The organism is Janthinobacterium sp. 1L-D-8-B-C4 (assembly GCF_057291295.1).
This window is the reverse complement of the sequence record NZ_JBXAVX010000003.1, coordinates 115,344-171,894: the sequence shown is the minus strand read 5'-3', so window position 1 is coordinate 171,894 and position 56,551 is coordinate 115,344. Positions and strand designations below refer to the sequence as shown.

Here is a 56,551-nt window from a genome sequence, read left to right as displayed (position 1 = left end):
CGCACCTTGCCCATCGGATTACCGGCCAGCACCAGCATCACGAACAGCCCGGCCGGCACGGCCTTGTCGATCGGCACCGCCACGCCCATCGCGCTGGCCAGCACCAGTCCATGCACATAAGCCAGCAAAGCCAGCACGACCACAAAGCTGTAGTAAAAGGTCGGCGCGAATGGCTGCACCTCGTAGCTGCGCGGTGACAGCGATGGCAGCAGCAAGGCCAGCAGCATGATGAAGCCCATCAATCCCGGCCCCAGCAGCCACAGCACCTCGCGCGGCGCATAACCGTCTGCCTCGCCATGATAATTCCAGTGCACCGCCACCACTTCGGGCAGTTGCGGCCACAGATACGCAGTGGCCGCGCCGGCAGCCGCAATCATCAACAGGCAAATGGCAATAAAGCGCGTTTTCATCATTTGTTCTCCTTGTGGTCGGTAACGGTCAGGTCCAGCATCCAGGCCAGCACATCCTGCAGCACGGTGGTATTCAAGCCATACCAGATGGTCTGCCCTTCACGCCGGCGCGTGATCAGGTCGGCGTCAAACAGCACGGCAAAATGGTGCGACATGGTGGGTTTGCTCATGTCGAAGTGGCCAGCCAGGTCGCCGGCCGTCATCTCGCCGGCCCGCAGCAGCCGCAGGATCTCGCGCCGCGCGGGGTCGGCAATGGCCTTGAAGGCGCCGTTGGTGGCATTCATATTAAGTCATTCATCTAATTAGACAATTATCTAACTATAAGGCCAGATAAAACGCCGGTCAAGCGCCATGCGTTGACCGGCGTCGCACTGGCGGTACTGGGGGTTTAGCCGGCCACTTTCATATCCTCGACATGGGCGCGAATGATCGTCGCGAAATCCGCATCGGCCGTCAAGCCCAGCGCTTCGGCACGCTTGGTATCCCAGGCGCCGGGCCAGCTCCTGACGATGCGCTCCACCGCTGGGTCGGGCGCATGGCTGATGCGGGCCGTCACTTCGCTGCCGGCCACTTCTTCCAGCGCGGCGATCATCTGGCCCACGCTGACGGAAAGACCGGGCAGGTTGACGGTGCGGCTGGCGCCGAAGGCCTCGCCCGGCAACTCATGGCCGGCGATCAGCGAGGCGATCGCACCGCGCGGCGACAGCAGCCACAAACGCAAATCCGTGCCGACCGGGCAGACGGCAACTTCGCCATTCAACGGTTCGCGAATGATGCCGCTGGCGAACGACGACGCGGCCTTGTTCGGCTTGCCCGGACGCACGCTGATGGTTGGCAGGCGCAGCACGCGGCCGTCGACAAAGCCGCGGCGGCTGTAGTCGTTGAGCAGCAGTTCGCCGATGGCTTTTTGCGCGCCATATGACGATTGCGGGCTCAAGGCTGTGTTGTCCTGCACCACATCCGGCAACTGGCCGCCGTAGACCGCCACCGAGCTGGTAAACACCACTTTCGGTTTATGCCCCAGCTCGCGGCAGATATCGAGCAGCAGGCGCGAAGCGTCGAGGTTGATGCGCATGCCCAGCTCGAAATCGGCTTCGGCCTGGCCGCTGACGATGGCGGCCATGTGGAAGATCGAGCTTGTGCGCGCATCGATGGTGGCGCGCATGAGAAAGCCGTCGGCGATATCGCCGGTGACCACCGTGACGCGCGCATCGCCGAAGTCGTGCGCAGGCACCACGTCAACCAGCACCAGCTCGGTGATCGTCTGCAGCGTGCCTGCGCTGTCGGTCAGCTGGCCCTGGTCCAGCAACTGGCGCGCCAGGCGCTGGCCGAGAAAACCGGCGCCGCCGGTAACGAGTACTTTCATGTTCATGCTCCTTGTTTGTTGTTATAAGCGGCGAGCCAGCCGAGGCCATCCTCGGTGCGCCCGCGCGGACGGTATTCGCAGCCGATCCAGCCCTGGTAGCCCAGCTCGTCGAGCAGGCTGTACAGATACGGGTAATTGACTTCGCCGTCGTCTGGCTCATTGCGTGCCGGCACGCTGGCGATCTGCACATGGCCGATGCCGTCGAAGTTCTTCCTGAACGTCATGGCGATATCGCCTTCGACGATCTGCGTGTGGTAAAAATCCATCTGCACCTTGACGTTGGGCGCACCGGACTCTACCCGCAGCGCATGGCCCTGGGCCTGGGTGACGAGGAAATAGCCGGGCATGTCGCGCCCGTTAATCGGCTCGATCAAGAGCTCGATGCCATGCTCGCCGACGGCCTGCGCCGCGTACTGCAAGTTGGCCAGGTAGGTGGCGCGGCGCAGCGCCAGGTCGGCGCTACTGGGCACCAGCCCCGCCATCATGTGCACGCGCGGGGTGCCCAGCGCCAGCGCATACTCGATGGCGCGCGCCACCCCAAGCCGGAATTCTTCTTCGCGGCCGGGCAGCGAAGCGGTGCCGCGCTCGCCGGCCGCCCAGTCGCCGGGCGGGAGGTTGAACAGCACGTTTTGCAGGCCGTTTTCGCGCAGCCAGCCGGCCACTTCCTGCGGCGCGTAATCGTAAGGGAACAGAAATTCGACGCCCTTGAAGCCGGCCTTGGCCGCGGCGGCAAAGCGCTGCGGAAACGGCACTTCATTGAACATCATGGTGAGATTGGCGGCAAAGCGGGGCATGCGTGTCTCCTTGTAGTCTTATATGTCGAGTTTGAATGTGTGCTTCAGGTCGGCGATCTGCTCCGCGTCCAGCGGGCGGGTCGGCACATCGCGCAGCAGCAAAAACAGCTTGGCGGTTTCTTCGAGTTCCTCGGCCGCGTACACGGCCGCTTCCAGGGTCGTGCCCGACACCACCGGGCCGTGATTGGCCAGCAGCACGGCGCTATGCTTGCGCGCCATGGCGCCGATGGCGCCGGCCAGCGCCGGGTCGCCCGGGCGGTGATACGGCACCAGCGGCAAGCGCCCCACTTTCATCACAAAATACGGCGTCAGCGGCGGAATGCAATCGTCATGGTTCAGGCCGCACATGCACGAGACGGCCGCCGAATGGGTCGAGTGCAGATGCACGATGGCGCCGGCGCCGGCGCGCTCGTCATACATGGCGCGATGCAGGAACGCTTCTTTCGACGGCGGCGCACCACTGATCAAGTTGCCCTGCCAGTCCAGCTTGGAGAGCTGGGCCGGGTCGAGCCGGCCCAGGCTGGCGTTGGTGGGCGTCAGCAGCCAGCCGTCGTCCAGCCGCACGCTGAGGTTGCCGCTGCTGCCGGCCGTCAGGCCGCGCTCGTACAGCGACTTGCCGAATTCGACGATCTGTTCGCGCTGGCGCGATTCGTGGCTGCTCATGCCAGCACGTCCCAGGCCTTGGTAAAGAAGTCGACGCTGCCGAAGTTACCGGATTTCAGCGCCAGCGCCAGGGGTGCGCCGTCGGTCTCGCCAAGCGCAGGCAAGGCTTGCGTCCAGGGCACGCCGGGATCGATTTCGGGACCGATGCGCAGGCCCGCCACGCCCAGCGCCTTGACCACCGCGCCCGAGGTTTCGCCACCGGCCACGATCAGCTGGCCCACTCCCAGGCGCACCAGGCCCTGTGCGATGGCGGCCAGCGCTTCCTCGACCAGCGCGCCGGCCCGTTCCACGCCCAGCTGCGCCTGCACCGCGCGCACCGCGTCGGGGGTGGCGGTGGCATAGATCAATACCGGTCCCTGCACCAGATGGGCGCCGGCCCATGCCAGCGCCTTTTGCACCACACCATCGACCACCGCGCCGCCGGCCGCCAGCTGCAATGGATCGACATGGAAGGCCGGCGCCTGCTCGCGCAAGTGCGCCACCTGCTGCTGCGTGGCCACCGAGCAACTGCCCGAGATCACCGCGCGAAAGCCCGACGGCGGCGCCAGCTTGCCGGCCTGGCCGCTGACGAGCGGCGCCAACTGGCCGCGCTGGCGGAAGTTCTGCGGCAAGCCCAGCGCGATGCCGGAGCCGCCGGTGATCAGTTTCAAGTCGGCACAGGCTGCGCCGATCGCTTCCAGGTCGCGGTTCGAGACGGCGTCGACCACGGCAAAATGGCAGCCCTGGCCGCGCAAATCGGTAAAACGCTGGGCGATGGCGGCGGCGCCCTTTTCCACCACGGCAAAGTCGGCCAGGCCCACTTTGGCTTGCACCTGCTGCTGCAGCACGCGCACCAGGTTCGAGTCCGTCATCGGCGTCAATGGATGGTCGCGCATGCCCGATTCCGCCAGCGGCACGTCGCCGACAAACAGATTGCCCTTGTAGATGGTGCGGCCATTGGCGGGAAACGCCGGACAGGCGATGGTGAAATCGGTATCGAGCGCCTGCATCAACGCCTCGGCCACCGGGCCGATATTGCCGCGTGGCGTGGAGTCGAAGGTGGAGCAGTATTTGAAATAGAACTGCTTGCAGCCGGCCTGCTGCAGCCAGCGCAAGGCCGCCAGCGATTCGGCCACGGCTTCCTCGGGCGCATTGGTGCGCGACTTGAGCGCGATCACCACCGCATCGACATCGTCAGGCGGCGGGCCTTGCGGCACGCCGATCAGTTGCACCGTGCGCATGCCAGCCTTGACCAGCATGCCGGCCAGGTCGGTGCCACCGGTGAAATCGTCGGCGATACATCCCAGTAATACAGTCATGGTGTGTCCTTGTTTTATTCAGTAACGCTTTTTGCCGGCAAGGTGATGCCGGGGAACAGCTTGATCACGGCCGAGTCGTCCTCGCCGCCAAAGCCGGCCGCCGAGGCCTGCATGAACATCTGGTGCGCGGTGGCCGACAAGGGCAGCGGGAACACGCTTTTTTTCGCGTAGTCGAGCACGATGCCGAGGTCTTTCACGAAAATGTTCACGCTTGATAACGGCGTGTAGTCGCCGTTCAGTATATGCGGCACGCGGTTCTGGAACATCCACGAGCTGCCGGCGCTGTTCGAGATCACCTCATACAGCGCGTCCGCATCGCAGCCGGCACGCAGGCCCAGCGCCATCGCTTCGGCGGCGGCGGCGATATGCACGCCGGCCAGCAACTGGTTGATCATCTTGACCTTCGAGCCCTGCCCCGGCTGTTCGCCGAGGCGATACAGCTTGGTGCAGATGGCGCCGAAGATGCCCGCACAGGATTCGAACGCATCGGGCGCGCCGGCCGCCATCACCGACATTTCGCCCGACGCCGCCTTGGCCGCGCCACCGGAAATCGGCGCATCGATCAAGCGCAGGCCCATCGCCGCCAGCCGCGCACCCAGCGCTTCGGCAAACTCGGGCGCCACGGTGGCGCAGGCGATCACCACGCTGCCCGGCGCCAGCCTGGCAGCTGCGCCATGTTCGCCAAACAGCACGCTTTCCGTTTGCTGCGCATTGACCACCACGATCAGCAAGGCTTGTACTTGCGCGGCCAGCGCGGCCGGCGACTGCGCCGCATGGGCGCCAGCATCGACCAGTTTCTGTACGATTTCAGGCCGCACATCGCAGGCATGCACTTCAAAGCCGGCGCGCAGCAGCGACTGCGCAATGCCCATGCCCATGGCGCCAAGGCCTACCACACCCACTTTTTCGATTGTTGCTGTCATTGTTTTTACTCCACTTGTTTATTTGTTCACCAGCTTGGCCGGCACCCGCATGATGATGATCGCGCCGATCACCAGGATGCCGGCCAGCAGGTAGATGGCGATATCGGTCGATTGGGTCAGGTCCTTGATCGAGCCGATCATGTAGGGTGCGGCAAAGCCGGCCAGGTTGCCCACCGAGTTGATGGCGGCGATGCCGGCGGCGGCCGAAACGCCGCCCAGGAACGCGGTCGGCAGGCTCCAGAACATCGGCGAAGCGGCCAGGATGCCGCCGGCGGCGATCGTCAGGAAGAAGATTGCCCAGCCGGTGTTGTCGGCGCCGGCCAGTGCGCTGCAGACGATGGCGGCGGCGCCCACTACCAGCGGGATCGCCATGTGCCAGCGGCGTTCGCGGTATCTGTCCGAGCTGCGGCCCAGGAGAATCATCGAGGCCACCGCCACCGAATACGGAATCGCCGTAAACAGGCCGATGTTGAGCACACCCGTCACGCCGGCCGCCTTGATCAGGCTGGGCAGCCAGAAGGTCAGAGAATACTGGCCCATCACGCAGCAGAAATAAATCAGCGCCATCAGCCAGATGCGCGGATCGGCAAACATGGCGCGGATCGACGGATGCGATACCTTGCCCTTCGCTTCCGTCTCGATACGCTGTTCGAGGATGACTTTTTCGTCTTCCGTCAGCCATTTGGCGGCGCGGATGCTGTTGTCCAGGTACAGCAGCACGGCGATGCCCATGATCACGGCCGGGATCGCTTCGAGCACGAACATCCATTGCCAGCCGGTATAGCCATACACGCCGGCAAAGGTTTCCATGATCCAGCCCGACAATGGTCCGCCGATCAGGCCAGCAATGGGAATGGCCGCCATGAAGGTGCAGACCATGCGTGCGCGGCGCTCGGATGGATACCAGTAGGTAAGATAAAGAATAATGCCGGGAAAGAAGCCCGCCTCGGCCACGCCCAGCAGGAAACGCATGATGTAGAACATGGTCGGCGTGGTGACGAACATGAAGGCGCCGGAAATGATGGCCCAGGTGATCATGATGCGGGCGATCCAGACCCGCGCGCCGATCTTGTGCAGCATCACGTTGCTGGGCACCTCGAACAGGAAATAGCCGAGGAAGAACACGCCAGCACCCAAGCCATACACGGTTTCGGAAAATTGCAGATCGGCCAGCATCTGCAGCTTGGCGAAGCCCACGTTGACGCGGTCGAGATAAGCGACGATGTAGCAGACCATCAGGAAGGGAATGATGCGCCAGGTGACCTTGCGGTACACGGCGTCATCGATGGATTTTTGCGCTGCGGCGGCGCCAGCCGGCAGGCCCGGCTGTGCTTGGGATAGTTCCATGCGTGTCTCCTGATTGAGATGAACGACCTTGCCTGATTTTTGTAGTCCACCGCAGGTGGCTGGCAAGTTGTCTATAATTTGTATGGCTGTATATTATGTGTGTGTTTTATGGGTGTCAAGCTGTATGTTTCATATAATGTCAGGCAAGCACTTTCAAGCCCGCCCGATTTTCTACCGCCAGCACAAGGACACGCCGATGGACCGCTCGTTCAGTTTTACCCTGCCCGCCCCCGAACCGGCCGCCGGCAGCTTTGCCGCCGGCACCCTGGGCGCGCGGGTGGCGGCACGGCTGCGCCAGCAGATCCAGAACGACGGCCTGGCGGGCGGCACGCGATTGCCCTCGGAGCAGGCGATGGCCAGCCATTTCGGCGTCAGCCGCACGGTGCTGCGCGAAGCGATCGCCGTGCTGCAGGCCGACGGCGTGGTGGCCACGCGCAAGGGCAGCGGCACGTTTGTGTGCGCCCAGGATGGTTTGAAAAGTGGTGAACGTGGCGATGCCCTGACGGAGCAGTCGGTGCAATCGCTGCTGAACCTGATCGAAGTGCGCCAGGGCCTGGAAGCGGAGATCGCCGCACTGGCGGCCGTGCGCCGCACGCCGGGCCAGCTGGCCGAAATAGAACACGCACTGCGGCGCATCGAGGAAGCGGTGGCCAACGGCGTCGACGGCGTCGAGGAAGACGTGCGGCTGCACCTGTGCATTGCCGAAGCGACGGGCAACCCCTACTGGCCGAAATTCGTCGCCATGTTCGCCGACCCGATCCGCTCGGCCGTGAAGGTGACGCGCGCCAACGAAGCGCGGCGCGCCGATTTTTCAGTCGAGGTGCGCTGCGAACATGAAAAAATCGTCCAGGCGATTGCCGCCGGCGACCCGCAGGCGGCGCGCCAGGCGGCGATGGAGCACATGCAGCACGCGGCCGAACGGGTGCGCCTGGCCGACCGCGAATTCTGGCGCGGCGACGGCGGCGCGCTGGCGCGTAAATTGGGGCGCGACCCCATCATGCAGAAATAAGGCTTGCGCCAGGTCAGGCGCGCGCCGTATGAAAGGTCAGCGCGTAGCCGTCGGGGTCGCTGGCCACAAAGAAGCGCCCAAAAGGGCCGTCTGCCGGCGGTGCGAGGATCACGCCACCGCGCTGGACGATCAGGTCGTGCAGCGCATCGGCGTCCAGGCACGCGATCCACAGCACCATGCCCACGCCGAGCGGCCCGGTTTCGGGCAGCGCACGCAGCGGCTCTCTCAGCGCCAGGGCTATCGGCTCGGTCCTGAAAATGACGGCGCCCGGCGGGCAGTGCGCCGAGGCTTCGAAGCCGAAGGTCTCGATATAGAACTTGCGCGATGCAGCAAGGTCGCGCACTTGCAAGGCGATGAAATCGGGGCCGAGCGGGCTTGTCATGGTAGCTCCTGTAAAGTAATATAAGGTCACTGATATTAATATAAGGCTACTGATATGTCAACGGAAAAGCTGGCGCCGCGGCGCGGCGCCGACTGGATCGGCTACAACCTGAAAATCACGCAGCATCGATTGCGGCAACGCCTCGATGCCGAGCTTGGGCGGGTAGGCATCACGGCGCCGCAAAATGCGGTGTTGCTGGCCGTGGCCGGCAATCCGCGCATCTCGAATGCCGAGCTGGCGCGCGCGGCGTTCGTCACGCCGCAGACCATGCAGGCGATTCTCGTCAATCTGGACCGCGCCGGCCTGATCGCGCGCAGCCCGCATCCTGAGCACGGCCGCGTCATCATGACCGAGCTGACGGCGGCCGGCCAGCAGGCCGTGCTCGATGGCGCAAAAGCCGCCGACGCGGTGGAGCGGCAAATGCTCTCCAGGCTCTCAAGCGACGAGGCGCGGCTGCTGTGCGAGCTGCTCAAGCGCTGTGCGGCCGCCCTGGACGAATAGCACCAGCAACGCTCACGCCGGCCGCTTTTGCCTGGCGATGCTGGCCACCAGCATCTCGAACAGGGTGCGTGAGGCCGGCGGCATCGCGTGCTGGTGCTTGCTGATCAGTCCCAGCGTGCGTTTCACGGCAGGGTTGACCAGCGGCACGCCGACCACCATGCTTTGCCGTTCCGGCAGGATCGACAGCGCCGGCACCGCCGCCACGCCCAGGCCCGACTCCACCAGCGCCAGCACGCCCGACACATGGTTGATCTCGCACGAGATCCACGGATGCTTTTCCACGCCGGACAGCGCGGCATCGAGCACGCTGCGGTTGCCGCTCGACTTGGCCACCGCGATATAGCGTTCATTGACGGTATCTTTCCAACTGAGCTTCTTGCGTTTGGCCAGCGGATGGTCGTGCCGCATCGCCAGCACATAGCTCTCGACATAGATCGGCTGGAAATGGATCTCGGGATTTTCCGCGCCGGTAAAACAGATGCCGAAATCCGCCTCGCCGGCCAGTACCAGGTTGAGCACATCCTGCGCGCTTTCATCATGCACGCGTACGCGAATTTTCGGAAACTGCGTGCTGAAGCGCTTGAGCACGTCGGGCAAAAAATGCCACACGGCCGACGGCACGCAGGCAAACGTCACCGTACCGGTGCGGTGCGCGGCAAGGTCGGCCACCCCCAGCACGGCGTCTTCCAGGCCATTGAGCGCATCGCGCACATTGACCAGGAACACTTGCCCGATATTGGTCAGCTGCACGCGGCGGGTGGTGCGTTCGAACAGCCTGACCCCCAGCGCATCTTCCAGCTTTTCAATCCGGCGGCTCAGCGCCGGCTGCGAGATGAAAAGATCGGCGGCGGCCTGTCGAAAGCTGCTGCGTTCGGCCACGGCGACAAAGGCCTGCAGATCGTGGAGATCGTAATTGATGCGCTGCATGCATTAATCCCTGGATAAATTGCAATTATCAAATTATGCCACTTCAACGATGATGGGCCATTCATCATCGGAGGAGACAAGATGTTTCAACACAAGCTGGTGCGGCGCTCCGCACCCATGTTGGCTGGCCTGATGCTGCTTGCCGCCGGCGCAGCGCACGCCGCCGACATTCGCGTGGTCAGCTCGGGCGGCTTCGCCCAGGCCTACAGGAACCTGGCACCCGCCTGGGAGCGCGCCAGCGGCGACCATCTGCTGTCCGAATGGGGACCGTCGATGGGCGCCACCAAAAATGCGATCCCGGCGCGGCTGGCGCGCGGCGAGCAGATCGACGTCGTCATCATGGTCGGCGATGCGCTCGACAAGCTGATGCAGGAAGGCCGCCTGGTCCCCGGCAGCAAGGTGGTGCTGGCCAATTCGCCGATTGCCTGCGCGGTGCGCCACGGCGCGGCCAAACCCGACATCAGCACCACCGAGGGCCTGCGCAGCGCCTTCCTGAAGGCGAACAAGGTGGCTTATTCCGACAGCGCCAGCGGCGAATACATCGAGAAGCAGCTGATGGACAAGCTGCAGATCACCGGGCAGATGCAGGGCAAGGCGGCGAAAATTCCCGCCACGCCGGTCGGCGAAATCATCGCCCACGGCCAGGCCGATTTCGGCTGCCAGCAGCGCAGCGAACTGATGCCGGTCGAAGGCATTGATATCGTCGGCCTGCTGCCGGCGCAGGTGCAGCTGATGACCGAGTTTTCAGCCGCGCTGGTGAAGGGCGCCAGCCAGCCGGAAGCCGGACGCGCCCTGCTGCGCTTCCTTGCCGCGCCAGCCAGCGCCGGCGCGATCGAGGCCACCGGCCTGCTGCCGGCAGCGACAGCAAGCACGGCAACCACGCACTGACCACGCCCCTTCACTATTGATCATCAGGTAAATCATGGCCACTTCATCCACCGCCACACCCGACATCGCGTCGGTAGCGCAGCAAGAACCGCAGCGCACTCCTTCGCGCATCGGCACCGTCATCCGGGTGACGAGCGGGAACTTCATCGAAATGTACGATTTTTTCCTGTTCGGCTTTTACGCGACGTATATTTCCAGGGCGTTCTTCCCCGCCACCAGCGAATTCGCCGGACTCATGATGACCTTCGCCACCTTCGGCGCAGGGTTTTTCATGCGCCCGCTGGGCGCCATCCTGCTTGGCAGTTATATTGACCGCATCGGCCGGCGCAAGGGCCTGGTGCTGACCCTGGCCATCATGGCTTCCGGCACGGCGCTGATCGCCTTCGTGCCAGGTTACGCCACCATCGGCCTGCTGGCGCCGTTCCTGGTGCTGATCGGGCGCCTGCTGCAGGGCTTTTCCGCCGGCGTCGAGCTGGGCGGCGTGTCGGTGTATCTGTCCGAGATGGCGACACCCGGCAACAAGGGTTTTTATGTCAGCTGGCAGTCGGCCAGCCAGCAGGTGGCCGTGATTTTCTCGGCCGCGCTGGGCTACTTCCTGAACCAGACGCTGAGCCCTGCCTTCATCGCCGACTGGGGCTGGCGCATTCCTTTTTTCATCGGCTGCTCGATCATCCCGGTGGTGTTCTATATCCGCAGCTCACTGCAGGAAACCGAGGCCTACCTGGCGCGCAAGTCGCATCCGACCTTCCGCCAGATGCTCAAGACCATCAGCCTGAACTGGCCGCTGGTGGTCACCGGCGCGATGCTGATCGTGCTGACGACGGTGGCGTTCTACCTGATCACCGTCTACACGCCGACCTTCGGCAAGAGCGTGCTCAAACTGAGCACCGAAGACAGCCTGCTCGTCACGCTGTGCATCGGCCTGTCGAACTTCATCTGGCTGCCGGTGATGGGCGCGCTGTCCGACCGCATCGGCCGCTGGCCCATCATGGCGGCATGCGCGGCGCTGACCATGCTGACCGCGTATCCGTCGCTGTCGTGGCTGGTCAACCATCCCAGCTTCGACCATATGCTGATGGTCGAGCTGTGGCTGTCTTTCCTGTACGGCAGCTACAACGGCGCCACCATTGTCGCGCTGACCGAAATCATCCCGGCCAGCGTGCGCACCACCGGCTTTTCGCTGGCCTACAGCCTGGCCACCGCGCTGTTCGGCGGCCTGACGCCGCTGGTGTCGACCCTGCTGATCGAGAGCACCGGCGACAAGGCGGCGCCAGGCTACTGGATGGCCGGCGCCGGCGCCATCAGCCTGCTGGCCACGTGGCTGATCTATCGCGGCATCGTCAGGGAGCGCCATCCGGTCGTCGCCTGACGCGCCGCATCCAGCGATACGCTCCCCGCCTTTTGGGGGATGGCAAGAAAATAGTCCTCTGATAGTCTTCCCGGACAAAGTTTCCATACGGAAATAAATTAAAAGGGATAACAATCATGACTATCACACGACATCGCAGGCGCGGCCTGCGACCGGTATTTGCGCTGGCTCTGGCCACGGCCCTGCTGCTGGGCGCCTGTGGCGGAGACGGTACCAGCACGGCGTCGCCCGCCCTCGCCGCGTCGCTGACGGTGAACGCGCCAGCAACAGTGCTGCAACTGCCGCTGGAGGTACTGGGCAACGGCTCGCCGGGCCAGCCGGTGATCGCGGAAGCGGCATTGGGCGTGGCCAGTGGCAAGTTGCCCGACGTGGCACAACTATGGTTCCAGTGCCACCGCTGCGGCTTTTACGGCGCGCCAGAGTTCGAGGCCGCCAGCGAACTGCCGGTCAAGGTCAAGGCTAGCGTGCGCATCCTCGGTGGCGTGGCGGACGCCGACGCGGCCGGCGTGCCATGGATCGACATCACCGACGCCAACGTCACCCTGGCCGACGACGAACGCCTGCATGGCGGCCTGAACGGCGGCATGTACACCACCCGCATCACCGTCGCGCTGGACGCCGCCACGCGCGCCCGCCTGGTGGCTTTGCCGGGGCGCAACCGGGTGCAGTTCCGCTTCAACGGCACCGATGGCGAATCGAACGGCTACCGCGTGCTCGACGTGCAACTGCGCGATGGCGCCGCAACAGACATCGGCAGCAATACCATCGAACGTTTCGATCCGGCCAGCGAGCGCACGCCGGCGGCCATCGCCGCCATCGATCCGGATGATGCCAAGGCCGGCAAGGAATTGTGGTACGGCCATGGCGTGCTGTCGAAGTCGTCCATCGTGGCGCGCAAACTGCAAGCCGCCTGCGCTTCCTGCCATGCGGAAAACGGGCGCGACCTGCAATACTTCAACTATTCGAACAATGCCATCGTGCAGCGCAGCCGCTTCCATGGCCTGAGCGACACGCAGGGCAACCAGCTGGTGGCCTTCCTGCGCTCGAGCCTGAACGAGGTGCCGTATGTGGCCAGGGCGCGGCCATGGAATCCACCGTACCAGCCCGGCCCCGGCCTCGATTGCCACACGGCCGACTGCGCCACCGCCTGGTCGGCCGGCGCCGGCCTGGAAGCCGTGCTCAGTTCGCCTGCCGATGCGCTCAAGGCCCTGTTCGGCAAAGATGTTACACAGCCGCTGTCGATCTCGCAGGCCGACGTCGACGCCGTCATGAATCCGAACGCCACCCTGAATGCGCGTGAAATCCCGGTCGCGCTGCAGTTCCCCGACTGGAACGCCTGGCTGCCGACCATCCACCCGCTCGACGTGTGGCCGACCAGGGCCGACGGCTCCGGCTTTGCCAACGGCGCGGCCTTTCCGGGCCAGGGCATGAAGAACCCGAACGGCAAATACCTGGAACTGATCAGCTGGCTGACGGCGCACAAGAATCCGAACGGCAACATGGCCGACTGGAGCCATTTGACGCCGGACCAGCGCGCGCAGATCATGGACATGTTCTATATCTCGGGCTGGGAAGGCTATAACTACCTTGGTGGCGGGCGCGGCAATCATATTGCGAACAACGGCCAGTTCGGCGCGCAGGTCGGTGCCGCCAACCTGCAGCAACTGGCGGCCGCCAGCACCACGCAGGCCGGCCCGGCCAACGCCTTCGGCACGAATGCCTTTATCGAGCGCGCGGTAGCGAGCATGCTGCACTGGACCAGCGTCAAGCAGTGGGAGCTGGCGCAGGACTTTGCGCTCGAAGGCAATCAGCAATGGTTTATCGGCGAGAAAGACAAAACCACCGGCGCCTGGAAGGGCCGCGGCGAAGCGCACGGCTGGCCGTTCAATACCGTCAGCCTGTTCTTCCTGGCGCCGCACATGGTGTACCAGGAAGACAAGGACGCCAATGGCAGGATCACGCGCGAATGGGTGACGGCGTGGGAAACGAACAATATCGTCGGCTCCTACTACCGCAGCAACCAGTGGTACCAGCTGCAGATGACGGTCAATCCGGGCGGCCAGAGCGGCTGGGTCAATTACCCGATGGACTGGCCTTACCTGACCGCGTTCGACGACTATATCGCCCAGCTGGTCGGCGACGCCACGCCAGCGGCGCGCTCGGCGCAAAGCGCGCACGTGGTGCGCCTGCTGCAGGCGCGCATCAAGTCGGCCCAGTACGTCAACAACGACATCGTGCTGTATGACCCGAACCAGCCGGACCTGGTGGCCAATGACGGCCGCTACGGCCGCGCGCAAGTGCTCAAGCACCTCGACATCGTCAACTACCTCGACAAGTCGGTGCCGGAAGGCGTGGCGCGCAACCGTTTCCATTTCCTCGACGAAATGGGCGACGACATGTATGTCAAGGTGATCAACGGCGGCATCGCGATGTTCAATACGCTCTACACCAGCCAGCCTGTCGCCAGCTGGCGCCGCTGCGATCCAAACAACACCATGCTGGGCGACGCCGAAAACGTCTCGGGCTTTCGCTACTGCCTCGACAGCAGCAAGCAGCCGCTGGGCATCCGCGCCGACGGGTCGCGCTACATGAACTGGAACCAGTACACCCAGATCACCACCGAGCAGGAACAGCAGTATGGCCAGTGGAAAGCAGCGCAACTGGGTGCCGAACCGACGCGCCTGAAAGCGTGGCGTGACTGGACCGACAAGGTCTGGCCATAAGGAGTATCAAGGCCAGGCTGGCCGGCGCATCTGGAACCGGCTGTCCTGGCCAATCTCGAAATAATCGGCCGGCCCGCCACCGCGCAAGATCGGTGCGGCGGCGGCCGTGTCGTACACGCCGTCCTTCAGCAGATGGCGCGCGATATGCACGCCCACCACCTCGCCCAGCACCAGCCAGCTGCCGACGCCATCGCCGTTGAGGCCCTGCAGTTCGATGATCTGCGTGCGCCGACATTCGAAGGCCACCGGGCTTTCGGCCACACGCGGCACCTGCACCATGCGCGAGGCGAGCGGCGTCAGGCCGGCCAGCGCGAATTCATCGACCTCGGGCGGCGCCGGCGCGCAGCTGGCGTTCATTGCCTCGGCCAGCGGCCGCGTGGCCAGGTTCCAAACGAATTCGCCGTTCTCTTCGATATTGCGCAAAGTGTCCTTGCGGCCAATGCTGGCAAAGCCGATCAGCGGCGGCGTGTAGTTGAAGGCATTGAAAAAACTGTAGGGCGCCAGGTTCAGCACGCCGGCGCTGCTGCGGGTGGCGATCCAGCCGATCGGCCGCGGCCCGACTATCGCGTTGAACGGGTCGTGCGGCAGACCGTGGCCTTGGGCGGGTTCATAAAAATGGATGTTGTTGCTCATGCGTGTTCCTGTGGTCTGTGGTGGAAGGCCCGAATGGCAGCTTAACAAAATCATCGCCAGGGCGCATATTGCGCTACCTTCGGGCGCGCCATCCGCATACCGTGCGAAAGCTGTTTACAGCATTGTTGCAAATTTGCATACTGGTGGCACCTTACTCATGGGAAACATGAACAGATGAGCACCATGCTTGCGCAGCACCATTTTGTTTTGCAGCAACGCCGTCCAGGCTGGGCCATCGCCGCCGTGGCGCTCTTGCATCTGGCGCTGTTCTGGGCGGTCACTCGGCCAGTGCGGGAAAGCGAGGAACACGACCAAAGAGTCTGGATACAGCTGCTGCAACCACCGCACCTCGCCACTGTACCGTCTGCGCCGCCGGCCAAACCCTCGCGCGTGCCGGCAAACCCGCCAGCGAGGCAGGAGAAGCCCTCAGCCAGACCAGTGACTGCCGCGCCAGCCAGCGCGCCAGGCGATACCCTGGCCGCCGAACCGGTGCCGGCAGCGCCTACGCCAGAAGCCCTCCCGCTGGCGGAACGGGCCCTGCAAGCCGTTGGCGCCATCGACCGCCAGCTGCGCGCCGAGCATCCGCAGGAATTCCTCAAGCCTGCCGATACGCCGCAGACACGGCTGGCAAAAGGGTTTTCCGAAGCGCACGCTGCCGTCAAGCCGAAGTGGCATGAAGCGGCCCGCATCGAACTGTGGAGCGCACCGAACGACCCCAAGCGCATCTACCGCGTCATCACGGCAACCGGCGAATACTGCATCTATCTGCCCGACAAGGGCAGCATGACGCTGAACCTCAGCGCCAGGTCCGGTTATGCCGGTTTTGGCGAGGGCACGGCGGCGCCGTGTCCGATACGGTTTTAGCGCACCGTGGCCAGGTCAGCCAAATACCGGCCTGAAAAAACTGCGTTCGTAGCTGACGATGCAGCGCGTCTCTTCGGCGTAGCGAAACGCCGCCTGGCATTCTGCGTCCTGCAGCGAGTCGATGCGATATTGTTCGTACAGCGCCAGGCTCGGAAAAGAAAACATCGCCAAGGCCACATTGCTGGCGCCTTCAGACGGCAGGAAATAGCCGTGATGCTGGCCGCCAAAACGCTCGACCAGCGGTATCCAGAGCTTGCCATAGGCTTCGAATTCTTTCAGCTTGTATGGGTCGATGACATAACGCAGATAGCAGGTGATCATATTGTTTCCTCATTCAGTTTCAACTCCACCAGCGCACCCTTTTCCCACGAGCCAATCGCCACCAAAGGCGTGCCCGGCAGGAACGCCAGCGCGCACGGGTAGATGAACGGCAGCTCGTGTCGCAGCGCCAGTCCCGGCCAGCCGTAAAACTCCAGCTTGCCCTTGCCGATGCGCCCTGCTGTGCTGCCGTCGGGCGACCAGCACAGTGCGTTGCCGGTGCCGCCGCCCTGCCCGACCGGCGTACTGGCCAGCAGCTTGCCATCGGCCAGCGCAAACACCGACAACCGTTCAACGCCATCGGCGCGGTGCAGCGCGGCCAGGTATTGCCCATCTGGCGAGGCGGCGATTGAACTCAAGCCGGCAAGCGACACGACGACACGCCCCCCTCCCGCCGTCAAAGGCCAGTCCCATGCGGTAACGTAATCGGGTGGCTGCACTTGGCCTTCTGCCACCGATTTAACGCCATGCAGTACCAGCAGGCGCTGGCTGGCGTCCACGGCATACGCGCCGCGCAGCATTTCGCCCGGGTGCTCCTGCGCAAACATGACTTTGCCGGTGGCGGCCTCGCGCACTTGCAGGCGGCCATTCCAGCCGCCGTCGGCGATGTATTGTCCGCACGGCGACCAGGCCGGGCCGCTGCCTTCGCCATCCTTCTTGTTGCGAAAGTTGACGATCATGTCGCCCGATGCGGCGTCGACTACTGCCAGCAGGCCGGTAGTGCTTTTCACCGCCAGTTGGCTGCCGTCGGGCGAAAACGCCATCGCCGAACAGTGCGGCACCGGCTTGCAGCGCCACAGCTTCTGGCGCGCCGCAACGTCCCAGAAAATCAGGTCGCGGCCGAGCACCGCCAGGCGCGTGCCATCGGGAGAGAATTGCACGCTATAGGCACAGCCCAGGTTCAACGCTTTCATGGGCGATCCAGGCGATATACGACGCAGTCTTCGTCATAGTGTTTTTCCATGCCGGTGTAGCGCATGCCCAAGCGCGTCATGACCTTGATCGAGGCGGCGTTGTCAGGGTGGGCCACGGCGACCACAAACGGCGCGCCAACCACCTTGAACGCATGCGCGAAGATGGCATTGGCCGCTTCGCTGGCGTAACCCTGGCCCCAGCCCGCGCGCGCCAGGCGCCAGCCAATTTCGTGCGGCTCCGTCTTGTCACCGTCGAGATGCTGCAAGCAAGCCAGGCCGACCAGCACCTCATCTTCGGTACGGATCAAGGCCCACCACGAATATCCCCACTCGGCCCAGCGCCCCATGATGCGGGCAACGGCGGCGCGCGTGTGTTCTTCGGTCTCCGGCTGGCCGGCATTGAGGTAAGTCATCACTTCGCTATCCGAGTTCATGGCGTGCATGGCCTCGTAATGTCGCTCGGTGACGGGTTCGAGGCGCAGGCGCGCCGTGTGCAGGATGGTCATGCGCAATTCCTTCAAACGAAAAAAAAGACGATACACGATCGTCTTTTTTCTGCCAACGCGCAAGTGCTTACTTGCCCGTTTCGCCTTTCTTGATCCACGCCGCCAGCTGGTGCGGACGCAGGCCGTCGTAGTCTTCGAACGGCTGGTGTATCCACGGGTTGTGCGGCAGCTCTTCCAGGAAGTAGTCGGGACGCACGACGGAGCAGCCTTTCAGCCAGATCACGGCCGATTTGACTTCGGTCACGCCTGGGAAATTGTCCTTCAGGTGGCGCGTGACTTTGTCGAGCGTCACGCCCGAGTCGGCCAGGTCATCGACCAGCAGGATGCGGCCGGCCAGCGGGCCCTTGGTCATGGTCATGTACTTGGCGATATCGAGGTCGCCCTGGGTGGTGCCCTTGTCTTCGCGGTACGAGCTGGTCGACAGGATCGCCAGTGGCAGGTCGAAAATGCGCGAGAACACGTCGCCGGGGCGCACGCCGCCGCGCGCCAGGCACAGCACCTGGTCAAACTTCCAGCCCGATTCGTGGACCTTGAGCGCCAGGCGCTCGATCAGGCGGTGGTATTCTTCCCAGTTCACCCACAGGTGCTGGTCATTGCTTTGTGGCGTAGTCATGATGTTCTGTCTTTATGCTTGCTTGAAAAAATCCGCCTTGCGGCGGATTGGGGTGCTACGCGTTTATTCGAACGGGTGGCGCAGGACGATGGTTTCTTCGCGATCCGGACCGGTCGAGACCATGTCGACCGGCACGCCGACCAGCTCTTCGATGCGCTTGATGTAAGCGCGCGCTGTCGCCGGCAGGGCCGCCAGCGATTTCGCGCCGACCGTGCTTTCGGTCCAGCCTGGCATTTCTTCGTACACCGGCACGCAGCGGGCCGCTTCTTCGGCGCCCGACGGGAAGATGTCGACCGAGACGCCATCGATGGTGTAGCCGGTGCACAGCTTCAGCGTTTCGATGCCGTCCAATACGTCCAGCTTGGTCAGGCACATGCCCGACACGCCGTTGATCTGCACCGAGCGGCGCAGCAAGGCGGCGTCGAACCAGCCGCAGCGGCGGGCGCGGCCCGTCACGGTGCCGAATTCATGGCCCACTTGCGCCAGGTGATGGCCAACGCCGGCATCGGTCGGCAGTTCCGACGGGAACGGGCCCGAGCCGACGCGCGTGGTGTAAGCCTTGGTGATGCCCATGATGTAGTGCAGCATGCCAGGACCGACGCCCGAACCGGCGGCGGCATTGCCGGCCACGCAGTTCGACGAGGTGACGAACGGATAGGTGCCATGGTCGACGTCGAGCAGCGAACCCTGCGCGCCTTCGAACAGCAGGTTGGCGCCGGCCTTGTGCGCTGCGTACAGCGCGCTCGACACGTCGGTGACCATCGGACGCAGACGCGGCACGTAGGCCAGCGCGTCGTCGAGGGTTTTCTGATAGTCGACTTTCGGCGCCTTCAGGTAGTGTTCCAGCACGAAGTTATGGTAATCGAGATTTTCGGCCAGCTTTTCGGCAAAGCGCTTCTCGTTGAGCAGGTCGGCGATACGGATCGCGCGGCGCGCCACTTTGTCTTCGTAGGCCGGGCCGATGCCCTTGCCGGTGGTGCCGATCTTTGCATCGCCACGCTTGACTTCACGGGCCAGGTCGATCGCGGTGTGGTAAGGCAGGATCACGGGCGCCGCGTCCGACACTTTCAAACGCGAGGCAACTTCGACGCCGACTTTTTCAAGCTTGTCGATTTCGCGCAGCACGTCCGGCACCGACACCACCACACCGTTACCGATGTAGCAGGCCACGCCTGGACGCATGATGCCCGAAGGGATCAGTTGCAGCGCGGTCTTGACGCCGCCGATGACCAGCGTGTGGCCTGCATTGTGGCCGCCCTGGAAGCGCACCACACCCTGGGCGTGATCGGTCAACCAATCGACGATCTTGCCTTTACCTTCATCGCCCCATTGGGTGCCGATGACAACGACGTTCTTTGCCATAATTTTCTTTGACATCACTCAACCTAAGTTTTTAAGAATCCAGCTACTACCATTATCGGCAAGTACCAGCACGCGATCGCACTCGAACTCGTCTTGTTCATTACTGTGACCCGGCAAACTCTGGATCACGACCTCGCCCGCCTTGCGCAACTCGGCGATTTTTTCCTTCAATTCCGGCGCGCTGCCCCACGGCGCACGGATCGAATGCTTGCGCTCCGCGGTCGGCAACAGGCGCGCCAGTTCGCGCAAATCGAGCGAGAAGCCGGTCGCGGGACGAGCCCGGCCGAACGCTTCGCCGACGTGGTCATAACGGCCGCCGCGCGCAACCGCGTTCGGCAAGCCAGGTACATACAGCGCAAACATCGCGCCACTTTCATATTGGTAACCGCGCAGGTCGGCCAGATCGATCGCCACTTCGGCCCGACCAATGGCGGAACCGGCCAGCGCGGCCAGTTCGGCCAGCGCTTTTTGTACGCCCGGCAATGGCGGCAATACTTCGCGCGCACGCGCCAGCACGTCGATGTCGCCATACAGGTTCGGCAGGGCCAAGAGCGCGTCGCGCGTGACAGCGTCATACGACGCGGTCAGGGCGCGCAAGCCTGGCGCATCTTTTGCGCGCAGCAGGCTGTACAGCGCGGCTTCGTCGCGAACCGCCGATGCGTCCTGCGCAATAATAGCGCGCAACAGGCCGACGTGCGACAAATCGAGGCGCACGGCGTCGAAACCGGCCAGGGCCAGCGAGGCCAGCGCGAGTTCCTGGATTTCGGCATCGGCTTCCAGGCCGGCGTGGCCATAGATTTCGGCGCCGATCTGCAGCGGTTCGCGCGTGGCGTGCAGGCCCGACGGACGGGTATGCAGCACGCTGCCGGCGTAGCACAGGCGGGTCACGGTGGCGCGGTTGAGCAGGTGGGCGTCGATGCGGGCCACTTGCGTGGTCATGTCGGCACGCAGGCCGAGCATGCGGCCCGACAGCTGGTCCACCAGCTTGAAGGTGCGCAGATCGGTATCCTTGCCGGCGCCGGTCATCAGCGACTCCAGATATTCGAGCAGCGGCGGCATCACCAGTTCATATCCGTACAGACGGAAATTATCCAGCATGAGGCGGCGCAGCTCTTCGATCTTGCGCGCTTCCGACGGCAATACATCGGCAATATTTTCGGGCAAAAGCCAATTCGGCATGAGGGAGCGAGATACGGAAGAAAGTTGAAAAATGCATCAGGCGAGGCAGCGGCAGGCGCGCCAGGCAAGAGGCCGAACCTGATATTTTACGCGAAAAAGTGTAGCTTTAGGGATAAGTTGTCGCCACGGCGATAACCCAGGGCAAAAAAACCGCGCATTTCCCCTGCCCGCATCGCCAACGCGCACATAAAAAAACGGGGCCGGCATCGCTGCCGGCCCCGCCTGAAGTACTGCCCCTGGATTACTTTTTGGCGGCGCCTGCGGCACCGGCCGGGCCATTGCCCTTGAAGTACTTGAAGAACTCCGAGCTCGAATCGACCACCATCACGTCGCCCTTGTCCTTGAACGTGGCGCGGTAGGCTTCCAGGCTGCGGTAGAACTTGTAGAACTCGGGGTTGCGGCCAAACGCTTCGGCGTAGATCTGCGAAGCCTTGGCGTCGCCCTCGCCGCGCAGCTTCTCGGCTTCGCGGTAGGCTTCAGCCAGAATAACCGTGCGCTGCTTGTCGGCGTCGGCGCGGATCTTCTCGGAATCGGCCGAACCGGTGGAACGCAGTTCATTGGCCACGCGCACGCGCTCGGACTTCATGCGTTCGTACACCGAGTTGTTGATCTGCTCGACGTAGTCGACGCGTTTCAGGCGCACGTCGACGATACCCACGCCGATGGCCACGGCCTCGGCCGCCACCTTGGCCTTGATCGCCTCCATCACCTTGCCGCGCTGGCCCGAGATCACTTCGCGCACGGTGCGCTTGGTGATTTCATCGTTCAGGGCAGCCTTGACGATTTGCGACATGCGGTTGCGCGCACGGTTTTCATCACCGCCGAAGCTGCGGAAATACGTCTTCGGATTGGTGATGCGCCATTTCACATAGGCGTCGACCAGGATGTTTTTCTTCTCGGCCGTAATGAAGCGCTCCGGCTCCGGTGTGTCCATGGTCAGGATGCGCTTGTCCAGATACATGACATTCTGGAATGGCGGCGGCAGCTTGAAGTACAAGCCCGGCTCGCTGATCACATCCTTGACTTCACCAAGGGCGAAGACGACTGCATACTTGCGCGCGTCGACCACGAACACGGTCGAGGACAGCAGCATGATCGCGATAAAGCCCGCGATCAGGGCGGCTACGATACGGTTCATCAGCGGCTCTCCCGTTCACGCGAAGAGCGGCGCGTATTGACTTCTACTGTCGGCATGGCGTCCTGTGGCAAAACAGTGGTGGTGGCAGGGGCGGCGGCGCGCGCGGCAGCGGCGCTGGCGTCGGTCGCAGCCGTCTGGGCGATCAGCTTGTCGAGCGGCAAATACAGCAGGTTGCTGCCGCTTTTCGCGTCAACCATGACCTTGCTGGCGCTGCTGAACACAGTCTGCATGGTTTCCAGGTACATGCGGTCACGCGTCACGGCCGGTGCCTTCTGGTATTCCACCAGCACCTGCTTGAAGCGCGACGCATTACCGGCGGCGTTCTCGGTCACCATGGCGCTGTACGCTTCGGCTTCTTCCATCAGGCGGAAGGCGGCGCCACGCGCTTTCGGAATCACGTCGTTGGCATAGGCCTGGCCTTCGTTCTTCTGGCGTTCGCGGTCCTGGCCCGCTTTCACCGCATCGTCGAACGCCGCCTGCACCTGCTCGGGCGGCTGCACCGCCTGCATCGTCACGTTGTTGATCAACACACCGGACTTGTACTGATCCAGGATCTGCTGCATCAACTTCTGCGTGTCAAAGGCCACTTTCTCGCGACCTTCGTACAGCACAAAGTCCATCTTGCTACGCCCGACCACTTCACGGATCGCCGTTTCGGCGACCTGGCGCAAGGTGTCTTCCTGGTCGCGCAAGCTGAACAGCCATTTGACAGGATCATTGAGCGTGTATTGCACGGCAAACTGGATATCGATGATGTTTTCATCGTCGGTCAGCATCAGCGACTCGTCGGCCTGCTTGGTGCGCAGCGACTGGCGGTAGCCCACTTCCACCGTGCGCACCTGCGACACATTGACGGTTTCATCGGTCTGGAACGGATACGGCCAGCGCCAGTTGAGACCGGCCGGCGCCGTGCGCGTGTATTCGCCAAACGTCAGCACTACGCCGCTCTGGCCCTCTTGCACGATAAAGGCGCCGCTGGCAAGCCAGATGAAGACGGCGATCACGCCGACCACGCCGGCGGTAATGCCGGCGCCCTTCATGTCCGGGCGCGGGCCGCTGCCGTTGTTGTTGCCGTTGTTATTGCCGCCGTTGTCGGGACGGTTTTTCTGGCCAAAAAAGGCGTTCAGGCGCTGATTGAAATCGCGCCACAGCTGATCGAGGTCCGGCGGACCTTCGCCGGGCTTTTTGCCTTCTTGGGCTTTCTTGCCGTCGTCCTTGTTATTGCCCCAGCGGGGGTCATTCAGGGACAACTTCAAGCCTGTTTTTTTGAGTAGGGAGACAAGCATAACTATCGTGTTCCGACTTTGGAGTGGGTGGAATTACCATCGTCCGGGCCAGTTTCTTCGGTCTGGTCCCGGGCGGCGCCATCGTGCTGGCCAGCGTCATCGTCTTGCTCTTGCTGCGCGTCGATCGTCTGGCCGTCCTGTGCTGCATCGTACTGATAGAGGTGGGCCGAACGCGGTGCGCTCTTGGCCATCTCGACGATGGCCTCGCGCAACAGGTCGAGCCCGCTGCCCTTGTGCGCGCTGACGAACACGCGGCTGAGCACGCCATTTTCATCGCGCTCCACCGAAGGCTCCAGCCCGGCCGCATCGATCTTGTTCCACACCAGAATTTGCGGAATATGATCGGCGCCGATCTCTTTCAAGACCAGGTTGACCTGCTCGATCTGCTCCATGCGCACCGGCGACGAGGCGTCGACGACGTGCAGCAGCAGATCGGCATGGATGGTTTCTTCCAGCGTGGCGCGGAAAGCGGCCACCAGCTGGTGCGGCAGTTCGCGCACAAAACCGACGGTGTCCGAGATCACTACATTGCCCACTTCCTGGCCAAGATAGACCCGGCGCGAGGTCGTGTCGAGCGTGGCGAACAGCTGGTCGGCCACATACACGCCGGCCTTGGTCACGGCGTTGAACAGGGTCGACTTGCCGGCATTGGTATAGCCGACCAGCGAGACTGAAAACGTGTGATTGCGGCCACGCGCGCGGCGCTGCGTTTCGCGTTGCTTGTGCAGTTTTTCCAGCCGCGCGCGCAGCGCCTTGACCCGGTCGCCGATCAGGCGGCGGTCGGTCTCGAGCTGCGTCTCGCCGGGGCCGCGCAGGCCGATACCGCCCTTTTGCCGCTCAAGGTGAGTCCAGCCGCGGATCAGGCGCGTGGCCAGATGCTGCAGCTGGGCCAGCTCGACCTGCAGCTTGCCCTCGTGGCTTTGCGCGCGCTGCGCAAAGATGTCGAGGATCAGGCTGGTACGGTCGAGCACGCGCACATTCAGGCGCTTTTCCAGATTGCGCTGCTGTGCCGGCGACAGGGCATGGTTGAAGATGACGATTTCAATGCCATCGTTGACGACGGCGTCGCCAATCTCGTCGGCCTTGCCGCTGCCGACGAAATAGGCCGAATCGGGACTCGAACGCTTGGCCGTGATGGTGGAAATCGGGTCGGCGCCAGCCGAGCGCGACAACAGCATGAGTTCCTCCATGCTGGCGGCAAAGTCGCTGTGACCGAAGTCAACTCCGACTAATGCCGCGCGCATGATGGAAACAGACAGGTTGTCGCAAGCGCCGATGCGGATGCATCAACGCCGCTGGCACGGACGCAGGCGATGGAAGGTGAAAGGCGCGGGGCCGTCAGGCTCAACGCTTTACTCCGCTTCGGATTCAATATTGAGATTGACGGCACGGGCCGGCACCACGGTCGAGATGGCGTGCTTGTACACCATCTGTGTCACTGTATTGCGCAGCAATACGACATATTGATCGAATGATTCGATATGGCCCTGCAATTTAATGCCATTGACCAAGTAGATCGAGACAGGAACATGCTCTTTGCGTAATGCATTGAGGAATGGGTCTTGTAACAGTTGCCCTTTGTTGCTCATAACAGCTCCGTTTGTTTATGTTGTTGTGTAAGAATTGGAGGCGACTCGCTTGATTTCAAGTGCTCTCACACCTCTCTCATAGAGAAAGATGCGTCACAGCTACTGTAACCTGTTTTCGCGATCGCTGTCGCGCATGGCGCATTAACACTTTATTATTTTGGCGTTAATACCCATGAATGGCAATATTATTTCCTGCTGGCGCCGCATTATCACCGCGGCGCCTTAATACTCGCTTAATTTACTTGCTCGGCGTACGTGCAAACGGATTTTTACCGGTGCGCAGTTCGATTCGCAATGGCGTGCCGACCAGCGCAAAAGTATCGCGGAAATGTTTTTCCAGATAGCGTTTGTACGGATCGCCGACGGCGTCGAGCGCGTTGCCGTGAATCACGATCACCGGCGGGTTCATGCCGCCCTGGTGGGCGTAGCGCAGCTTCGGACGGATCGAGCCCTTGCGGCGCGGTTCCTGCTTCTCCACCGCTTCGATCAGGGCGCGCGTCAGCTTCGGCGTCGACAGGTCGCACATGGCGGCCGCGTACGCCGCGTTGAGCGACTTCATCAGCGGAGCGATGTTGGTGCCCTTCAGCGCCGAAATGAAATGCATCTGCGCGAATGACAGGAAATCGAGCTTGCGGTCGATATCGATCTTGATCTCGTCGCGTTCGTGCGACTGCAAGCCGTCCCACTTGTTGACGGCTACCACCAGCGCGCGGCCCGATTCCAGGATAAAGCCGGCGATGTGCGCGTCTTGCTCCGAGATATCCTGCTGTGCGTCGAGCATCAGCACCACCACGTTGGCTTCCGAAATCGACTGCAGGGTTTTCACCACCGAGAATTTCTCGATCGCTTCAAACACCTTGCCGCGGCGCCGGATACCGGCCGTGTCGATCAGCGTGTATTGCTGGCCATCGCGTTCGAACGGGATCTCGATCGAGTCGCGCGTCGTGCCCGGCATGTCGAAGGCGATTACGCGCTCTTCGCCCAGCAGGGTGTTGATCAGGGTCGACTTGCCCACGTTCGGACGGCCGACCAGCGCGATCTTGATGCCGCGATCGGTTTTTTCCAGCTCTTCCGGCTCATCCGGACGCTGCGAGAAAGCCAGGTCCAGCATTACTTCGACCAGGTCGTTGACGCCGTCGCCGTGCGCCGACGAGATCGCATACGGATCGCCCATGCCCAATTCATAGAATTCGGACACCACGGCCGTATAGCGCATGCCTTCGCTCTTGTTGACCACCAACAAGACCGGGCGACCGCTCTTGCGCAGGAAGTCGACGATGGTCTTGTCATGCGGCGTCAGGCCCTGGCGGCCATCGACGATGAACACCACCACGTCGGCTTCGGCCACGGCCTGCTTGGTCTGCAGCGCCATCTGGTGCATGATGCCTTCCTTGGCGACGGGTTCGAAACCACCCGTATCGATGACCAGGAAGGGACGTTCGCCGACACGGCCTTCGCCATAGTGACGATCGCGCGTCAACCCAGGCAAATCCGCCACCAGCGCATCGCGCGAGCGGGTCAGACGATTGAATAAAGTCGATTTCCCAACATTGGGTCGACCTACTAGTGCAATTACCGGCTTCATTTGTACTTACTCGACCGCGAGAGCGGTCACTGTCCCTGATTGGGTTTGAAAAATCAAATTCGAACCTGCAACCACCGGCACCGACACAATCGGGCTGCCGTCGGTGCTGACCCGACCTATTAATGCGCCATCTTCCCGTGACAGGAAGTGGATGTAACCTTGATAATCGCCAACGGCCACGCTGCGGCCGTAGGAGGCCGGCGTGGACAGGCGGCGGCGCGCCAGCGCCTCGTTCTTCCAGGCGCCCTGGCCGCCTTCGCGGGCAAATGCCAGCACGGTGCCCTGGTCATCGGCGGCAAACACGAAACGCTGGTCGACCGCCACGCCCACATCGGACGAGACCGGCTTGGTCCAGCGCGGCACGCCCGTGGCGGCGTCGAAACAACCGGCCTTGCCCTGGTACGTGACGGTGCACACTTCGCCCTCGAACACCACCGGCGTGCCGGCGATATCGGAGACGCGTTCCAGTTCGGTGGCGCCGCGCGGTTCGCTGACCACGGTTTCCCAGCGCACCACGCCGGTGGTGGCCGTCAGCGCCACCAGCTTGCCGCCCGGCTGGGCTACATACACGTTCGAGCCGCCAAGCACCATGCCCGGCGCATTGCGCAAGGTCAATGCCGGCGTGGCGCGCTGCACCACCCACTTGCGCTCGCCGGTTTTTGCGTCAAAGCCGAGGATGCGGTTGTCGACGCTGCGCACCACCACCATGCCTTCGCCCACCACCGGCGCCGTCAGCACTTCGCTCGACGCCTGCGCCTTCCACAGCTCCTTGCCGTTGGCGTCAAACGCCAGGATCGTGCCCTTCACGCCGCCGACCGCCACCACGTTGCCGTCGGTACCGGCGCCGGATGTAATGTCGGTACCGGCCTTGATGCGCCAGGTTTCACGGCCGGTGGCCGCATCGAGGCGCGCCAGCGCGCCATCGGCGTTGACCACGTACAGGCTGCTGCCGGACAGGGCCGGCGTGAATGCATACACGCCCGCCTTGCCGATCGAATACTTCCATGCTTCACGCACGGCCATGCTCGATTTTAACTCGACCAGCTTGGCCGGCTCGGTTTTCGGATCTTTCTTGGCAAACGGATTCCATGACGAGCAACCCGCCATCAAGACCAACAGGCTTGCCGCTACCAGCTTTTCAGTAAGACGCATAAATGTTATCCAACCTTTTTCTTGTACTTGTAAGGACTATCAGGCGGCCGCTGGTGCGGTCTTGGCCTTCTCTTCCGGCACGCTGCCGCCGATCGCTTCCAGTTTCACCTGGATCAACTGGCGGCCCGGGTTGTTCTTGTCGGTCGCGCCAAACGCGGCCAGGTAGGCGGTGCGGGCGTCGGCCAGCTTGTTTTGCGCCACCAGGATATCGCCCTTGCGGTCGGCCACGGCGCCGGCAAATTGCGGCACGCTGGCGCCGGACAAGGCCTTCAGGGCTTCGTCGTAGGCTTTTTCGTCCAGCAGCACGCCAGCCAGGCGCAGCTTGGCGATCACCTTGTATTCTTCGGTACCATGCTCGGCTACCCATTGCAGCTGGGCCTTGGCAGTTTTCATGTCGTTCGCGTCGAACGCCACCTTGGCTGCTGCCAGGCCACTCATCTGCGCATATGCCGTGCTGCCGAAGCGCGACTGCATGTCGCCGGCGGCGCGCTGCACCTTGGCAGCATCCTTGGCGGCGATGGCGCCTTGCAGCTCATCGTACAGCTGGCCCGCCTGCGCCGCCTGGGTGCGCTGGTAGTACTGCCAGCCAGCCCAGCCGCTGTAGCCGGCCAGCGCCACGATCAGGACCCAGGAGGTCAGGTTGCCATAGCGCTTCCACCATGCCGAGAGGGATGCCAGTTGTTCTTGCTCTTCGTGATCGTATGCCATGAGTCGTCAGTGTAATGAGTAGTGGATCGAGGGTTACGCCATGTTGCCACATCGCTGTGGCAACGTAGTTCAATGATGGTGATGCACATGGCCGCCAGGGCCGTGGTCATGACCGCAATCGTGGTCGCCGATGATCTGGTCGACCACGTAGTCGACGACATCGTCGAACGGCACCGTGTTCTGCTGCGCCGCGCCTTCGGCGTCGCGCAGTGCTTTCACGGTGGCCACGTGGTTGGCGATTTCATCGTCGCCGAGGATCACGGCAAACGAGGCGCCGCTGGCGTCGGCCTTTTTCATCTGCGTCTTGAAGCTGCCGCCGCCGTTGCTGGCCGCGCAGTGCAGCACCACGTCCAGGCCGGCGTCACGGATGCGCTCGGCCAGAACAAACGCCTGCAGGCCCGCCTGCTCGCCCTGATGCACCAGGTAGACGTCGCACTGGGCCGGGGCTTCCGGCTCGGCCGCGTCTTTCATCAGCAGCACCAGGCGCTCGACGCCCATGCCGAAGCCGACTGCGGGCGTCGACTTGCCTCCGAACATTTCAACCATGCCGTCATAGCGGCCGCCGGCACACACCGTGCCCTGCGCGCCCAGCTTGTCGCTGACCCATTCGAACACCGAGCGGTTGTAGTAATCGAGGCCGCGCACCAGGCGTGGATTGATGGTGAACGGGATATTGTTGTGGTTCAAAATCTTTTGCAGCCCATGGAAGTGCGCCAGCGATTCTTCGCCCAGGTACTCCAGCAGCTTCGGCGCGCCATTCACCAGTTCCTGCATGGCAGGGTTCTTGGTATCGAGGATGCGCAGCGGATTGCTGTGCAGGCGGCGCTTGGCTTCTTCGTCGAGCAGCTCGCTGTGGCTTTCCAGGTAGGTGATCAGGTCGGCACGGTGGCGCAGGCGCTCGGCCGCGTCGCCGATCGAGTTCAGCTCCAGGCGGATGCCTTCCAGGCCCAGGTCATCCCACAGACGGCGCGACATCATGATCAGCTCGGCATCGATATCCGGGCCGGTAAAGCCGATCGCTTCCACGCCGAACTGGTGGAACTGGCGGTAGCGGCCTTTCTGCGGGCGCTCGTGGCGGAACATCTGGCCCTTGTACCACAGGCGCTTCGGGCCTTCGTAGACCAGATTGTGCTCGACCACGGCGCGCACCACGCCGGCTGTACCTTCAGGGCGCAGGGTCAGGTTGTCGCCGTTCATCGAATCGGTGAACGAATACATTTCCTTTTCAACGATGTCGGTGACGGCGCCGATGGCGCGCGCGAACAATTTGGTCTCTTCCACGATCGGCGTGCGGATCTGCTGGAAGCCATAGCTTTGCAGCACGGACTGGGCCGTGTTTTCAAACAATTCCCACAGCGGCGCGTCGGCCGGCAGCACGTCGTTCATGCCTTTGACGGCGGTGATTTTATCGGCTTTTTTATTTTCGGACATGGTGTTCTTCTTTACGCTTTTTATCGGATCAGGTTCAGACAGCAACCGTCGTTCCGTAGTGACTCTTTACATACTTCAGGACGATGTCCTGGAATTCTTCCACGATGCGCTCGCCACGCAGGGTGACGACTTTTTCGCCATCCACAAACACCGGCGCGGCTGGCGATTCGCCGGTGCCGGGCAGGCTGATGCCGATGTTGGCGTGTTTCGATTCGCCAGGGCCGTTGACGATGCAGCCCATCACGGCCACGTTCATCGCTTCCACGCCCGGATACAGTTTCTTCCATTCCGGCATCTGCTCGCGCAGATAGGTCTGGATATTGTCGGCCAGTTCCTGGAAGGTGGTCGAGGTGGTGCGCCCGCAACCCGGGCAGGCGATCACCATCGGCGCGAACTTGCGCAGGCCCATGGTTTGCAGGATTTCCTGGCCAACGATCACTTCGCGCGTGCGGTCGCCGCCCGGCTCGGGCGTCAGCGAAATGCGGATGGTGTCGCCGATGCCCTCTTGCAGCAGCACCGACAAGGCCGCCGTCGAGGCCACGATGCCCTTGCTGCCCATGCCCGCTTCGGTCAGGCCCAGGTGCAGCGGATAGTCGCAGCGTTTGGCCAGCTCGCGGTAGACGGCGATCAGGTCCTGCACCCCGGAAACCTTGCACGACAGGATGATCTTGTCGCGCGCCAGGCCCAGTTCCTCGGCGCGCACTGCGTTTTCAATCGCCGACGTCACCAAAGCTTCATACATCACGGCTTGCGCCGGCCATGGTTCGGCGCGGCCGGCGTTTTCATCCATGATGCGTGCCAGCAAGGCCTGGTCCAGGCTGCCCCAGTTCACGCCGATGCGCACCGGCTTGTCGTAGCGGCAGGCCGCCTCGATCATCTGCGCATATTGCGTGTCGCGCTTGGCGCCCTTGCCGACGTTGCCCGGATTGATGCGGTACTTCGACAGCGCGCGCGCGCAATCGGGGTAGTCGTTCAGCAGGGTATGGCCGTTGTAATGGAAGTCGCCCACCAGCGGCACGTCGATGCCCATCTTGTCGAGCTGGTCGCGGATATACGGCACCGCCATCGCAGCTTCCGGCCGGTCCACCGTCAGGCGCACCAGCTCGGAGCCGGCGCGCGCCAGTTCCTTGATCTGGATCGCCGTGCCGATGGCGTCGGCGGTATCGGTATTGGTCATCGACTGCACCACCACGGGGGCGTCGCCGCCCACCCAGATCTGGCGCTGGCCGTGGGCGACCAGCACCTTGCGGCTGTCGCGCCGGCCGGAAGGACCGGAGCCTATCGCTGTATTCGAGGTAGCCATATTCATAGTCTTGTCTTGTTTAACTTGTTACTTGACGCATTTATTTAATATTCACGCGGGCAATCGTGCCGCCCGAAATCGTCGGCAAGTCCAGCTTCGCGCCGCGCAGGGTGGCCTGCACCACGCCGGGTTTGCCCACTACCAGCACGGCCGGGCCGGTAATGTCGAAGGTTTCCGTGCTGCCCGCCTTGACCATGCGCGAAATCAAAGGCGTGCTGCCCGGGCGGCGAATTTCAACCCAGGAATCCTGCTGCACGTTCAACACCAGCGCATTGGCGCTGGCGACGGCCGGCGCTGCTGCTGCCACTGGCGTCTCGGCTGCCGGCGCGGGCACGGCGGCCGGTGCGACGGCAGTGACGGGCGCCGGGGCCGGGGCTGGCGTATCGCTGCTGCCGGCCGGTGGCGGCACGGAAATCAAGGGCACCGACGGCGTTTGCACCGGCGACAGATCCTGGCCCGGCTTGATCAGGGTGGTTTCCACCGGACCGGTCACGCTGGCATGCACGGCTTCCTTGTCGCCATGGGCAAACAGGGTTTCCGGCACATAACCCATTTTATAGGCGCCAAAAGCGGCAGCGGCCACCACGGCCACGGCGCCGGCGATCCACACGCCGGAATGCGAGGAGCGCTGCGTCATCGACGGAAAGCGCGACTCGGAAAAAGTGGCTGAAATATCGCGGCGCGCAGGCGCAGCCTGGTGTTCCTGCACCGGCGTGGGCGGATGCACTTCGATCATGGCCACCAGCGGCGCCGCATCGAGCCGCACCACCTTGGCGTAGGCGCGCACGAAACCGCGCACCACGGCCAGGTTCGGCAACGCCGACACGTCGCCCTCTTCCAGCGCCACCACCTGGCGCGACGCCAGCTTCAGCTGGTCAGCCACCTGTTCCACCGGCCAGCCCAGTGCTTCGCGCTGCGCCTTCAGTTGTGCGCCTGCCAGCGCAAGATTGCCCTGGGGCTGCTGCTGAGGTGTTTCTGCCCGCTCTGAATTCATTGGTATCCCTGTCTCACTCATCAAACGCCCCACTTTGATAAGCAGCATATTCGGGCGAGCCGGAATGGTGGCGGCGCAATTGCACCGCCAGGCCAGCTTCCGCACCCGCATCTCCGAGCTTATGCCGCACCTTGATCGCTAGCCACAGCACATCGGCCGTCTGGCTTTCCATAATCGTTACCCCACCGAGGCGATCGAGATAGCGCGCCGCCTGCCGGTAGTCCTGCTGTTCGTAATACGTGCGCGTCAGGCCGGCGTAAGTGCTTGCAACACCGGGCGCAATGCGCTCCGCGCGCAGCCAGTAAGCGCTCGCACGCGCGTAATCCTTCACTGCCAGGCTGCACGCGCCGCCATTGTTCAGCGCCTTTTCCGGCGACACATAGGCGGCGTCTTGCAGCGCGGCGTCAAAATACGCCAGCGATTGCGCCGCGCGCCCGGTCTGGCACAGGAACTGGCCGTAATTATTGCTCAACTCGGGATTGTGGGGCGCAAGACGCAATGCGTAAAGAAAATCTTTTTCAGCGGGCACAGGCTGGCGCATGGCGGCGAAGATCAGCGCGCGCATGCCATGGGCCTGGGCGTCGCCCGGCGCCAGCGTGAGCGCTTGCTCCACCTCATCGAGCGCGACGGCAAACTGGCCCTGCGCATAATAGGCGCTGGCCAGCTGCAGGCGCAGCGAAGCGCGTTCCTGCAAGGAGGCCGCCTGTTCCTTGTCTGCGGTGGAAGCACAGCCGGCCAGCAGCACGGCCAGGCTGACAGCAGCCACGGCAAGTGCGCGAGGGTAAGCCATGCTTCCCCGCATCAGGAGCGGATCTCGACGATCTTGCCGAAATTGGCGCCGAACTTTTGCTGGTATTCCGTCATTTTTTCCATCCGTTCCTGCACCCGGGTGCGGTCCTTGACTTCGCCGGCCAGCTGGCCGCAGGCCGCATCGATATCGTCGCCGCGCGTCTTGCGCACGGTGGTGATGATGCCGCCATCCATCAGCACCTGGGCAAAGGCCTTGATGCGCGGGTTTTTCGAGCGGAACAGGCCCGACTCGGGGAAAGGATTGAACGGAATCAGGTTGAACTTGCAGTTCACGCCGAACTCGCGGTCCTGTACCAGCGCCAGCAGTTCGCGCGCGTGCTCGTCGCTGTCGTTGACGCCGTCGAGCATGCAGTATTCAAACGTGATGAAGTCGCGCGGCGCGAATTCCAGATAGCGCTTGCATGCCGCCATCAGCTCCTTCAATGGGTATTTCTTGTTCAGCGGAATCAAACCATCGCGCAGCATATCGTTCGAGGCGTGCAGCGAGACGGCCAGGGCCACCGGCACTTCCTGCGACAGCTTGTCCATCATCGGCACCACGCCCGAGGTCGACAGGGTCACGCGGCGGCGCGACAGGCCGTAGGCGTTATCGTCGAGCATCAGTTTCAGCGCGGTAACGGTCGGCTCGAAGTTCAGCAGCGGCTCGCCCATGCCCATCATCACCACGTTGGTGATCTGGCGCTCGCCTTTCGGGCCCGGCTCGATGCCCTTGGTACGGCGCAATTCGAATTCGGCCATCCACAGCTGGCCGATGATTTCGCCAACGCTAAGGTTGCGGTTGAAGCCCTGCTTGCCGGTCGAGCAGAAACGGCAGTTGACGGCGCAGCCGGCCTGGGTCGAGATGCACAGGGTGCCGCGGTTTTCTTCCGGGATGAACACGGTTTCCACGGCGTTGCCATTGCCCACATCGACCAGCCACTTGCGGGTGCCATCGGTGGAGGTATGGTCGCTGATGATGGCCGGCGCGCGCACTTCGGCGCGCGTGGCGAGCTTGTCGCGCAGCGACTTGGCCAGGTCGGTCATGGCGTCGAAGTCGGAGGCGCCAAACTGGTGTATCCAGCGTTGCAATTGCTTCGCACGAAACGGTTTCTCTCCCAACTCGGCGCAATAAGCGATCAGCTGCGCGGGATCGAGGTCCAGCAAGTTGGTGAGGGTAGTCGTCGTCATGATGTTGCCTATTCTAAAAATCCGTCCCCGCGCGCGGAAGAAACAGGCGCAGCGGGAACAGGGGGTGATAAAGTTATTTCACAGATAACGCCAGGAAATAACGTTATCCAAGGCTATCAAGCCTTCAGTTCTGGGAAGAAGTAAGCGATTTCCACTTGACCGGCTTCCACAGCGTCCGAACCGTGAACGGCGTTGGCATCGATCGAATCGGCGAAATCGGCGCGGATCGTGCCTTTTTCTGCTTTTTTCGGATCCGTTGCGCCCATCAGGTCACGGTGGGCCAGAACGGCGTTTTCGCCTTCCAGAGCCTGGATCATGACTGGACCGGAAACCATGAAGTCGACCAGGTCCTTGAAGAAGCCGCGCTCTTTGTGCGCTGCGTAGAAGCCTTCAGCTTGTTCGCGCGACAGTTGGGTCATGCGGGCAGCAACGATCTTCAGGCCAGCGTTTTCGAAACGGCTGTAGATTTGGCCGATTACGTTTTTTGCAACTGCGTCTGGTTTGATGATCGACAGGGTGCGTTCGATTGCCATGTGTGAAAACTCCAATAAAAAGAAAGGTTTAAAACAATAATTGATAGTTCAATCAACCTTCGATTTTACCATACTACACCCCGCATCACCCACAATGACCGTCACGATCCTGCAAGCGAGATGCGTTTAATGGAATCTTAAGCTGGTTTTTTTGCAAAAAAGCGGCGCCATGCTATCCTTGCACAAAGAAGTAAATCGATTTGACAACACGGAGGCTTTATGAATCAGAACATGCAACGCACCTTTGACCTGTCGGGAGGCATGCAGCAAGTACGCCACCAGGTCTTGCGCAATACTTACTGGCTGCTGGCGCTGTCCATGATACCGACCGTGCTGGGCGCCTTCATCGGCGTGCAGATGCACCTGCCGATGCTGACCGGCGGCATGGGCTTCATCATTTTCATGGCGGTCGCCTTCGGCTTCATGTACGCGATTGAAAAAACCAAGAATTCGGGCCTCGGCGTGGCCGTCCTGCTGGGCTTCACCTTCTTCATGGGCCTGATGCTCACGCCTATCCTGACGCGCACCCTGGGCTACTCGAACGGCGGCATGCTGATCATGACCGCGTTTGGTGGCACGGCCACCATCCTGGCCGTGATGGCAACCATCGCCACGGTCTCGAAGCGCGATTTTTCGGCGATGGGCAAATGGCTGTTCGCCGGCGTGATCGTGCTGATCCTGGCATCGGTAGCAAATATTTTCCTGGGCCTGTCGGCGCTGTCGATCGTGATCTCGATGGTGGCGATTGCGATCTTCTCGGCCTACATCCTGTATGACGTGCAGCAGATCATCAACGGCGGCGAGACCAACTACATCTCGGCCACCCTGCGCATCTACCTGGACGTGTATAACATCTTCACCAGCCTGCTGTCCCTGCTGGGCTTCGCCGGCGGCAGCCGCGACTAAGATTGATGCAGCAACAAAAAACCGGCTTCGGCCGGTTTTTTTACGTCCATCAAATCGCATCGCCAAAAACGGCCTGTTCCAGTACCGCATGTTGCCGCGACCAATCCGGCATATGTTGCGCGACCAAGGCCCAGAATGCCCTGGTATGGCTCTTCTCTACTGTGTGGCAAAGTTCGTGCAGTATCACGTAGTCCTGTACGCTGGAGGGTAATTCCATGACCCGGGGATGAAACTCCAGTACATTCTGCGCATTGCAACTGGCCCAGCGGCTCTGAAAATGGCGGACACGAGCGCCTCGGGCCTTTAACCCGGTCTGGCGCTCCCAATGACGAACCCGCACCAGCAGCTTTTCATGGGCGCGATCGCGGTAGAACAATTCCAGTAACGGCATCAAGGCAGAAAGCTCAATACTGAGGCCATCAGGATTTTCGACAACGAAGCGCGATGCGGTAAAGGTCAGGCGTGGCTTGAGCAGTCCTGCCACATGACGCACTTCGGTGTAGTAGGTACGACCGCAATAGCGCAGGCGGCTACCCGTCACGATATCATCGCTAGCTTGTTCCGTGCTCACCAGCGCCAGTTTTTCCCGTATCCATCGTGCACGGCGACGCAAGAGAGCTTCCTGCTCCTGCTCACCGACCAGCGGCCCGCGCAACAGCACCGGCCGCCCCCGCTCCACGGTCACGTAGTGCCGGGTCAAGCTGGCGTCCGGCTCAAATAACCAGTCGATGGTGGTCACACCGTACTGCAAGCGGGGCATGGTCAGTTCTTTAGCAAAATATCCAGGATGCGTCCGGCATGATCCCTGGCGACCGAGCGCTCCCAGCCTGCCAAGGGCATCAGCAACTTGCGCAACAGGTCCCGAATTTCCGGATGCAGGTCGTGCATTTTCTTCCAATTGGCGGCCGCCATTGCACTACTCAAACTCACATCCTGAAACAACGTGGTCGTCGCCACCCTGGCGGCACCCTCTGCCAGCAAGGCTGCCAGATAGTGATACACAGCAGAGTGGGCCGGATGGTCGAAACCGGTGTTGTCCTTGTCCCTGATACGCTGCCCAAACAGGTCAAGCTGTTCCAGGAACTGCGCCTGGCTGATGCGGCCAGCGGCTTCCTCGGCCAACAGCTTTGCCAGTTCCTCCGCCAGTTTATCAAAGAAGGCGGGGTCTTTGTCTCTGCCTGTGACAATGGTGTGCTTCAACTGGTTCTTCATGACCAGTGCCTGGCTGCCGGGACTAGCCAGCTTCTTCAACCGCGCCATGTCGCTGGCGTCCAGAATCGACACCTCCTTGCCCAGCAAACTCCTGGCCGGGCTGGCGGCGATATATTCGTCCAGCAATTGCTGGAGCAGCAGCGATTCCAGTCTGGTGATGCGCTCCCGGTAGGTATTGCCAGGCAGCTTGTCGCGCAGCATCAGGCGGATTTCCGCAATCAAGGTGAAGTAGGGTTTGAAAGGCACGCCACGCACATCGGGCAGGATAATGTCGATACTACGGTTGAACTGTTTGGCCAGCTCGAGGAAGTCCTCCACCGCATCGAGCCTGCTGGCCGGATCAAGGAAACGCTCGGCGTCATCCTTGTAGTGCTCGCGCTGCCTGACCGGGTCATGCTTCCTGGGCAGCAGTTTGAGGATACGGTCGAGTGTCGCTTGCAGCTTGGGCAGTTCGCTTTCGACGCTTTCCCATACCTGGCCCGCTTGCACCTCGCCACCGTAAATCTTCAGGGCGTGATCGAGGTGTTCCACCACGCCATGGTAATCGACAATATAGCCGGCATTCTTGCCCGCCATGGTACGGTTGACCCGTGCAATCGCCTGCAGCAGCGTGTGTTCCTTCAACGGCTTGTCGAGATACATGGTGCCCACTATCGGCGCGTCCCAGCCCGTCAACAGCATGTCGGACACGATGATGAGGCCGACACTATTGGCATGCGGCTGACCATCGCGCCCCTTTGCCTCATCGCCATACGGCAGCGGAAACAGCTTGCCAACGAAGTTCGCCACCTGCTCCGCCGGCAGTGCGACCGGCTGCTTGCCCGCCTTCAGTTCACCCTTGATGCGTTCTTCGATGGTCTCAATATGCTGCGGGCCAAGCCGGTATTGGGCCGCGTCTTCGCGCACCGACAAGCCGGTGCGCGAAGCCGTCACGCTGGCCAGCGAGATCACCACACGGCTCTCGAAGGTGGGCAGGCCATCAGCCTTGCGCTGTTTCATCAAATCATCAAACAAGTCCTTGTAGCGCACCGCCATGTCGCGGCCGTCGCACACCAGCATGGCCTTGAGTCCCTTGGCCTGCACATTGGCCACGAAGTGCTCTACCAGATGCGCGGCCACCTGTTCCATGCGCTCGCCCGCCTGCCGCCATCTGGCCAGCAGGGCCTTTTTCAGCGCCTGCTGCCTGGCTTCATGCTCTTTGGAAAACTGGTCGTTGAAAGCCTGGTCGAGTTGGGCATTTGCGGCAAGTTGCACCCAGGCGTCCTGGTACTTGATGGGGAGCGTTGCGCCATCGGCCACCGCTTCATGCAGCCGGTATTCGTCGATGTAGGCGTCGCCGCCAAATTCGGCCAGCGTATGCTTGTCGTCATTGAGCAGCGGCGTGCCGGTGAAGGCGATAAAGCTGGCGTGCGGCAGGCTGGCGCGCATGAAGGCGGCCAGGAAGTCATATTGACTGCGGTGCGCTTCATCGACCAGCACGTAGAAGTTGGGCTTGGCGCTGAGCACCCGGAACTGGATCTTCTCCCGGCCGACTTCCTGCCATTTTGGGGCCAGCATCACGCCGTCGGCATCGGACAGGCCCCAGTGAAGATTGCGCTGCGCCACCATGAAGAAGTCCTTCCCCTCGCGCACGCGCCGATGCCGGGTCGCCTGCAAGGGCTCGCCTTCCTCATCCGGGGCACCAGCGGCGGCGGCGCCTTCGCCGTCGCCAAGCTGTTCGTTTTCCTGGAACTTCTGCACGGTGCTGGTCAGCACGCTGCCGTAATCGTTACCGAGCAACTTGACCAGCCCATCGACCGACACCGCCTGAATCGCCTTCACGCCCACGGCGTGGAAAGTGTCGAAGATTTGCTTGTCGAGGTCCTTGCGGTCGGTAAGCACCAGCACGGTGGGGTTGTTCAGCCCCGTGCTGTCGGCGCGCAGCATGCGCGCCAGCAGCGCCATGGTCAGCGACTTGCCGCTGCCTTGCGTGTGCCACACCACGCCGCCCATGGGCCTGGGCGCCGTCAGGCGGGCAATGGTCTTGCGCACCGCCCGCCACTGCTGATACCGGGGCAGCTTCTTGGTCGTCGCGCCGTCGCGGGTTTCAAACAGCACGAAGTGGGTGATCAGTTCGAGAAAACGCGACGGCTCGAACAGCGCCCACAGCAACTGATCCTGCTCGCTCGGGTCGGAACCCAGCACGCGGGCCACGGCCGCAAGTTCATCGCTCTCCAGGCGGTAGCGGGCAAAGAAAGCGGGCCTGGTGCGTATCGCGCCATAGCGGCCCTCGCGCCGGTTCAGGCCAACACAGACCTGATTGAAGACGAACTGCGCCGGAAAGCCGGCCTGATATCCATCCAGCTGCGACAGCGCCTCATCGAGCCGGTGATGGCTGGCCTTGCATTCGATAATGGCCAGCGGCAGACCGTTGACGAACAACAGCAAGTCGGGGCGGTACAGGTCGCCGTCGGCGTTCTTGCCCACATACTGGTCCACCACATGGAAGTCGTTATTGGCGGCCGTGGTCGCGTCAAAAAAACGCACGCTGCGCGGCCTGCCGTCGGCATCCTTGACCTGGATATCGCAGCGATGCAGCACCTGCTCCCAGAACGCCTGGTTCGCTGGCAGCAGCTCGTCACTGACGCGCTTGCGCAACTCCATCAGCGCCGCCTCGACGCCGCCGGCCACAGCTTGCAGCCATGGGTTCAGCGCCAGCAGCCGGGGCCGCAGAACGGCGCACAGTACCGGGGCAAGATGGCGGTGTTCGACCTCAACCGTGTTACCGGGCAGATGCGTATAGCCCAGCTTGACCAGCGCTGCAATGGCCGGAAGTTCGACCCCGGCTTTTTCCGCATGCCCCATGGATATGTCCTCTCTGTGCGTTTTCTTGGTTTTATCCGTCAGGCGGCAACGGCGACTTCCTGGTGCACGCCCGGCTTCACGCGCCATTCGCCGGTCAGCAGTTTTTGCATCAGGCCACGTTTGAGTGTTTGATGAGCAGTCCGTTTTTCTTCCAGTGCTGTGATTTTTGCATTGACAGCATCAACTACACTGGCAATATCCTCCTGAACCTTCAACGATGGCAGAAGAACCGGGAACGCCTTCAGCTGCGATGAGTTGATACTGGCAAGATTGGTAGTGCGCTTTGCACAGGACAGGAAGTATCGTCGACCATAATCACTCGCTGCCAAAGCCGCGAGATAGTAGGAATTAAGCTTGTCGGGAACAGGTCGTACTGAGAAGACATGATTCTGGTGCAGGCATGGAGAAATCTGACCTTTCCAAACATCGCCTCGACCTAATTTGTCGAAGTCCCCACCTTCGGTCATTAGCACATCGCCGGGCTGAAGCGCATATCGTTGAACTTGTGTCGCCTCAACCTCAATAGTCTTGATCTCGGCGAGGTCAATATGCCCGGCCTGCACATTTGCAACCCGCAAGTAAGGCAGTTCAACCGGCGCTTTCAAGCCTTTCTTTCCTTTGGCAACACCAGTGCGAACTTCCGCAACCTCTTGCAGCGACATAACAGGCCAGTCGTTTGCAACTTGACCGCCCGCGCCCCGGCTGAACAGGGTTTGCATCAACCCCTGCTTGAGGGTCTGGGTAGCTTTAATCTGGCGGGAAATCACGTTCAGCTTGTCATCTACGGTCATGAGGATAGCGGCGATTTTCTCTTGCTCTGCCAGTGGAGGGAGTGCAATTACCTCCTTCTCCATGCCCGCCTTTGTTAAGTGCAGCATGGTCGAACCGTTTGTCTTATTCCTCATCTCCTCAGTAAAGCGCGATAAAGAATGAAACATGTAAGACCTATTTATGCGTTTAGAGCACTCAATCTTCCAGATGTGATAATGGTAGATTGCCTTCTCACCCTGCCAAATACGCGGCCCAAATGTTGCCGACCACATAAACAGCAGTTCTCCTTTGCTGACGTATTGATGTGATGGTAGTTTAAGGCTTGAATAGTAATAGGTATCGCCCGAGCCGGTCAGGTTTTGCAGCCGAATTACCGGTATCCCCTCGGTTTCCCACTCTGTAAGCTTATATGCCCGGCCGTTATAAAATGTTACGACCTCCGATTGTGGAACACACTCCCATTTTTCAGGAATCCAACCAATTTCGGTTTCTTTGTACCCCGGCTTCCCCACCACGCTCATACACCAGCCTTCAGCAACCCCAACTCCACCAGATAACCATTCAGCTGGGCATCAATCAATGATTCTTCTTCGCCCAGCGCCGCCAATTGTTCCAAAGTGGCAGCAAGATCCACGGTCTCTTCCGTCTCGCCGTTGTCAATATAGCGCGCAATATTGAGGTTGCCGTCGTTGCCGCGAATTTCGTCCAGCGTCACCACGCGGCAGTAGTTCTCCACCTCGGTCTGGCTGTCGAACGCCGCCTTGTGCGTGCCGACGATATGCTTGATATCATCCGGGCGCAGGCTGTTCTGGGCCTTGCCTTCGAGGTAGTCGCGGCTGGCGTCGATAATGATGATCTTGCCCTTGAGGGCGGCCGGCTTCTGCTTGTTCAGTATCAGCACGCAGGCCGGGATGCCGGTGTTGTAGAACAGCGCCGACGGCAGGCCAACGATGGCTTCGATCAGGTCGCCCGGCTGGTTGCCGCTGGCGGCGTCGGTGCCGAACAGCAGGCCGTTGCGAATCTTGCCTTCTTCACCGCTACGGAACAGCACGCCATGTGGCAGGATGATGCCCATGCGGCCATCAGCCTTCAGGCTGGCCAGCATATGCTGGGCAAAGGCGAGGTCGGCATAGCCACGCGGCGGCACGCCATATACAAAACGGCCATACGGGTCGTTGACCTGCTTGTAATTGGGCGTCTTGGCCTTCTTGTCGCCTTCCTGCTCCGCTTCGTTAGCCAGTTCCAGCGGCGACCACCATGATTTGGCAGAGAACGGCGGATTGGCAATCACCCGGTCAAAGGTCCTGAGGTAATCGCCATCGAGGTGCTTCGGTTCGACCAGCGTGTCGCCCCGTTCAATCTCGGCGCGCATATTGTGCAGGTAGAGGTTTAGTTTGGCGATGGCCCAGGTGCCGAGGTTTTTCTCCTGCCCATACAGCATCACATTGGGTTTGCCCATGATGGCGCCGTTTGGCAGGCCGGCGATGTGGTGCGCGCTTTCCACCAGCATGCCGCCGCTGCCGCAGGTCGGGTCGTAGACCTCATGACCGGGTTGCGGGTCGATCAGTTCCACCACCAGTTGCACCACCGCCTTGGGCGTGTAGAACTCACCGCCCTTCTTGCCGGCGTCGTCGGCGAACTGCTTGATCAGGTACTCGTAGGCATCGCCCAGCATGTCGGCCTTGTACAAGTCGGCATTGCCCAGCTTGTACTGGTTGAAGTGCCGCAGCAGGCGCTGCAAGGTGGCGTCAGATAACACGCGCTTGTCGCCGTACTGGGTGGCGGTGAGCACATGTTGCAGTTCAGGATTGCTGGCTTCGATGGTGGCGAAGGCTTTGTCAAGCGCCTCACCGATGTTCTCGGTGCGGGCAATCAGATCAGGCCAGCGGGCGCTCAGGGGGAAGCGCCCCCATTTGTCCACGACCTCTTCTTCAGCCTCCCTGCCGTTCAGGCCATCGTCCCGCATCAACTGCGTGACGCGTTCGTCGAATACGTCGTTGAAGCGCTTCAGGAACAGCAGGCCGAAGATGTAGTTCTTGAAGTCTGATGAGTCGATGGAACCGCGCAGGATATTTGCAGATTCCCACAGCCATGATTCGAGGGCTTCGAGGGTGAGTTGATTTGCCATTATTGCTATACCAAAAGTCCGACAACGACACCAGTTTATCAGCGTCGTCCAAAATGAAAAAGGCCGGAATCCCGGCCTCGAAAGTGAAACGAATTGTACACCAGCAATCGTGAAAAACTTTATTGTCTACACCATGTTGGCATGTACCGGGACTGTCCCTAGTTCCGCCAAGTTCGCATCTTTTTTTACCTTGAAATACTGGCAGAGAGAACTCGCATAGCCTGGCGTTTTTCCTCTGCACATGCACACCAGCAAGGCACGTTAGCACCCCAGTCGCTGGCACAGGCACTCCGGGCCAAGCGGGACCGAAAAATGTCGAGGGCAAGGCGCAGCGACGCAGACAGTACGAATGTACGGCAAGGAGCTGCAACGCAGCCATCGGCATTTTCTCGGGCCCGCGTCTCCGGCCCGCCGTTTTAATCCATCAGGTCAAACACCGCCATCGACTCCACGTGCGATGTATGCGGAAACATATTGACCACGCCGGCCTTGGAAAGCTTGTAGCCCGCTTCCAGCACCAGGATGCCGGCGTCGCGCGCCAGCGTCGATGGGCTGCACGACACATACACGATGCGTTTCGGCAGCATCTCGGGGCGCACTTGCGACAGCCCGACCAGCGCCTGGCACAGAGCCATGGCGCCGTCGCGCGGCGGGTCGACCAGGATGCGGTCAAACTTGCCCAGGGCGATCAGATCATCGGTGGTGACTTCAAACAGGTTGCGAGTCGAGAACGAGGTTTTTTCCGCCAGGCCATTGGCCAGCGCGTTTTCCAGCGCGCGTTCGGTCAGGGTGGTGCTGCCTTCGATGCCGACCACTTCGCTGCCTTGCGTGGCCAGCGGCAAGGTGAAGTTGCCCAGTCCACAGAACAGGTCGGCCACGCGGTCGCTCGGCTGCACCTCCAGCAGACGCAGCGCTTTCGATACCAGCACGCGGTTGATATGGTGATTCACCTGGGTAAAGTCGACCGGCTTGAACGGCATCCTGACGCCAAACTCGGGCAGCAGGTAGTGCAACTGCTTGTCCAGCGGATAGAACGGCACCGCCGTTTCCGGCCCCTTGACCTGCAGCCACCATTGCACGCCATATTCGTCGGCAAAGGCTTTCAGTTTGGTTTCATCGTCTGCCGTCAACGGCGCCATGATGCGCAACACCATCGCCGTGACGTCTTCGCCGATGGCCAGTTCGATCTGCGGCATCTGTTCGAAGATCGACAGCGAGCCGATCAGCGCGCGCAGCGGCAGCAGCATGGCGGAGATATGCGGCGGCAGGATTTCGCAGCTGTCGATATCGGCCACGAACGCCGATTTCTTTTCATGGAAACCCACCAATACCGTGTCTTTTTTCTTCACATGGCGTACCGACAGGCGCGCGCGGTAGCGGTAGCCCCAGGTTGGGCCGTACATCGGGCGCATGATGTTTTCGGCGCGCACCTTGCCGATGTGCCACAGGTTGTCTTCCAGCACGCGCTGCTTGATGGCGACCTGGGCCGATGGCTCCAGGTGCTGCATCGAGCAGCCGCCGCAATAATCGAAATGCTTGCACTTCGGCGTCACGCGCAGCGACGACTCGCGGTGCAGCGCCGTCATGCGCGCCGCTTCCCAGTTTTTCTTCTTCTTGAACGTCACGAAGCTGACACGTTCGCCCGGCAAGGCGCCTTCGACGAACACGACCTTGCCCGGCGAGCCGTCTTCATTCTCGATATGGCCGACGCCGCGCGCGTCCATGTCGAGCGATTTGATTTCGATAATGTTTTCTTGCATAGCGATCAATAGGTAAGAGTGGGCCAGGACGCAGGGCCGCGCTGAAACTTGAAAGAACAGAGGGGAAGGTCAGGCGCCGCGAGCGGGGCGTATGATAGCAGATGCAGGCCAGCAATTGCCGGCCCTGGGGATACTACAACAGCGAATCGCGCACGACGCCGCGCGCCGCCATGGCACGTTTGAGCTTGATCAAAGCCTCTTGCTGGATCTGGCGCACGCGTTCGCGCGTCACACCCATTTCCTCGGCCAGCGTTTCCAGCGTGGCCGGATCGTCATTGTCGAGGCCGAAGCGGCGCATGATCACCACGCGCTGCTTGTCGGGCAACTTGCTGAGCCAGTCGCGCACCAGCACCGTCATTTCATGGTGTTCGGCGCGCGCGTCGGGGCTGTCTTCGGCCGCGCCCGGCAGCATGTCCATCAACGACGATTGCGGATCGTTGTCCAACGGCGCGTCGAGCGAGGTGGCGTGTTCGGACAGTGCCAGGATATCCTGCACTTCCTCCACCGGCCGCCCGACCAGATGGGCGATGTCTTCGGCTGACGCGTCCTTGCCGTCATGGTGCTGCGCTTCAAGATGGTATTTGCCGCGCAGGATCTGGTTCAGCTCACGCACCATGTGTACCGGCAGGCGCACCGTGCGCGCCTGGTTCATGATGGCACGCTCGATGCTCTGGCGTATCCACCAGGTGGCGTAGGTGGAAAAACGGAAACCGCGTTCGGGTTCGAACTTGTCGATGGCGCGCATCAGGCCGATGTTGCCCTCCTCGATCATGTCGAGCAGCACCACGCCGCGGTTGATGTAATGCTTGGCGATCGACACGACCAGGCGCAGGTTGTGCTCGATCATGGTCTGCCGCGCTTCGAAATTGCCCTGCTTGGCCAGGGTTGCGTAGTGCACTTCCTGGGGCGCCGTCAGCAGCGGGCGCGTGCCGATCTGGTTCAGGTAGTGCTGGGTGGTATCGGTCGACAGTTCGGCCGCCAGCACTTTTTTCAGTTCGTCGACACTGTCGACCGCCACGCTGGCGACCGCCGCACCATCAGCCCCGGCCTCGGCCGGGTCTATGCCGTCGAGCTCGCCTTCATCATCAACGATTACCTCGTCCGCCACTTCGTCGTGCGGGTCCGGCTCATCATCATGCGGATCGTGCGGCGCGTTTTTCATTGCTTTACCTAACGGTTAGGCAGGAACTTGGACGGATCGACAGGCTTGCCCTGCTGGCGGATTTCAAAGTGGAGCTTGACGCGGTCGGCATCGGAATCGCCCATTTCGGCGATGGCCTGGCCCTTGTTGACGCTCTGCCCTTCCTTGACCAGGATGCTGCGGTTATGCGCGTAAGCCGACAATAAACTATTACTGTGCTTCACGATAACAAGATTACCATAACCACGGATGCCGCTGCCAGCGTACATGACTTTTCCCGCGCCGGCGGCCACCACCTGCTGGCCGGCCTTGCCGGCGATATCGACGCCCTTGTTCTTGCCTTCGTCAAAGGTGCCGATCACCTTGCCTTCGGAAGGCCACATCCAGCTGAGTTTTTCATCGCCGGCAGCTGCCGCGGCGACCGCTGGCGCACCGGTCCCGGTAGCGGCGGCAGCGGCCGGCCGGCTTGGCACGGCCAGCGGCGCCGCAGGCGGTGCCGCTGGCGGGGACTCGGCCACGCCGGCATCGCTGCGCAGCTCGGCCAGGGTGGCATCGGAATAGGGGCGTTTTTCGCCGCGCGGGCCATTCTTTTTCGGCACCGCCGGTGCCGCGGGACGCACTTCGGTGATGGCTGGCATGACGACGGCCGAGGTCTGGGCGCCGCCAGTATCGCCGGTCGGCGGCAGCACGCGCAGCACCTGGTCGACCTTGATGTCGTTCACATCGGTGATGTTGTTCCAGGCCGCCAGGTCGCGGTAGTTCTGGCCATGTTCGAGCGCGATGCGCAACAGGGTGTCACCGCGTTTGACGGTGTACAGGGCGGGATCGCGGTCACGCGCTTCGCTGGCCGCCGCTGCGGTGGCTGGCGTATGCGGGCGTTCGACCACGGGCGCCTGCACGCCGGTGGTGCCGCAAGCGCTGAGCAGCATGGCCAGCGCGGTGCCGCTGAGGAGTACCTTGGTTTGTTTCATCATTCGCATGTCGTTGTCTGTCCTGCTTGCTGACTGATCCGCAGATCAGATGGTGCCCGGGCGCAAAGGCACGAAATGGCAGTCTTCCAGCGCTGCGCTGGTCCACTCCATTTTTCCTACCCGGGTAATGAGTTGTAAATGCTGCAATTTGTCGCCCACCGGCGCCACCAGACGCCCGCCGATTGTCAATTGCTCCAACAGGGCTTGCGGCACTTCCAGGCCGGCTGCGGCAAGGATGATCCCGTCAAAGGGCGCCGCCTGCGGCAAGCCTAGCATACCATCTCCGTACTGCAAGCGCAGGTTCGGCACGCGCAGCGGACGCAAGTTGGCCTTGGCCAGTTCGTGCAGCGGCTTGATGCGCTCGATGGAAAATACCTCTTTCGCCACCCGCGACAGCACCGTTGCCTGGTAGCCGCAGCCGGTGCCGATCTCGAGCACGCGCTGCAGGGCGCCGCCATTGCGCATCACTTCGATCATGCGCGCCACGATATACGGCTGCGAGATGGTTTGCTGGTAGCCGATCGGCAGCGAGGCGTCGATATACGCCTGCGAGGCAAACGCCTCGTCCATGAACATATGGCGCGGCACGGCCTGCATGGCGTCGAGCACCAGCTGGTCCTTGACGCCCTGCCTGGCGACTCTGGCCACCATGGCGCGCCGCACGGCGTCCGAGACCAGCGGATTTTGCCTCGGCGATGCCGCCGGCACAGGTTGCGCGCGCTCATTGGCGATCGCCTGGGCACGCGACGGCGTGATGCCGTTTGGCGCGCCATAGGCGGGCGCAGCGCCGCGCACGGCGTTTTGCGCCTTGTTCTGGGTTGCCGTTTGTGGCGTGGCAATGCGCGACTGGGCCAAGGTGGGCGCGGCGCCCTGGCGCGACGGCTTGCCGGCCAGCGCATCGAGCGACAAGGGGAAGCTGCGCGGTTTGTCGCTCATGCCAGGCCTTTCGCCAGTGCATCGAGTTGCGTCACATGGGTCAGGTCGATCTGCAGCGGCGTGATCGATACTTGCCCTTGCGCCACCGCATGAAAATCGGTGCCGGGGCCGGCCTCGCGAGTGGCGCCCACCGGGCCGATCCAGAAGATTTCGCGCCCGCGCGGATCGAGCGCGCGGATTACCGGCTCGGCCGAATGGCGCTTGCCCAGCCGGGTGGCGGTGATGCCCTGCAGTTGTTCGTACGGAATGGCGGGAATATTCACGTTCAGCAGATACGGCTTTTGCAGTTCGTCAAAACGGCGCTCGACGATGTCGCGCGCCACGCGCGCGGCCGCATCGAGATTGACCCAGCCATACTCGGCCTGCGAAAAGGCGATCGCCGGGATGCCGAACAAGTAGCCTTCGGTGGCCGCCGCCACGGTTCCCGAATACAGGGTGTCGTCGCCCATGTTGGGGCCGTTGTTGATGCCGGAGACGACCAGATCGGGCCGCTCCAGCATCATGCCGGTCAGCGCCACGTGCACGCAGTCGGTTGGCGTGCCGTTGACATAATAAAAGCCGTTGCCGGCCTTGTGCACCGACAGCGGCCGGTCCAGCGACAGGGAATTGGACGCGCCGGAGCGGTTGCTGTCGGGCGCCACCACCACGATGTCGGCAATCGGCGCCAGCGCATCGGCCAGCGCGGCCAGGCCCGGCGCGAGGTAGCCATCGTCATTACTGATTAAAATTCTCATGCCGGGATTTTACCCGAAGCAACGCTTGTGCTGCGCGTGGACGGCGATGCACAAGGGCATTTATTTTGCATTCCAGACAACCCCGGCTCAACGCTGTTCGATGCGCGCCTCCGACAGCGCCCCCTCCAGCGCCTGCACCTCATCTTCCTGCAGCGCGAACAGCGCATCGAGGTTGCCCTGCAGCTTGTACATCCGCTTGAGCTGGGCCATGCCACGCTTGCGCAGCTTGCCCGGCACGCCGGGGCGCAGCAGGCAGGCTTTCAGATGTTCGGCCAGTGCGCCGGCCTGCCGGTATTGGTCGCGTTCGATCATGCTTTGCAGCATGGCAATCATGCTGGCCAGGGTTTCAGGCTCGTCCGCGTCTGGCACGCCGTGGTCGGCCAGGATGGCTTGCTGCTGCATGGTGCCGGCCAGCTGCTTGCGGCTGTGCAAGGTGTCCAGATGATGCTCGCCCAGCACCCGCGCATGCACCTCCAGCAACTGCTCCTGCACGCTGCGGGCAGCCGCGAGTTCACCACGCCGCAGCAGCGCCTCGGCCAGCTTGCGCTGGCTCATCAGTGTTTCGGGGTGGTCGAGGCCGCGCGTGCGTTCGCGCGCGGCCACCTGGTTTTCATGCAGCTGGCGTGCGCCGGCCCAGTCGCCGAGGCCTGCGACGATATCGGCCAGGCGGTCGCGCGTGGCCAGGGTGGCAGGATGGTCCGGGCCCAGGGTGCGTTCCTGCGCCTGCAGTATCGCGTCAAGCAGCTGGCGCGCGCCGTCCAGTTCACCCTGCCGCCCCAGCACCTGGGCCAGCGCCAGCTTGCTGTGCAGGGTATCGCCATGCTCGGCGCCAAACAGGCGCGTGCGTGCGGCCACTACCGTGTTCAGCAATTGCCGCGCCTCGTCCAGGCGGCCCATCTGCAGCAAGGTGGCGGCGCGGCAGTCCATCGCGCCGAGGGTATGCGGATGTTCACTGCCCAGCCGGCGCGCATGGCTGGCCAGCACCTCGTCCTGCAGGGCCAGCGCGGCCGCGCAGTCGCCCTGGCGCACCAGGGTCTGTGCCAGGCAGGCCTTGGCGGCCAGGGTGTCGGCATGTTCGGCGCCCTGCAAGCGCTCGCGCGCTTCGGCCACGCACTCTTCGAGCTGGCGCGCTTCGGCCAGGCTGCCGAGCTGGCGCAGCAGGCGCGCCATGCCGCTGTTGCCGGCCAGGGTATCGATATGCTCGCCACCGAGTATGCGGGTGCGTATCTCGACGCTTTGCCGGAAGGCCTCGAGCGCCTGCTCGGGCCGGCCCTCTTTCCGGTACAGCTCGCCCAAGCGCGCCAGGTCGCGCGCCAGCGGCAAGGCCACGGCGCGGCCCGGTTCGAGCTGCAGCGCCCGCCGCGCTTCCTCGATGGCGGCCAACAAGCCGATCTCGCGGCTCGACTGCCATGGAAAATAGCCTCCCGTCAGCCACTGCAAAAACGCTTCGAAGGTGCGCGTCAGCGAAAAGCGGTCGCCGCCCTGGTCGATGCGCACGGCCAGCTGTTCGCCATAGGCAAAGGTCTTGGTCTGCTGCAACTGGACTTCGTCGAAATAGCTGTCGAGCGCGATCTGCGGCAAGCCGTACGAGCTGCGCAGCAGCCGTTCGAACATCGGCTGATAGCCGGCGATGCCCTTGTAGCTGTCGCCGCGGCGCCATTCGGCGCGCTGCGCGCCATCGCCCATTTCGATGCGCGACGGCAGCGGATACACCAGCAGCGGGCGCTGTTCGTCTTCATGGCTGCGCCGGTATTCGATGGCGCGCGTCACCAGCGCATCGACGCCCTCCAGGCTTTGCTTGTTCGGCGTGAAGACCACCACCAGTTTCCTCGGCAACAAGGTGGTGCAGATGCCGGCGCTGTCGGTGCGGCCGGTGCGCGAATCGACCAGCACGTAGCGAAAATGGCGCGCCAGGGTATCGGCAAAGCAGCGAAACAGCGCCGGGCAGGCGTCGAACAGCTGGTCCCAGCGCATCTGCGCCAGCCGTTCGCTGTAGCTGGCGTCGAAACGCCCGGCGCGCATCAGGTACAAAGGGCTGCCCTGGTCGACCCGCACCACGTATTGCTGCCAGTCGATGGCGTCGAGCACGCGCTCGGCCAGCGCCGCATAGTCGTGCTCGCCGCCCTCCCCATGCGCCGCCATCGGGCTCGCGCCCATGCGTTCGAGCTGCTCGCGGCACGCCTCGAAAAACTCCAGCACGCCCGGGCACTCTTCGCGCTGGTCGAAATAATGGTGCAGGCCGGGCGCTTCCATGTCCCAGTCCAGCATCAGCACCGGCACGCTGGCGTTTTCGCGGCGCGCCAGCAGCACCGCGATATTCGACAGGGCCATGGTGCGGCCGGTACCGCCCTTGTAGGAATAAAAGGTGACGACTTCACCAGGGGCGCTCAAAGGCGGCAGGGACAGGCGTGGGCATTCCATGGCGGGGACCTTTAACGTGGAAAGTGAGGGGGCGGCACCGTACGCCACTGCGGCGGGATAGCCGGCAGGACGAAGCGGCTGCAGTCGTGGCCCGGCGGTGTCGAGCGCTTGAGCAATTGGTAATGCCTGGCGATGCGCTGCACGATCTTCCTGATATCGGGCAGGTACTGCGGATTCGATTTCAAGTCGCTGCTGGCCAGCGTGTAGGCCGAAAAATCGACGTAGAAGCCGGGGCCGGCAATTTGCGCCGGCAAGCCGTCGGGATGCTGCGTCATGATGATGGGGATGATCAGGTGGCTGGGCAGCTCGTACCAGCTGCGGCGCTCCTGCTCGATCAACTGCATGGCGGCGAACTCGCGCCGGGTGTAGCCATGGGCTTCATATTTGGGCGTGTACAGCACGATCATGCACACGCTTTCGCACATGGCGCGCGCCACGCGCAGGTCGAGGTCGTCGCCGCCGCCGAGCTGTTCACTGTCGATGAACAGGGCGTCTTCGCGGTCGAGATGGGGTTCCAGGTAGCACGACAAGGCTTCTACAAGATCATTCTTGAACTTGTTCATGAAAGCGAAATTTCCGTGCGCATAGCTCAAGAAACAGCCGTAGCGGATATCCATGGCATCCCCCTGTTCCTGGTACTACCCTCCCGTCACCGCATGTTGATCGACAAGGACTGGCTCAACTGTAAACCGCTGAGCACGTCCATATTTGCGCACGCGCAAACATTGTCCCATCAGGCATCGAACCCCAACCATGCCAGAAACCAGCCTGAATACGCCAGCTATTGGCATGCCAGGCCCGCACGCAAGCTGCGTGCGGATACGCCAGGCATTTGATTTAAAAGGGAAATTGGCCGGCGCGGGCGCGCCAGCCAGGAAAGTTGCTTACGACTTGGCCGGCAGGCTGCGGAAAAACTCGATCACTTCGGCCGTGTCGCGCGTGCGCTTGAACGGCGGCAGGCTTTGCCAGATGCGCTTGCCATACGGCTTGGAAATCAGGCGTGGATCGCAGATCATCAACACGCCGCGGTCGCCCTCGTCGCGGATCAGCCGGCCGGCGCCCTGCTTCAGGTTGATGATGGCTTCCGGCAGTGAATGGTGCATGAATCCGTTCTTGCCCTGCTTTTCCATCACCTCGATGCGCGCCGCCAGCACCGGATCGTCGGGCGGCGCGAACGGCAACTTGTCGATAATCACCAGCGACAGGGCGTCGCCGCGCACGTCGACGCCTTCCCAGAAGCTCTGACTGCCGATCAGCACGCCGTTGCCGGCTGCGCGGAACTGGTCCAGCAATTCGGTGCGGCCGCGGTCGCCCTGCACGAACAGCGGGAAATCGAGGCCGCGCTGCTTGAATTCGTCAGCCAGGCGCTCGGCAGCGCGCTTCACGGCGCGCAAGGTGGTGCACAGGAAAAACGTGCGGCCACCGGCCGCTTCGATGATCGGCAAGGCGCAGTCGATCACCGCATCCGTGTAGCCCAGCGAATTTGGCTGCGGCAGGTTTTGCGGCACGAACAGCAAGCCCTGCTGGCCATAGTCGAATGGCGACGGCCAGGTGTGCGACGGTTCGCCCGTCAGCCCCATCTGCTCGGAAAAATGCTTGAAATCATTTTTCACGGCCAGGGTGGCGGAGGTGAAAATCCAGCTGCGCGGCGTGCCTTCGCGCTGGTTGTTGAAGATCGGCGCGATCGACAGCGGGGTTTTATGCAACTGCAGCGAGCTGGAAAACGCTTCGACCCAGAACACGGCTTCCTCGCCGGCGGCGATCTTGGCCTTGGGGTCGAACTTCCAGCTGGACAGCTGCTGCGCCAGTTCCACGCCGCGCACGCGGCATTGTTCCAGCGTTTCGGCGCGTTCGGCCTGGGTCTCGAGCACGGCAACCATGCCGTCGAGTTCATCCTTGAGGGTGTCGAGTGCCGGGAAAAAGTCGCTCGATGGCGCGATCTGCGGCAGCGACAGGCGCACGATATCTTGCGGAAACGTCAGGCGCAGGTCGCGCGCGGCTTTTTCCACCACCGTCACGGTTTTTGCCCAGTCGATGCCGCGCGCATGCGCCAGCCCTTCGGCCAGCACGTCGCGGCACAATTCCAGAATCTGCGAGGTCGACACCGTATTACCAAAGAACAAGGTGGCCGTATCGGGCAACTGGTGCGCCTCATCGAAGATGATGGTGTTGGCCGAAGGCAGCAATTCGGCCACGCCGGTGTCTTTCAGGGCCACGTCGGCAAAGAACAAATGATGGTTGACCACCACCACGTCGGCCTGCTGGGCTTCCTTGCGCGCCTTCATCACGAAGCAGTCCTGGTAATACTGGCATTCGGCGCCCATGCAGGTGTCGCGCGTGGACGTGACCAGGTTCCAGATCATGGCGTTCTCGGGCACCTTGGCCAGCTCGGCCTTGTCGCCGGAGCTGGTCATCTTGATGAAGCGCGAGATCTCGCGCAGGTGGCCCACATCGTCGCGCGAGGTCATGCGGCCATTTTGCAAGGTGCGTTCCAGATGGTAATGGCAGACGTAGTTCGAGCGCCCTTTCAACAGAGCGACCGAGACCGGCGCCTGCAGCGCGGCGCGCACCGTGGGGATATCGCGCAGGAACAATTGATCCTGCAGGTTCTTGGTACCGGTGGAAACAATCGTCTTGCCGCCCCACATCAGGGCCGGCACCAGGTAGGCAAAGGTCTTGCCCGTACCGGTACCGGCCTCGGCGATCAGGGTGGTCTGGCTGTCGATGGCGTGGGCGATGGCCTTGGCCATCTCGGTTTGCGAGCGGCGCGGCTTGTAGCTGCCGACAGCCGGACCCAGCGGGCCGCCAGCGCCAAACAGGCGCTCGATGTCGGCGTCGTGCTTGCCAGGCTCGACAGCTTCTACCCCAGCTGGCTCGGGCGGCAAGCCGTCTTGGCTGGCAGGCAATAATTGGTGGTCGGTCAAAATAAACTTAAGTAAGGAGGCCGGACGCTACTGGCGTCCCTCAGGCGGGCACATCGGGCACCAATTGCATTTTCAGCAAGGTGATATGGTCTTTCAACTGCAATTTGCGCTTTTTCAGGCGCCGCAGTTGCAATTCGTCATGGTGGCCATCGAGCACCAGCAACTCGATGACGGCATCGAGGTCGCGGTGTTCCACGTCCAGTTCAATCAGGCGCCGCTGTATATGCTGTGCATCGCTCATGTGTTGCATTCCAGGCAATAGTATGGAGTGGACACATGCGCCGGGCGCATGTGCAATCATCTGCGCCGGCAGAACCGGCAAGGCAGTAGTTTAACCTGCCGGGCGCAATCCGGCACGCCATTTTGGGCCAGGCCAGTGCGGCCGGCTCAGTTGTCGCCGATCGGTGGTGGCGGTGCACTGGCTGCGGCAGCAGCCTTGGCCGCCTTGGCGGCAGCGGCTTTTTCGCGCTCGGCCAGGCGCTTGGCGACCCGCTCCTGGCGCTTCACCGCTTCGGCCTGCTTGCGCGCAAAACTCGCTTCGCGCGCGGCGCGCTGCGGCGCCTCGGCGGCGTCTTGCGCAGCCTGTTGTTTCACTTCCGCAGCGTGCTGGGCCTGGCGCTCGGCCAGGGTCGGCCCGGCCGGTTTGGCCGGTTTGGCCGGCGTCGCCTCGGGCGCAAGCACTTTCATGGTCTTCGGCGTGGCGGCGGTGCGCTCGGCCAGGTCATCGCGCGCATCCTGCTGGGTGCGCGCCAGGTCGGCGTCACGCAGGCGCACCGATTCGGCGCGCTGGAAATGGCTGGCCTCGGCTTCGATGGCGCGCAGGCGCACCAGGGTCAGGCGGCGCATTTCCTTGGCCTTGTCGAGGCAATTATTGACGAAAAATTTGTCATAGCACACCAGTTCGCGCGCCGCATAGGCGCTCTCGGCCGCTTCGCGTTCGGCGGCGACCTGCTTGAGCTTGGCATTGGCCTCGACCATCGTCACGGTGGGCGGCACCTGCGGCATGCCCACCTCATCCATGGCCGCCCTGTTCTGCACGGCGCAAGCCGGCAGCAGCAGCGCGCATGCCAGCGCGCCGCTCAACAACCCGCTCCATTTGCCCATCATCGTCGTCATCATTTTCATCCTGTCTCTCCGCCTTGCCTCAAACAATAGCGTCGGCCGCGCCGCGCTGTTCTTTTTCCATGTACTCGCGCGACTGCATTTCGACGATGCGCGATACGGTACGGTGGAATTCATTGGCCAGCATGCCGTTCGTATAGAGCTGCTCGGGCGGCACTTCGGCCGACATGATCAGCTTGACCTTCTGGTCGTAGAACACGTCGATCAGCCAGGTGAAGCGGCGCGCCTCGGACGACTGCGCCGCCGACATGGCCGGTATCGCCGACAATATCACTGTATGAAAGCGGCTGGCGATTTCAAGGTAATCATTTTGCGAGCGCGGCCCGCCGCACAGGGTGGCGAAGTCGAACCAGATGATGCCGCCGGCGCGGCGCAGGCAGTGGATCTCGCGGCTCTCGATGCGTATGCGCGCATCTTCGTCGGCAGTCTCGGCAATGCGCGCATACGCGTCGCGCAGGGCCTTGTCGGTGGCCGCGCCCAGCGGCGTGTAGTAGCTGTCGACCTGTTCCAGCGCACGGCCGCGGTAGTCGACGCCGGCGTCGACGTTCATCACGTCGAGCTTCTCCTTTAACAAGGCGATGGTCGGCAGCATGCGGTCGCGGTGCAGGCCGTCCGGGTACAGCAGGTCCGGATCGTAGTTCGAGGTCATGATGAAGGACACGCCGTTGTCGAACAGGGCCGACAGCAGGTTGTACAGGATCATCGCATCGGCGATGTCGGACACATGAAACTCATCGAAACAGATCAAGCGGTATTTCTTGGCGATGCGCTTGGCGACCTCATCTAACGGGTCGGCCACACCTTTCAATTCATCGAGCTGCTGGTGCACGCCGCGCATGAATTCATGGAAGTGCAGGCGCGTCTTGCGCACCAGCGGCACCACCGAATAAAAACTGTCCATCAAAAAAGACTTGCCGCGCCCTACCCCGCCCCACATGTACACGCCTTTCGGCACTTGAGGGCGATTGATCAGGCGCTTGAAGGTGCTTGAGCGCTGGCCCTTGTAGGCCACCCATTCGTCATAGCACAGTTGCAGGCGGTCGACGGCGCGGCGCTGTGCCGCGTCTGCCTTGAAATCGCGCTGCTGCAACGCGTTCTGGTAAAACTCTTCTACGTTCATGGGGCTCGATTCAACGCGCAGGGGCGCTGGCGGCCAAAGCCGCGAGCGCCCCTGTAGGACTAACTACAATTAAAAGTTCAAGGTACGCTTGTCAACCGCCAGCGCCGCTTCCTTGGTCGCTTCCGACAGGGACGGGTGAGCGTGGCAGATACGCGCGATGTCTTCGGCCGAAGCCTTGAATTCCATCGCCACCACGGCTTCCGAAATCAGCTCGGAGGCCATCGGACCGACGATGTGCACGCCGAGGATTTCATCGGTGGTTGCATCAGCCAGGAACTTGACCATGCCCGACGTGTCGCCCAGCGCGCGCGCGCGGCCGTTGGCCAGGAACGGGAAGCTGCCAGCCTTGTAGGCGATGCCTTCGGCTTTCAGCGTCTGCTCGGTCTTGCCGACCCACGCGATTTCCGGCGAGGTGTAGATCACCCACGGAATCGTGTTGAAGTTGGTGTGGCCATGCTGGCCGGCGATACGCTCGGCCACGGCAACGCCTTCTTCTTCGGCCTTGTGCGCCAGCATCGGGCCGCGCACCACGTCACCCACTGCCCAGACATTGGCCAGGTTGGTCTTGCAATCGCCGTCGACGGCGATGAAGCCGCGTTCGTCCAGTTGCAGGCCCACTTTATCGGCACCGAGGCCATTGGTGTTCGGCGTACGGCCGATCGAGATGATCAGCTTGTCGAACACGGCGGTGACAGCTTCGCCCTTGGCATCGACGTATTCAACGCTGACATTGTCCGCGCCCGGCGTGATGGTGCCGATCTTGCAGCCCAGGCTGATCTTCAGGCCCTGCTTGGCAAACAGCTTGCCCGCTTCCTTGGCGATCTGCTCGTCGACCGCGCCCAGCAACACTGGCAGGCCTTCGAGGATGGTCACGTC

Annotated in this window: 53 protein-coding genes (2 of these 53 only partly in view); 7 read left to right on the top strand and 46 right to left on the bottom strand. The window is 62.4% G+C overall.

Annotation, left to right across the window (positions count from 1 at the left end; all coding sequences use genetic code 11):
• From AC0Z42_RS06665 to AC0Z42_RS06630, 8 genes are all read right to left on the bottom strand, one after another.
• Positions 1-413, bottom strand: the 5' portion of a protein-coding gene (locus AC0Z42_RS06665; RefSeq protein WP_485467458.1) for an SdpI family protein. The gene continues 229 nt to the left of window position 1, outside the view; the window shows 413 of its 642 coding nt (coding positions 1-413); it begins with the start codon at positions 411-413; its stop codon lies off the left edge, out of view.
• The gene (locus AC0Z42_RS06660) at positions 410-694 is read right to left on the bottom strand and encodes an autorepressor SdpR family transcription factor (RefSeq protein ID WP_485467457.1); all 285 of its coding nucleotides are present in this window, start codon (positions 692-694) and stop codon (positions 410-412) included. Before AC0Z42_RS06660 ends, AC0Z42_RS06665 begins: the two co-directional genes overlap by 4 nt.
• 104 nt (positions 695-798) lie before the next feature.
• A complete protein-coding gene (denD, locus tag AC0Z42_RS06655) occupies positions 799-1,776 on the bottom strand; it encodes a D-erythronate dehydrogenase (protein ID WP_485467456.1) in 978 nt (325 codons plus the stop codon).
• A 2-nt stretch (positions 1,777-1,778) separates the two neighbouring features.
• Complete coding sequence (otnI, locus tag AC0Z42_RS06650) at positions 1,779-2,570, bottom strand: 2-oxo-tetronate isomerase (RefSeq protein ID WP_485467455.1); 792 nt, start codon at positions 2,568-2,570, stop codon at positions 1,779-1,781.
• An 18-nt stretch (positions 2,571-2,588) separates the two neighbouring features.
• Positions 2,589-3,233, bottom strand: coding sequence for a 3-oxo-tetronate 4-phosphate decarboxylase (gene otnC / locus AC0Z42_RS06645; RefSeq protein ID WP_485467454.1), 645 nt, complete (start codon positions 3,231-3,233; stop codon positions 2,589-2,591).
• The gene (gene otnK, locus AC0Z42_RS06640; protein WP_485467453.1) at positions 3,230-4,531 is read right to left on the bottom strand and encodes a 3-oxo-tetronate kinase; all 1,302 of its coding nucleotides are present in this window, start codon (positions 4,529-4,531) and stop codon (positions 3,230-3,232) included. Before otnK ends, otnC begins: the two co-directional genes overlap by 4 nt.
• A gap of 14 nt (positions 4,532-4,545) precedes the next feature.
• Positions 4,546-5,454, bottom strand: a complete 909-nt coding sequence (ltnD, locus tag AC0Z42_RS06635; RefSeq protein ID WP_485467452.1) for an L-threonate dehydrogenase — start codon at positions 5,452-5,454, stop codon at positions 4,546-4,548.
• An 18-nt stretch (positions 5,455-5,472) separates the two neighbouring features.
• Positions 5,473-6,801: an MFS transporter gene (locus AC0Z42_RS06630; protein ID WP_485467451.1), complete on the bottom strand. Its 1,329-nt coding sequence runs from the start codon at positions 6,799-6,801 to the stop codon at positions 5,473-5,475.
• Between the two features lie 136 nt (positions 6,802-6,937).
• Between AC0Z42_RS06630 and AC0Z42_RS06625 the strand changes: the two genes are divergently transcribed.
• The gene (locus tag AC0Z42_RS06625; RefSeq protein ID WP_485467450.1) at positions 6,938-7,810 is read left to right on the top strand and encodes a FadR/GntR family transcriptional regulator; all 873 of its coding nucleotides are present in this window, start codon (positions 6,938-6,940) and stop codon (positions 7,808-7,810) included.
• A 13-nt stretch (positions 7,811-7,823) separates the two neighbouring features.
• Here AC0Z42_RS06625 and AC0Z42_RS06620 read toward each other — a convergent pair whose 3' ends face one another.
• The gene (locus AC0Z42_RS06620) at positions 7,824-8,192 is read right to left on the bottom strand and encodes a VOC family protein (protein ID WP_485467449.1); all 369 of its coding nucleotides are present in this window, start codon (positions 8,190-8,192) and stop codon (positions 7,824-7,826) included.
• 54 nt (positions 8,193-8,246) lie between these two features.
• Here AC0Z42_RS06620 and AC0Z42_RS06615 point away from each other — a divergent pair, with 54 nt between their 5' ends.
• A complete protein-coding gene (locus AC0Z42_RS06615) occupies positions 8,247-8,693 on the top strand; it encodes a MarR family winged helix-turn-helix transcriptional regulator (RefSeq protein WP_485467448.1) in 447 nt (148 codons plus the stop codon).
• A gap of 12 nt (positions 8,694-8,705) precedes the next feature.
• Here the strand turns inward: AC0Z42_RS06615 and AC0Z42_RS06610 are convergent, their stop codons facing one another.
• Complete coding sequence (locus tag AC0Z42_RS06610) at positions 8,706-9,620, bottom strand: LysR family transcriptional regulator (protein ID WP_485467447.1); 915 nt, start codon at positions 9,618-9,620, stop codon at positions 8,706-8,708.
• An 81-nt stretch (positions 9,621-9,701) separates the two neighbouring features.
• On the opposite strand from AC0Z42_RS06610, the gene AC0Z42_RS06605 reads away from it, so the two are divergent.
• The 3 genes from AC0Z42_RS06605 (at position 9,702) to AC0Z42_RS06595 (ending at position 14,600) form a co-directional block, all read left to right on the top strand.
• Entirely contained in the window at positions 9,702-10,508 is an 807-nt protein-coding gene (locus AC0Z42_RS06605) for a substrate-binding domain-containing protein (RefSeq protein WP_485467446.1), read from the top strand.
• 34 nt (positions 10,509-10,542) lie between these two features.
• A complete protein-coding gene (tcuC, locus tag AC0Z42_RS06600) occupies positions 10,543-11,877 on the top strand; it encodes a tricarballylate/proton symporter TcuC (RefSeq protein ID WP_485467445.1) in 1,335 nt (444 codons plus the stop codon).
• 116 nt (positions 11,878-11,993) lie between these two features.
• Positions 11,994-14,600 (top strand): hypothetical protein, encoded by a 2,607-nt coding sequence (locus tag AC0Z42_RS06595; RefSeq protein ID WP_485467444.1) that lies wholly within the window; start codon positions 11,994-11,996, stop codon positions 14,598-14,600.
• Positions 14,601-14,606: 6 nt separating this feature from the next.
• On the opposite strand, the gene AC0Z42_RS06590 is transcribed toward AC0Z42_RS06595, so the two are convergent.
• Positions 14,607-15,233 (bottom strand): flavin reductase family protein, encoded by a 627-nt coding sequence (locus AC0Z42_RS06590; protein ID WP_485467443.1) that lies wholly within the window; start codon positions 15,231-15,233, stop codon positions 14,607-14,609.
• A 174-nt stretch (positions 15,234-15,407) separates the two neighbouring features.
• Here AC0Z42_RS06590 and AC0Z42_RS06585 point away from each other — a divergent pair, with 174 nt between their 5' ends.
• On the top strand, positions 15,408-16,097 hold the full coding sequence (locus AC0Z42_RS06585; protein ID WP_485467442.1) for a hypothetical protein: 690 nt from the start codon (positions 15,408-15,410) through the stop codon (positions 16,095-16,097).
• A gap of 15 nt (positions 16,098-16,112) precedes the next feature.
• Here the strand turns inward: AC0Z42_RS06585 and AC0Z42_RS06580 are convergent, their stop codons facing one another.
• The 19 genes from AC0Z42_RS06580 to ndk form a co-directional block, all read right to left on the bottom strand.
• The gene (locus tag AC0Z42_RS06580; protein WP_485467441.1) at positions 16,113-16,418 is read right to left on the bottom strand and encodes an NIPSNAP family protein; all 306 of its coding nucleotides are present in this window, start codon (positions 16,416-16,418) and stop codon (positions 16,113-16,115) included.
• Positions 16,415-17,329: a WD40 repeat domain-containing protein gene (locus AC0Z42_RS06575; RefSeq protein ID WP_485467440.1), complete on the bottom strand. Its 915-nt coding sequence runs from the start codon at positions 17,327-17,329 to the stop codon at positions 16,415-16,417. The genes AC0Z42_RS06580 and AC0Z42_RS06575 overlap by 4 nt, the downstream gene beginning before the upstream one ends.
• Positions 17,326-17,835 (bottom strand): GNAT family N-acetyltransferase, encoded by a 510-nt coding sequence (locus AC0Z42_RS06570; protein ID WP_485467439.1) that lies wholly within the window; start codon positions 17,833-17,835, stop codon positions 17,326-17,328. The genes AC0Z42_RS06575 and AC0Z42_RS06570 overlap by 4 nt, the downstream gene beginning before the upstream one ends.
• A gap of 67 nt (positions 17,836-17,902) precedes the next feature.
• On the bottom strand, positions 17,903-18,448 hold the full coding sequence (locus tag AC0Z42_RS06565; protein WP_308925303.1) for a phosphoribosyltransferase: 546 nt from the start codon (positions 18,446-18,448) through the stop codon (positions 17,903-17,905).
• Between the two features lie 63 nt (positions 18,449-18,511).
• On the bottom strand, positions 18,512-19,825 hold the full coding sequence (locus tag AC0Z42_RS06560) for an adenylosuccinate synthase (RefSeq protein WP_485467438.1): 1,314 nt from the start codon (positions 19,823-19,825) through the stop codon (positions 18,512-18,514).
• Between the two features lie 3 nt (positions 19,826-19,828).
• Positions 19,829-20,989 carry an ATP phosphoribosyltransferase regulatory subunit gene (locus AC0Z42_RS06555; RefSeq protein ID WP_485467437.1) on the bottom strand — a complete coding sequence of 387 codons (1,161 nt, stop codon included), beginning with the start codon at positions 20,987-20,989 and terminating at the stop codon, positions 19,829-19,831.
• Positions 20,990-21,230: 241 nt separating this feature from the next.
• Positions 21,231-22,127, bottom strand: coding sequence for a protease modulator HflC (gene hflC, locus AC0Z42_RS06550; RefSeq protein WP_485467436.1), 897 nt, complete (start codon positions 22,125-22,127; stop codon positions 21,231-21,233).
• Positions 22,127-23,413, bottom strand: coding sequence for an FtsH protease activity modulator HflK (gene hflK / locus AC0Z42_RS06545; protein WP_485467435.1), 1,287 nt, complete (start codon positions 23,411-23,413; stop codon positions 22,127-22,129). The genes hflC and hflK overlap by 1 nt, the downstream gene beginning before the upstream one ends.
• Before the next feature lie 2 nt (positions 23,414-23,415).
• Positions 23,416-24,657, bottom strand: coding sequence for a GTPase HflX (hflX, locus tag AC0Z42_RS06540; RefSeq protein ID WP_485467434.1), 1,242 nt, complete (start codon positions 24,655-24,657; stop codon positions 23,416-23,418).
• A gap of 108 nt (positions 24,658-24,765) precedes the next feature.
• A complete protein-coding gene (hfq, locus tag AC0Z42_RS06535; protein ID WP_008450615.1) occupies positions 24,766-25,002 on the bottom strand; it encodes an RNA chaperone Hfq in 237 nt (78 codons plus the stop codon).
• A 238-nt stretch (positions 25,003-25,240) separates the two neighbouring features.
• Positions 25,241-26,587 carry a ribosome biogenesis GTPase Der gene (gene der / locus AC0Z42_RS06530; RefSeq protein ID WP_485467433.1) on the bottom strand — a complete coding sequence of 449 codons (1,347 nt, stop codon included), beginning with the start codon at positions 26,585-26,587 and terminating at the stop codon, positions 25,241-25,243.
• Between the two features lie 6 nt (positions 26,588-26,593).
• A complete protein-coding gene (gene bamB / locus AC0Z42_RS06525) occupies positions 26,594-27,739 on the bottom strand; it encodes an outer membrane protein assembly factor BamB (protein WP_485467432.1) in 1,146 nt (381 codons plus the stop codon).
• A gap of 39 nt (positions 27,740-27,778) precedes the next feature.
• On the bottom strand, positions 27,779-28,447 hold the full coding sequence (locus AC0Z42_RS06520) for a YfgM family protein (RefSeq protein WP_485467431.1): 669 nt from the start codon (positions 28,445-28,447) through the stop codon (positions 27,779-27,781).
• A gap of 69 nt (positions 28,448-28,516) precedes the next feature.
• The gene (hisS, locus tag AC0Z42_RS06515; protein WP_485467430.1) at positions 28,517-29,878 is read right to left on the bottom strand and encodes a histidine--tRNA ligase; all 1,362 of its coding nucleotides are present in this window, start codon (positions 29,876-29,878) and stop codon (positions 28,517-28,519) included.
• Positions 29,879-29,912: 34 nt separating this feature from the next.
• On the bottom strand, positions 29,913-31,181 hold the full coding sequence (gene ispG / locus AC0Z42_RS06510) for a flavodoxin-dependent (E)-4-hydroxy-3-methylbut-2-enyl-diphosphate synthase (protein WP_485467828.1): 1,269 nt from the start codon (positions 31,179-31,181) through the stop codon (positions 29,913-29,915).
• A 40-nt stretch (positions 31,182-31,221) separates the two neighbouring features.
• The gene (locus tag AC0Z42_RS06505; protein WP_485467429.1) at positions 31,222-32,175 is read right to left on the bottom strand and encodes a RodZ domain-containing protein; all 954 of its coding nucleotides are present in this window, start codon (positions 32,173-32,175) and stop codon (positions 31,222-31,224) included.
• 13 nt (positions 32,176-32,188) lie between these two features.
• Positions 32,189-32,965 carry a type IV pilus biogenesis/stability protein PilW gene (gene pilW / locus AC0Z42_RS06500; protein WP_485467428.1) on the bottom strand — a complete coding sequence of 259 codons (777 nt, stop codon included), beginning with the start codon at positions 32,963-32,965 and terminating at the stop codon, positions 32,189-32,191.
• Between the two features lie 11 nt (positions 32,966-32,976).
• A complete protein-coding gene (gene rlmN / locus AC0Z42_RS06495) occupies positions 32,977-34,152 on the bottom strand; it encodes a dual-specificity RNA methyltransferase RlmN (RefSeq protein ID WP_065310564.1) in 1,176 nt (391 codons plus the stop codon).
• A 116-nt stretch (positions 34,153-34,268) separates the two neighbouring features.
• Positions 34,269-34,685, bottom strand: coding sequence for a nucleoside-diphosphate kinase (gene ndk, locus AC0Z42_RS06490; RefSeq protein ID WP_183740258.1), 417 nt, complete (start codon positions 34,683-34,685; stop codon positions 34,269-34,271).
• Between the two features lie 231 nt (positions 34,686-34,916).
• Between ndk and AC0Z42_RS06485 the strand changes: the two genes are divergently transcribed.
• A complete protein-coding gene (locus tag AC0Z42_RS06485) occupies positions 34,917-35,591 on the top strand; it encodes a Bax inhibitor-1/YccA family protein (RefSeq protein WP_485467427.1) in 675 nt (224 codons plus the stop codon).
• Between the two features lie 49 nt (positions 35,592-35,640).
• Here AC0Z42_RS06485 and AC0Z42_RS06480 read toward each other — a convergent pair whose 3' ends face one another.
• The 16 genes from AC0Z42_RS06480 to lpdA all read right to left on the bottom strand — a co-directional run.
• Positions 35,641-36,330 carry a YgjP family zinc-dependent metalloprotease gene (locus AC0Z42_RS06480; protein WP_485467426.1) on the bottom strand — a complete coding sequence of 230 codons (690 nt, stop codon included), beginning with the start codon at positions 36,328-36,330 and terminating at the stop codon, positions 35,641-35,643.
• A gap of 23 nt (positions 36,331-36,353) precedes the next feature.
• On the bottom strand, positions 36,354-39,647 hold the full coding sequence (locus tag AC0Z42_RS06475; RefSeq protein WP_485467425.1) for a type I restriction endonuclease subunit R: 3,294 nt from the start codon (positions 39,645-39,647) through the stop codon (positions 36,354-36,356).
• A 38-nt stretch (positions 39,648-39,685) separates the two neighbouring features.
• Positions 39,686-40,939, bottom strand: coding sequence for a restriction endonuclease subunit S (locus tag AC0Z42_RS06470; protein ID WP_485467424.1), 1,254 nt, complete (start codon positions 40,937-40,939; stop codon positions 39,686-39,688).
• Positions 40,936-42,546: a type I restriction-modification system subunit M gene (locus AC0Z42_RS06465; protein ID WP_485467423.1), complete on the bottom strand. Its 1,611-nt coding sequence runs from the start codon at positions 42,544-42,546 to the stop codon at positions 40,936-40,938. Before AC0Z42_RS06465 ends, AC0Z42_RS06470 begins: the two co-directional genes overlap by 4 nt.
• Before the next feature lie 416 nt (positions 42,547-42,962).
• Entirely contained in the window at positions 42,963-44,306 is a 1,344-nt protein-coding gene (gene rlmD / locus AC0Z42_RS06460) for a 23S rRNA (uracil(1939)-C(5))-methyltransferase RlmD (RefSeq protein WP_485467422.1), read from the bottom strand.
• A gap of 133 nt (positions 44,307-44,439) precedes the next feature.
• Positions 44,440-45,468 (bottom strand): RNA polymerase sigma factor RpoS, encoded by a 1,029-nt coding sequence (rpoS, locus tag AC0Z42_RS06455; protein WP_485467421.1) that lies wholly within the window; start codon positions 45,466-45,468, stop codon positions 44,440-44,442.
• Between the two features lie 8 nt (positions 45,469-45,476).
• Positions 45,477-46,421, bottom strand: a complete 945-nt coding sequence (locus AC0Z42_RS06450) for a peptidoglycan DD-metalloendopeptidase family protein (RefSeq protein WP_485467420.1) — start codon at positions 46,419-46,421, stop codon at positions 45,477-45,479.
• Positions 46,422-46,463: 42 nt separating this feature from the next.
• A complete protein-coding gene (locus AC0Z42_RS06445; protein WP_485467419.1) occupies positions 46,464-47,354 on the bottom strand; it encodes a protein-L-isoaspartate(D-aspartate) O-methyltransferase in 891 nt (296 codons plus the stop codon).
• On the bottom strand, positions 47,351-48,088 hold the full coding sequence (gene surE, locus AC0Z42_RS06440; protein ID WP_485467418.1) for a 5'/3'-nucleotidase SurE: 738 nt from the start codon (positions 48,086-48,088) through the stop codon (positions 47,351-47,353). The genes AC0Z42_RS06445 and surE overlap by 4 nt, the downstream gene beginning before the upstream one ends.
• Positions 48,089-48,175: 87 nt before the next feature.
• The gene (locus AC0Z42_RS06435; RefSeq protein ID WP_485467417.1) at positions 48,176-50,509 is read right to left on the bottom strand and encodes a tetratricopeptide repeat protein; all 2,334 of its coding nucleotides are present in this window, start codon (positions 50,507-50,509) and stop codon (positions 48,176-48,178) included.
• An 11-nt stretch (positions 50,510-50,520) separates the two neighbouring features.
• Positions 50,521-51,126, bottom strand: coding sequence for a toll/interleukin-1 receptor domain-containing protein (locus tag AC0Z42_RS06430; protein ID WP_485467416.1), 606 nt, complete (start codon positions 51,124-51,126; stop codon positions 50,521-50,523).
• 267 nt (positions 51,127-51,393) lie between these two features.
• Entirely contained in the window at positions 51,394-53,433 is a 2,040-nt protein-coding gene (yoaA, locus tag AC0Z42_RS06425; RefSeq protein WP_485467415.1) for a DNA repair helicase YoaA, read from the bottom strand.
• A 40-nt stretch (positions 53,434-53,473) separates the two neighbouring features.
• Positions 53,474-53,674 (bottom strand): YdcH family protein, encoded by a 201-nt coding sequence (locus AC0Z42_RS06420; protein ID WP_065310554.1) that lies wholly within the window; start codon positions 53,672-53,674, stop codon positions 53,474-53,476.
• Positions 53,675-53,820: 146 nt separating this feature from the next.
• Positions 53,821-54,558 carry a hypothetical protein gene (locus tag AC0Z42_RS06415; protein ID WP_485467414.1) on the bottom strand — a complete coding sequence of 246 codons (738 nt, stop codon included), beginning with the start codon at positions 54,556-54,558 and terminating at the stop codon, positions 53,821-53,823.
• Between the two features lie 19 nt (positions 54,559-54,577).
• Positions 54,578-55,675: a cell division protein ZapE gene (gene zapE, locus AC0Z42_RS06410; RefSeq protein ID WP_485467413.1), complete on the bottom strand. Its 1,098-nt coding sequence runs from the start codon at positions 55,673-55,675 to the stop codon at positions 54,578-54,580.
• Between the two features lie 69 nt (positions 55,676-55,744).
• On the bottom strand, positions 55,745-56,551 hold the 3' portion of the coding sequence (gene lpdA, locus AC0Z42_RS06405; RefSeq protein WP_485467412.1) for a dihydrolipoyl dehydrogenase. 624 nt of this gene lie beyond the right edge of the window; the window shows 807 of its 1,431 coding nt (coding positions 625-1,431); its start codon lies beyond the right edge, outside the window; it ends in the stop codon at positions 55,745-55,747.

What these genes read in the sequence shown, in the direction of transcription:
- AC0Z42_RS06660 (WP_485467457.1), bottom strand. Translation starts at nt 694, where the DNA reads ATGAATGCCACCAACGGCGCCTTCAAGGCCATTGCCGACCCCGCGCGG.
- denD (WP_485467456.1), bottom strand. Translation starts at nt 1,776, where the DNA reads ATGAAAGTACTCGTTACCGGCGGCGCCGGTTTTCTCGGCCAGCGCCTG.
- otnI (WP_485467455.1), bottom strand. Translation starts at nt 2,570, where the DNA reads ATGCCCCGCTTTGCCGCCAATCTCACCATGATGTTCAATGAAGTGCCG.
- otnC (WP_485467454.1), bottom strand. Translation starts at nt 3,233, where the DNA reads ATGAGCAGCCACGAATCGCGCCAGCGCGAACAGATCGTCGAATTCGGC.
- otnK (WP_485467453.1), bottom strand. Translation starts at nt 4,531, where the DNA reads ATGACTGTATTACTGGGATGTATCGCCGACGATTTCACCGGTGGCACC.
- ltnD (WP_485467452.1), bottom strand. Translation starts at nt 5,454, where the DNA reads ATGACAGCAACAATCGAAAAAGTGGGTGTGGTAGGCCTTGGCGCCATG.
- AC0Z42_RS06630 (WP_485467451.1), bottom strand. Translation starts at nt 6,801, where the DNA reads ATGGAACTATCCCAAGCACAGCCGGGCCTGCCGGCTGGCGCCGCCGCA.
- AC0Z42_RS06625 (WP_485467450.1), top strand. Translation starts at nt 6,938, where the DNA reads ATGTCAGGCAAGCACTTTCAAGCCCGCCCGATTTTCTACCGCCAGCAC.
- AC0Z42_RS06620 (WP_485467449.1), bottom strand. Translation starts at nt 8,192, where the DNA reads ATGACAAGCCCGCTCGGCCCCGATTTCATCGCCTTGCAAGTGCGCGAC.
- AC0Z42_RS06615 (WP_485467448.1), top strand. Translation starts at nt 8,247, where the DNA reads ATGTCAACGGAAAAGCTGGCGCCGCGGCGCGGCGCCGACTGGATCGGC.
- AC0Z42_RS06610 (WP_485467447.1), bottom strand. Translation starts at nt 9,620, where the DNA reads ATGCAGCGCATCAATTACGATCTCCACGATCTGCAGGCCTTTGTCGCC.
- AC0Z42_RS06605 (WP_485467446.1), top strand. Translation starts at nt 9,702, where the DNA reads ATGTTTCAACACAAGCTGGTGCGGCGCTCCGCACCCATGTTGGCTGGC.
- tcuC (WP_485467445.1), top strand. Translation starts at nt 10,543, where the DNA reads ATGGCCACTTCATCCACCGCCACACCCGACATCGCGTCGGTAGCGCAG.
- AC0Z42_RS06595 (WP_485467444.1), top strand. Translation starts at nt 11,994, where the DNA reads ATGACTATCACACGACATCGCAGGCGCGGCCTGCGACCGGTATTTGCG.
- AC0Z42_RS06590 (WP_485467443.1), bottom strand. Translation starts at nt 15,233, where the DNA reads ATGAGCAACAACATCCATTTTTATGAACCCGCCCAAGGCCACGGTCTG.
- AC0Z42_RS06585 (WP_485467442.1), top strand. Translation starts at nt 15,408, where the DNA reads ATGAGCACCATGCTTGCGCAGCACCATTTTGTTTTGCAGCAACGCCGT.
- AC0Z42_RS06580 (WP_485467441.1), bottom strand. Translation starts at nt 16,418, where the DNA reads ATGATCACCTGCTATCTGCGTTATGTCATCGACCCATACAAGCTGAAA.
- AC0Z42_RS06575 (WP_485467440.1), bottom strand. Translation starts at nt 17,329, where the DNA reads ATGAAAGCGTTGAACCTGGGCTGTGCCTATAGCGTGCAATTCTCTCCC.
- AC0Z42_RS06570 (WP_485467439.1), bottom strand. Translation starts at nt 17,835, where the DNA reads ATGACCATCCTGCACACGGCGCGCCTGCGCCTCGAACCCGTCACCGAG.
- AC0Z42_RS06565 (WP_308925303.1), bottom strand. Translation starts at nt 18,448, where the DNA reads ATGACTACGCCACAAAGCAATGACCAGCACCTGTGGGTGAACTGGGAA.
- AC0Z42_RS06560 (WP_485467438.1), bottom strand. Translation starts at nt 19,825, where the DNA reads ATGTCAAAGAAAATTATGGCAAAGAACGTCGTTGTCATCGGCACCCAA.
- AC0Z42_RS06555 (WP_485467437.1), bottom strand. Translation starts at nt 20,989, where the DNA reads ATGCCGAATTGGCTTTTGCCCGAAAATATTGCCGATGTATTGCCGTCG.
- hflC (WP_485467436.1), bottom strand. Translation starts at nt 22,127, where the DNA reads ATGAACCGTATCGTAGCCGCCCTGATCGCGGGCTTTATCGCGATCATG.
- hflK (WP_485467435.1), bottom strand. Translation starts at nt 23,413, where the DNA reads ATGCTTGTCTCCCTACTCAAAAAAACAGGCTTGAAGTTGTCCCTGAAT.
- hflX (WP_485467434.1), bottom strand. Translation starts at nt 24,657, where the DNA reads ATGCGCGCGGCATTAGTCGGAGTTGACTTCGGTCACAGCGACTTTGCC.
- hfq (WP_008450615.1), bottom strand. Translation starts at nt 25,002, where the DNA reads ATGAGCAACAAAGGGCAACTGTTACAAGACCCATTCCTCAATGCATTA.
- der (WP_485467433.1), bottom strand. Translation starts at nt 26,587, where the DNA reads ATGAAGCCGGTAATTGCACTAGTAGGTCGACCCAATGTTGGGAAATCG.
- bamB (WP_485467432.1), bottom strand. Translation starts at nt 27,739, where the DNA reads ATGCGTCTTACTGAAAAGCTGGTAGCGGCAAGCCTGTTGGTCTTGATG.
- AC0Z42_RS06520 (WP_485467431.1), bottom strand. Translation starts at nt 28,447, where the DNA reads ATGGCATACGATCACGAAGAGCAAGAACAACTGGCATCCCTCTCGGCA.
- hisS (WP_485467430.1), bottom strand. Translation starts at nt 29,878, where the DNA reads ATGTCCGAAAATAAAAAAGCCGATAAAATCACCGCCGTCAAAGGCATG.
- ispG (WP_485467828.1), bottom strand. Translation starts at nt 31,181, where the DNA reads ATGGCTACCTCGAATACAGCGATAGGCTCCGGTCCTTCCGGCCGGCGC.
- AC0Z42_RS06505 (WP_485467429.1), bottom strand. Translation starts at nt 32,175, where the DNA reads ATGAATTCAGAGCGGGCAGAAACACCTCAGCAGCAGCCCCAGGGCAAT.
- pilW (WP_485467428.1), bottom strand. Translation starts at nt 32,965, where the DNA reads ATGGCTTACCCTCGCGCACTTGCCGTGGCTGCTGTCAGCCTGGCCGTG.
- rlmN (WP_065310564.1), bottom strand. Translation starts at nt 34,152, where the DNA reads ATGACGACGACTACCCTCACCAACTTGCTGGACCTCGATCCCGCGCAG.
- ndk (WP_183740258.1), bottom strand. Translation starts at nt 34,685, where the DNA reads ATGGCAATCGAACGCACCCTGTCGATCATCAAACCAGACGCAGTTGCA.
- AC0Z42_RS06485 (WP_485467427.1), top strand. Translation starts at nt 34,917, where the DNA reads ATGCAACGCACCTTTGACCTGTCGGGAGGCATGCAGCAAGTACGCCAC.
- AC0Z42_RS06475 (WP_485467425.1), bottom strand. Translation starts at nt 39,647, where the DNA reads ATGGGGCATGCGGAAAAAGCCGGGGTCGAACTTCCGGCCATTGCAGCG.
- AC0Z42_RS06470 (WP_485467424.1), bottom strand. Translation starts at nt 40,939, where the DNA reads ATGAGCGTGGTGGGGAAGCCGGGGTACAAAGAAACCGAAATTGGTTGG.
- AC0Z42_RS06465 (WP_485467423.1), bottom strand. Translation starts at nt 42,546, where the DNA reads ATGGCAAATCAACTCACCCTCGAAGCCCTCGAATCATGGCTGTGGGAA.
- rlmD (WP_485467422.1), bottom strand. Translation starts at nt 44,306, where the DNA reads ATGCAAGAAAACATTATCGAAATCAAATCGCTCGACATGGACGCGCGC.
- rpoS (WP_485467421.1), bottom strand. Translation starts at nt 45,468, where the DNA reads ATGAAAAACGCGCCGCACGATCCGCATGATGATGAGCCGGACCCGCAC.
- AC0Z42_RS06450 (WP_485467420.1), bottom strand. Translation starts at nt 46,421, where the DNA reads ATGATGAAACAAACCAAGGTACTCCTCAGCGGCACCGCGCTGGCCATG.
- AC0Z42_RS06445 (WP_485467419.1), bottom strand. Translation starts at nt 47,354, where the DNA reads ATGAGCGACAAACCGCGCAGCTTCCCCTTGTCGCTCGATGCGCTGGCC.
- surE (WP_485467418.1), bottom strand. Translation starts at nt 48,088, where the DNA reads ATGAGAATTTTAATCAGTAATGACGATGGCTACCTCGCGCCGGGCCTG.
- AC0Z42_RS06435 (WP_485467417.1), bottom strand. Translation starts at nt 50,509, where the DNA reads ATGGAATGCCCACGCCTGTCCCTGCCGCCTTTGAGCGCCCCTGGTGAA.
- AC0Z42_RS06430 (WP_485467416.1), bottom strand. Translation starts at nt 51,126, where the DNA reads ATGGATATCCGCTACGGCTGTTTCTTGAGCTATGCGCACGGAAATTTC.
- AC0Z42_RS06420 (WP_065310554.1), bottom strand. Translation starts at nt 53,674, where the DNA reads ATGAGCGATGCACAGCATATACAGCGGCGCCTGATTGAACTGGACGTG.
- AC0Z42_RS06415 (WP_485467414.1), bottom strand. Translation starts at nt 54,558, where the DNA reads ATGAAAATGATGACGACGATGATGGGCAAATGGAGCGGGTTGTTGAGC.
- zapE (WP_485467413.1), bottom strand. Translation starts at nt 55,675, where the DNA reads ATGAACGTAGAAGAGTTTTACCAGAACGCGTTGCAGCAGCGCGATTTC.